At 71.9% G+C, this 55,278-nt stretch carries 58 protein-coding genes; 29 read left to right on the top strand and 29 right to left on the bottom strand.

What is annotated here, in order from left to right:
- The 3 genes from AB0J40_RS10075 to AB0J40_RS10065 all read left to right on the top strand — a co-directional run bounded on the left by AB0J40_RS10075 (position 1) and on the right by AB0J40_RS10065 (position 1,897).
- The gene (locus tag AB0J40_RS10075; RefSeq protein ID WP_364450210.1) at positions 1-435 is read left to right on the top strand and encodes a GNAT family N-acetyltransferase; all 435 of its coding nucleotides are present in this window, start codon (positions 1-3) and stop codon (positions 433-435) included.
- Between the two features lie 77 nt (positions 436-512).
- Positions 513-1,079 carry a TetR family transcriptional regulator gene (locus tag AB0J40_RS10070; RefSeq protein ID WP_364450207.1) on the top strand — a complete coding sequence of 189 codons (567 nt, stop codon included), beginning with the start codon at positions 513-515 and terminating at the stop codon, positions 1,077-1,079.
- Positions 1,076-1,897 (top strand): SDR family oxidoreductase, encoded by an 822-nt coding sequence (locus AB0J40_RS10065; protein WP_364450205.1) that lies wholly within the window; start codon positions 1,076-1,078, stop codon positions 1,895-1,897. The genes AB0J40_RS10070 and AB0J40_RS10065 overlap by 4 nt, the downstream gene beginning before the upstream one ends.
- Here the strand turns inward: AB0J40_RS10065 and AB0J40_RS10060 are convergent.
- From AB0J40_RS10060 to AB0J40_RS10050, 3 genes are all read right to left on the bottom strand, one after another.
- Complete coding sequence (locus AB0J40_RS10060) at positions 1,894-3,069, bottom strand: 8-amino-7-oxononanoate synthase (RefSeq protein WP_364450203.1); 1,176 nt, start codon at positions 3,067-3,069, stop codon at positions 1,894-1,896. The genes AB0J40_RS10065 and AB0J40_RS10060 overlap by 4 nt on opposite strands.
- Positions 3,070-3,164: 95 nt before the next feature.
- Positions 3,165-4,754, bottom strand: a complete 1,590-nt coding sequence (locus AB0J40_RS10055) for a DEAD/DEAH box helicase (RefSeq protein WP_364450201.1) — start codon at positions 4,752-4,754, stop codon at positions 3,165-3,167.
- A 355-nt stretch (positions 4,755-5,109) separates the two neighbouring features.
- Positions 5,110-6,066, bottom strand: a complete 957-nt coding sequence (locus tag AB0J40_RS10050) for an RIO1 family regulatory kinase/ATPase (RefSeq protein WP_364450199.1) — start codon at positions 6,064-6,066, stop codon at positions 5,110-5,112.
- A 271-nt stretch (positions 6,067-6,337) separates the two neighbouring features.
- On the opposite strand from AB0J40_RS10050, the gene AB0J40_RS10045 reads away from it, so the two are divergent.
- Positions 6,338-7,870: an NAD(P)/FAD-dependent oxidoreductase gene (locus AB0J40_RS10045; protein WP_364450198.1), complete on the top strand. Its 1,533-nt coding sequence runs from the start codon at positions 6,338-6,340 to the stop codon at positions 7,868-7,870.
- A 607-nt stretch (positions 7,871-8,477) separates the two neighbouring features.
- Here AB0J40_RS10045 and AB0J40_RS10040 read toward each other — a convergent pair.
- Positions 8,478-9,383, bottom strand: coding sequence for an MBL fold metallo-hydrolase (locus AB0J40_RS10040; RefSeq protein WP_364450196.1), 906 nt, complete (start codon positions 9,381-9,383; stop codon positions 8,478-8,480).
- 99 nt (positions 9,384-9,482) lie between these two features.
- On the opposite strand from AB0J40_RS10040, the gene AB0J40_RS10035 reads away from it, so the two are divergent.
- Positions 9,483-9,920: a cytidine deaminase gene (locus tag AB0J40_RS10035; RefSeq protein WP_364450194.1), complete on the top strand. Its 438-nt coding sequence runs from the start codon at positions 9,483-9,485 to the stop codon at positions 9,918-9,920.
- Position 9,921: 1 nt separating this feature from the next.
- Complete coding sequence (locus AB0J40_RS10030) at positions 9,922-10,788, top strand: LysR substrate-binding domain-containing protein (RefSeq protein ID WP_364450193.1); 867 nt, start codon at positions 9,922-9,924, stop codon at positions 10,786-10,788.
- Here AB0J40_RS10030 and AB0J40_RS10025 read toward each other — a convergent pair.
- Positions 10,758-11,312, bottom strand: coding sequence for a suppressor of fused domain protein (locus AB0J40_RS10025; protein ID WP_364450191.1), 555 nt, complete (start codon positions 11,310-11,312; stop codon positions 10,758-10,760). The two genes, AB0J40_RS10030 and AB0J40_RS10025, sit on opposite strands and share 31 nt — an antisense overlap.
- An 84-nt stretch (positions 11,313-11,396) precedes the next feature.
- Between AB0J40_RS10025 and AB0J40_RS10020 the strand changes: the two genes are divergently transcribed.
- Both AB0J40_RS10020 and AB0J40_RS10015 read left to right on the top strand, forming a co-directional pair.
- Positions 11,397-12,467, top strand: coding sequence for an FAD-dependent oxidoreductase (locus tag AB0J40_RS10020; RefSeq protein ID WP_364450189.1), 1,071 nt, complete (start codon positions 11,397-11,399; stop codon positions 12,465-12,467).
- Positions 12,464-13,168 carry a GNAT family N-acetyltransferase gene (locus tag AB0J40_RS10015; protein WP_364450188.1) on the top strand — a complete coding sequence of 235 codons (705 nt, stop codon included), beginning with the start codon at positions 12,464-12,466 and terminating at the stop codon, positions 13,166-13,168. Before AB0J40_RS10020 ends, AB0J40_RS10015 begins: the two co-directional genes overlap by 4 nt.
- Here AB0J40_RS10015 and yaaA read toward each other — a convergent pair.
- Positions 13,155-13,901: a peroxide stress protein YaaA gene (gene yaaA, locus AB0J40_RS10010; protein WP_364450186.1), complete on the bottom strand. Its 747-nt coding sequence runs from the start codon at positions 13,899-13,901 to the stop codon at positions 13,155-13,157. The two genes, AB0J40_RS10015 and yaaA, sit on opposite strands and share 14 nt — an antisense overlap.
- Positions 13,902-13,956: 55 nt before the next feature.
- Between yaaA and AB0J40_RS10005 the strand changes: the two genes are divergently transcribed.
- The 3 genes from AB0J40_RS10005 to AB0J40_RS09995 are packed head-to-tail and all read left to right on the top strand — an operon-like array spanning position 13,957 to position 15,980.
- The gene (locus AB0J40_RS10005; RefSeq protein WP_364450185.1) at positions 13,957-14,910 is read left to right on the top strand and encodes a GNAT family N-acetyltransferase; all 954 of its coding nucleotides are present in this window, start codon (positions 13,957-13,959) and stop codon (positions 14,908-14,910) included.
- 55 nt (positions 14,911-14,965) lie between these two features.
- Positions 14,966-15,799, top strand: a complete 834-nt coding sequence (locus AB0J40_RS10000; RefSeq protein ID WP_364450184.1) for a helix-turn-helix transcriptional regulator — start codon at positions 14,966-14,968, stop codon at positions 15,797-15,799.
- Positions 15,786-15,980 carry a DUF397 domain-containing protein gene (locus AB0J40_RS09995; protein WP_364450183.1) on the top strand — a complete coding sequence of 65 codons (195 nt, stop codon included), beginning with the start codon at positions 15,786-15,788 and terminating at the stop codon, positions 15,978-15,980. The genes AB0J40_RS10000 and AB0J40_RS09995 overlap by 14 nt, the downstream gene beginning before the upstream one ends.
- Here the strand turns inward: AB0J40_RS09995 and AB0J40_RS09990 are convergent.
- Both AB0J40_RS09990 and AB0J40_RS09985 read right to left on the bottom strand, forming a co-directional pair.
- Positions 15,961-16,857 (bottom strand): 2-hydroxyacid dehydrogenase, encoded by an 897-nt coding sequence (locus tag AB0J40_RS09990; protein ID WP_364450181.1) that lies wholly within the window; start codon positions 16,855-16,857, stop codon positions 15,961-15,963. The genes AB0J40_RS09995 and AB0J40_RS09990 overlap by 20 nt on opposite strands.
- Positions 16,858-16,877: 20 nt before the next feature.
- The gene (locus tag AB0J40_RS09985; protein ID WP_086680024.1) at positions 16,878-17,222 is read right to left on the bottom strand and encodes a VOC family protein; all 345 of its coding nucleotides are present in this window, start codon (positions 17,220-17,222) and stop codon (positions 16,878-16,880) included.
- A gap of 123 nt (positions 17,223-17,345) precedes the next feature.
- On the opposite strand from AB0J40_RS09985, the gene AB0J40_RS09980 reads away from it, so the two are divergent.
- Both AB0J40_RS09980 and AB0J40_RS09975 read left to right on the top strand, forming a co-directional pair.
- Complete coding sequence (locus AB0J40_RS09980; protein ID WP_364450180.1) at positions 17,346-19,094, top strand: proline--tRNA ligase; 1,749 nt, start codon at positions 17,346-17,348, stop codon at positions 19,092-19,094.
- Entirely contained in the window at positions 19,094-19,948 is an 855-nt protein-coding gene (locus AB0J40_RS09975) for a hypothetical protein (protein WP_364450178.1), read from the top strand. The genes AB0J40_RS09980 and AB0J40_RS09975 overlap by 1 nt, the downstream gene beginning before the upstream one ends.
- Here AB0J40_RS09975 and AB0J40_RS09970 read toward each other — a convergent pair.
- Both AB0J40_RS09970 and AB0J40_RS09965 read right to left on the bottom strand, forming a co-directional pair.
- Positions 19,945-20,391 (bottom strand): hypothetical protein, encoded by a 447-nt coding sequence (locus AB0J40_RS09970; RefSeq protein ID WP_364450177.1) that lies wholly within the window; start codon positions 20,389-20,391, stop codon positions 19,945-19,947. The genes AB0J40_RS09975 and AB0J40_RS09970 overlap by 4 nt on opposite strands.
- 23 nt (positions 20,392-20,414) lie before the next feature.
- Positions 20,415-21,539, bottom strand: coding sequence for a hypothetical protein (locus tag AB0J40_RS09965; protein ID WP_364450174.1), 1,125 nt, complete (start codon positions 21,537-21,539; stop codon positions 20,415-20,417).
- Positions 21,540-21,731: 192 nt separating this feature from the next.
- Between AB0J40_RS09965 and AB0J40_RS09960 the strand changes: the two genes are divergently transcribed.
- Positions 21,732-22,409, top strand: a complete 678-nt coding sequence (locus AB0J40_RS09960) for a hypothetical protein (protein WP_364450172.1) — start codon at positions 21,732-21,734, stop codon at positions 22,407-22,409.
- On the opposite strand, the gene AB0J40_RS09955 is transcribed toward AB0J40_RS09960, so the two are convergent.
- Together AB0J40_RS09955 and AB0J40_RS09950 are read right to left on the bottom strand one after the other, a co-directional pair.
- Positions 22,387-24,504, bottom strand: coding sequence for a DUF2156 domain-containing protein (locus AB0J40_RS09955; protein WP_364450169.1), 2,118 nt, complete (start codon positions 24,502-24,504; stop codon positions 22,387-22,389). The two genes, AB0J40_RS09960 and AB0J40_RS09955, sit on opposite strands and share 23 nt — an antisense overlap.
- Before the next feature lie 112 nt (positions 24,505-24,616).
- A complete protein-coding gene (locus AB0J40_RS09950; RefSeq protein WP_364450167.1) occupies positions 24,617-25,312 on the bottom strand; it encodes a haloacid dehalogenase-like hydrolase in 696 nt (231 codons plus the stop codon).
- Between the two features lie 104 nt (positions 25,313-25,416).
- On the opposite strand from AB0J40_RS09950, the gene AB0J40_RS09945 reads away from it, so the two are divergent.
- Positions 25,417-26,385: an ABC transporter permease gene (locus AB0J40_RS09945; protein WP_364450165.1), complete on the top strand. Its 969-nt coding sequence runs from the start codon at positions 25,417-25,419 to the stop codon at positions 26,383-26,385.
- Here the strand turns inward: AB0J40_RS09945 and AB0J40_RS09940 are convergent.
- The 6 genes from AB0J40_RS09940 to AB0J40_RS09915 form a co-directional block, all read right to left on the bottom strand.
- Positions 26,323-26,733 (bottom strand): secondary thiamine-phosphate synthase enzyme YjbQ, encoded by a 411-nt coding sequence (locus AB0J40_RS09940; RefSeq protein ID WP_364450162.1) that lies wholly within the window; start codon positions 26,731-26,733, stop codon positions 26,323-26,325. The genes AB0J40_RS09945 and AB0J40_RS09940 overlap by 63 nt on opposite strands.
- Positions 26,734-26,749: 16 nt before the next feature.
- Positions 26,750-27,394, bottom strand: a complete 645-nt coding sequence (locus AB0J40_RS09935; RefSeq protein WP_364450159.1) for a response regulator transcription factor — start codon at positions 27,392-27,394, stop codon at positions 26,750-26,752.
- 10 nt (positions 27,395-27,404) lie between these two features.
- Entirely contained in the window at positions 27,405-28,694 is a 1,290-nt protein-coding gene (locus tag AB0J40_RS09930; protein WP_364450157.1) for a sensor domain-containing protein, read from the bottom strand.
- A gap of 214 nt (positions 28,695-28,908) precedes the next feature.
- A complete protein-coding gene (locus AB0J40_RS09925; protein WP_364450154.1) occupies positions 28,909-29,109 on the bottom strand; it encodes a hypothetical protein in 201 nt (66 codons plus the stop codon).
- A 7-nt stretch (positions 29,110-29,116) separates the two neighbouring features.
- Entirely contained in the window at positions 29,117-30,223 is a 1,107-nt protein-coding gene (locus AB0J40_RS09920) for an acyl-CoA desaturase (protein WP_364450151.1), read from the bottom strand.
- Between the two features lie 11 nt (positions 30,224-30,234).
- Positions 30,235-31,302: an FAD-binding oxidoreductase gene (locus tag AB0J40_RS09915; RefSeq protein WP_364450150.1), complete on the bottom strand. Its 1,068-nt coding sequence runs from the start codon at positions 31,300-31,302 to the stop codon at positions 30,235-30,237.
- Between the two features lie 91 nt (positions 31,303-31,393).
- Between AB0J40_RS09915 and AB0J40_RS09910 the strand changes: the two genes are divergently transcribed.
- From AB0J40_RS09910 to AB0J40_RS09890, 5 genes are all read left to right on the top strand, one after another.
- The gene (locus AB0J40_RS09910; protein WP_364450147.1) at positions 31,394-32,047 is read left to right on the top strand and encodes a TetR family transcriptional regulator; all 654 of its coding nucleotides are present in this window, start codon (positions 31,394-31,396) and stop codon (positions 32,045-32,047) included.
- A 123-nt stretch (positions 32,048-32,170) separates the two neighbouring features.
- Complete coding sequence (locus AB0J40_RS09905; RefSeq protein ID WP_364450145.1) at positions 32,171-33,283, top strand: Re/Si-specific NAD(P)(+) transhydrogenase subunit alpha; 1,113 nt, start codon at positions 32,171-32,173, stop codon at positions 33,281-33,283.
- Between the two features lie 5 nt (positions 33,284-33,288).
- Entirely contained in the window at positions 33,289-33,594 is a 306-nt protein-coding gene (locus tag AB0J40_RS09900) for an NAD(P) transhydrogenase subunit alpha (protein ID WP_364451340.1), read from the top strand.
- Positions 33,591-34,979, top strand: coding sequence for an NAD(P)(+) transhydrogenase (Re/Si-specific) subunit beta (locus AB0J40_RS09895; protein ID WP_364450142.1), 1,389 nt, complete (start codon positions 33,591-33,593; stop codon positions 34,977-34,979). The genes AB0J40_RS09900 and AB0J40_RS09895 overlap by 4 nt, the downstream gene beginning before the upstream one ends.
- Complete coding sequence (locus tag AB0J40_RS09890) at positions 34,976-35,707, top strand: lipoate--protein ligase family protein (protein ID WP_364450141.1); 732 nt, start codon at positions 34,976-34,978, stop codon at positions 35,705-35,707. The genes AB0J40_RS09895 and AB0J40_RS09890 overlap by 4 nt, the downstream gene beginning before the upstream one ends.
- 17 nt (positions 35,708-35,724) lie before the next feature.
- On the opposite strand, the gene AB0J40_RS09885 is transcribed toward AB0J40_RS09890, so the two are convergent.
- Positions 35,725-36,126, bottom strand: coding sequence for a histone-like nucleoid-structuring protein Lsr2 (locus AB0J40_RS09885; RefSeq protein WP_364450138.1), 402 nt, complete (start codon positions 36,124-36,126; stop codon positions 35,725-35,727).
- A 140-nt stretch (positions 36,127-36,266) separates the two neighbouring features.
- Between AB0J40_RS09885 and AB0J40_RS09880 the strand changes: the two genes are divergently transcribed.
- Positions 36,267-37,661: an NAD(P)/FAD-dependent oxidoreductase gene (locus AB0J40_RS09880; protein WP_364450135.1), complete on the top strand. Its 1,395-nt coding sequence runs from the start codon at positions 36,267-36,269 to the stop codon at positions 37,659-37,661.
- Between the two features lie 3 nt (positions 37,662-37,664).
- On the opposite strand, the gene AB0J40_RS09875 is transcribed toward AB0J40_RS09880, so the two are convergent.
- Positions 37,665-39,857, bottom strand: coding sequence for a hypothetical protein (locus AB0J40_RS09875; protein ID WP_364450133.1), 2,193 nt, complete (start codon positions 39,855-39,857; stop codon positions 37,665-37,667).
- A gap of 272 nt (positions 39,858-40,129) precedes the next feature.
- Here AB0J40_RS09875 and AB0J40_RS09870 point away from each other — a divergent pair, with 272 nt between their 5' ends.
- Both AB0J40_RS09870 and AB0J40_RS09865 read left to right on the top strand, forming a co-directional pair.
- Positions 40,130-40,633, top strand: coding sequence for a DUF3145 domain-containing protein (locus tag AB0J40_RS09870; protein ID WP_364450131.1), 504 nt, complete (start codon positions 40,130-40,132; stop codon positions 40,631-40,633).
- A gap of 31 nt (positions 40,634-40,664) precedes the next feature.
- Positions 40,665-41,258, top strand: a complete 594-nt coding sequence (locus AB0J40_RS09865) for a hypothetical protein (RefSeq protein ID WP_364450129.1) — start codon at positions 40,665-40,667, stop codon at positions 41,256-41,258.
- Positions 41,259-41,306: 48 nt separating this feature from the next.
- Here the strand turns inward: AB0J40_RS09865 and AB0J40_RS09860 are convergent, their stop codons facing one another.
- From AB0J40_RS09860 to AB0J40_RS09835, 6 genes are all read right to left on the bottom strand, one after another.
- Complete coding sequence (locus AB0J40_RS09860; protein WP_364450126.1) at positions 41,307-42,557, bottom strand: beta-ketoacyl-[acyl-carrier-protein] synthase family protein; 1,251 nt, start codon at positions 42,555-42,557, stop codon at positions 41,307-41,309.
- Positions 42,558-42,585: 28 nt separating this feature from the next.
- Positions 42,586-42,831 carry an acyl carrier protein gene (locus tag AB0J40_RS09855; RefSeq protein WP_004559006.1) on the bottom strand — a complete coding sequence of 82 codons (246 nt, stop codon included), beginning with the start codon at positions 42,829-42,831 and terminating at the stop codon, positions 42,586-42,588.
- A gap of 74 nt (positions 42,832-42,905) precedes the next feature.
- Entirely contained in the window at positions 42,906-43,889 is a 984-nt protein-coding gene (locus AB0J40_RS09850; RefSeq protein ID WP_364450123.1) for a beta-ketoacyl-ACP synthase III, read from the bottom strand.
- Positions 43,886-44,809, bottom strand: a complete 924-nt coding sequence (locus tag AB0J40_RS09845; protein WP_364450120.1) for an ACP S-malonyltransferase — start codon at positions 44,807-44,809, stop codon at positions 43,886-43,888. Before AB0J40_RS09845 ends, AB0J40_RS09850 begins: the two co-directional genes overlap by 4 nt.
- 185 nt (positions 44,810-44,994) lie before the next feature.
- On the bottom strand, positions 44,995-45,432 hold the full coding sequence (locus AB0J40_RS09840; RefSeq protein ID WP_364450117.1) for a VOC family protein: 438 nt from the start codon (positions 45,430-45,432) through the stop codon (positions 44,995-44,997).
- A 73-nt stretch (positions 45,433-45,505) separates the two neighbouring features.
- The gene (locus tag AB0J40_RS09835; protein ID WP_364450114.1) at positions 45,506-46,720 is read right to left on the bottom strand and encodes a helix-turn-helix domain-containing protein; all 1,215 of its coding nucleotides are present in this window, start codon (positions 46,718-46,720) and stop codon (positions 45,506-45,508) included.
- Between the two features lie 129 nt (positions 46,721-46,849).
- On the opposite strand from AB0J40_RS09835, the gene AB0J40_RS09830 reads away from it, so the two are divergent.
- From AB0J40_RS09830 to AB0J40_RS09810, 5 genes are all read left to right on the top strand, one after another.
- Positions 46,850-47,755 (top strand): ATP-binding cassette domain-containing protein, encoded by a 906-nt coding sequence (locus AB0J40_RS09830; protein WP_364450113.1) that lies wholly within the window; start codon positions 46,850-46,852, stop codon positions 47,753-47,755.
- A complete protein-coding gene (locus tag AB0J40_RS09825; RefSeq protein ID WP_364450110.1) occupies positions 47,752-48,975 on the top strand; it encodes an ABC transporter permease in 1,224 nt (407 codons plus the stop codon). Before AB0J40_RS09830 ends, AB0J40_RS09825 begins: the two co-directional genes overlap by 4 nt.
- A gap of 216 nt (positions 48,976-49,191) precedes the next feature.
- Positions 49,192-49,965 carry a hypothetical protein gene (locus tag AB0J40_RS09820; RefSeq protein WP_364450107.1) on the top strand — a complete coding sequence of 258 codons (774 nt, stop codon included), beginning with the start codon at positions 49,192-49,194 and terminating at the stop codon, positions 49,963-49,965.
- 82 nt (positions 49,966-50,047) lie between these two features.
- Complete coding sequence (locus AB0J40_RS09815; protein ID WP_364450105.1) at positions 50,048-50,761, top strand: MOSC N-terminal beta barrel domain-containing protein; 714 nt, start codon at positions 50,048-50,050, stop codon at positions 50,759-50,761.
- 54 nt (positions 50,762-50,815) lie between these two features.
- Positions 50,816-51,451 carry a nicotinamide mononucleotide transporter family protein gene (locus AB0J40_RS09810; protein WP_364450102.1) on the top strand — a complete coding sequence of 212 codons (636 nt, stop codon included), beginning with the start codon at positions 50,816-50,818 and terminating at the stop codon, positions 51,449-51,451.
- Here AB0J40_RS09810 and AB0J40_RS09805 read toward each other — a convergent pair.
- Positions 51,432-53,042: an L-lactate permease gene (locus AB0J40_RS09805; protein WP_364450099.1), complete on the bottom strand. Its 1,611-nt coding sequence runs from the start codon at positions 53,040-53,042 to the stop codon at positions 51,432-51,434. The two genes, AB0J40_RS09810 and AB0J40_RS09805, sit on opposite strands and share 20 nt — an antisense overlap.
- A gap of 118 nt (positions 53,043-53,160) precedes the next feature.
- The gene (locus AB0J40_RS09800; RefSeq protein WP_364450096.1) at positions 53,161-53,751 is read right to left on the bottom strand and encodes a TetR/AcrR family transcriptional regulator; all 591 of its coding nucleotides are present in this window, start codon (positions 53,749-53,751) and stop codon (positions 53,161-53,163) included.
- Between the two features lie 70 nt (positions 53,752-53,821).
- Between AB0J40_RS09800 and AB0J40_RS09795 the strand changes: the two genes are divergently transcribed.
- Entirely contained in the window at positions 53,822-54,577 is a 756-nt protein-coding gene (locus AB0J40_RS09795) for an SDR family oxidoreductase (RefSeq protein WP_364450094.1), read from the top strand.
- Here AB0J40_RS09795 and AB0J40_RS09790 read toward each other — a convergent pair.
- On the bottom strand, positions 54,574-55,278 hold a 705-nt coding region (locus AB0J40_RS09790), incomplete at its 5' end, for an IS481 family transposase (protein ID WP_364450091.1). The two genes, AB0J40_RS09795 and AB0J40_RS09790, sit on opposite strands and share 4 nt — an antisense overlap.

Below are 55,278 nucleotides of genomic sequence, written 5' to 3'. Positions count from 1 at the left end.
ATGCCGACCCTGCACGACGCGACCGGGCCCGAACTGACCGCCGCCGAGCTCCACGACATCCTCCGCCTGCGCGTGGACGTGTTCGTGGTGGAGCAGAAGGCCGCGTACCCGGAACTCGATGGCCGTGACCTCCGGCCGGACACCCGCCACCTGTGGTTCGCGGACTCCACCGGCGTCACGTCGTACCTGCGCGTGCTGCAGGATCCCGACGGCGTCCGCCGCATCGGCCGCGTGGTGACGGCGGCCGCCGCCCGCGGCCAAGGACTGGCGGCCCAGCTGATGGACGCGGCCCTCACCGTCCCGAGCGAGTACGTCCTCGACGCGCAGACGTACGTCCAGGGTTTCTACGCGCGCTACGGCTTCGTCGCGGAAGGCGCGGAGTACACCGACGACGACGGTATCCCGCACATCCGCATGCGTCGCCCGCCGTCCTGACGCTTGCCTCGACAGGATCCGTAGGCCGGTCTACTCTGAATACGAGACGATACCGTTTCGTATCGAAAGGAGGGGCCGTGCCGGGAAGACCGCGGGACGCCGGCCGGGACGTCGCCATCTTCGACGCGACGCTGAAACTGCTGATCGACGTCGGCTACGACCGGATGTCGATCGAAGCCGTCGCGGCGGCGGCCGGGGTGGGGAAGGCGACGATCTACCGCCGCTATCCCGGCAAGGCCGCGCTGGTCGCCGAGGCCGTCGACCACCGGGCCGGCGGGACACCGCCCGATCCTTCGGCCCGCGACCTCCGCGGCGCCCTGCTGGAAACCGCGAACTGGCTCGCGCACGAGATCGCCGAACAGGAAGTCGGCCTGCTCGGCGCGCTCTTCGCCGGGATGCGCGGCGACCCGGACCTCGCTGCCGCGATGCGGCGGATCCTGCGCCGCGACCAAGCCGCGATGACCCGGCAGCCACTGGCGGACGGGCTCCTCGACGCCCGCGGTGCCGCGCTCTTCGCCGAGATCGTTCCCGCGATGCTCGTGCACCGGCTGATCGTCGCCGGCGAGCCGTGCGACGAGCCCTTCGTCGAACATCTCGTCGACGACATCCTGCTGCCCCTGCTCGAAGAGGAATCCCCGCGATGATCGTGATCACCGGCGCGACCGGCGCCCTGAACGGAGCCACCGTCGAGCACCTGCTCGCCCGGGTACCGGCCGAAGAGCTCGGCGTCAGCGTGCGTGACGTCGCGAAGGCGCGGTCCTTCGCCGATCGCGGCGTACGGGTGCGGCGCGGCTCCTACGAGGACCCCGCCGCCTTGCGCGACTCGTTCGAAGGCGCCGACCAGGTGCTGCTGGTGTCGTCCAACGACCCGGCCGCCGACGCCGTCGCCCTGCACCGCACCGCGATCGAGGCCGCCGTCGACGCGGGTGTCCGGCGGATCCTCTACACCAGCCACCAGAACGTGCGCCGGGACAGCCCGTTCGCCCCGGCTCGGCACCACGCGGCCACCGAGGAGATCCTGGCCGGTTCCGGGGTCGCCTGGACGTCGTTGCGCAACGGGTTCTACGCCCACAGCCTCAGCTGGCTACTCGGTCCGTGGCGGGAAACCGGCGAAATCGCCGTGCCCGAAGACGGCCCGGTTTCGTGGACCCACCGCGCGGACGTCGCCGAGGCGGCCGCGGTGATCCTCGCCGGCCACACCGTCGACGGTCCCGTCACCCTCACCGCGCCCACCGCCGTCACCTTCGACGACCTCGCGGCCGGTCGCGACGTCGAGCGCGTGGTCGTCGACGACGAGCAGTGGGTCGCCGCCCGGATCGCGGGCGGCACACCCGAAGCCGTGGCCCGCATGCTGCTGACGTTGTTCACCGCCGCACGCCGGGGCGACTTCGCCGAAACCGGTCCCCGCCTGGGTGAACTCCTCGGCCGCGAGCCGCGACCGGTCGCCGGCGAACTGGCCTAGACCGTCGCGCCCCGCGGGGCGGTCGCCGTGATCACCTTCACCGCACGGTCCACATCGGCCTCCGTGAGGTCGGCCCGCGCGGTCAGGCGCAGCCGCGAGATGCCGTCCGGCACCGAGGGCGGCCGGAAGCACCCGACCCGGATCCCGTGCTCCGCGCACGCCGCCGCCCACGCGACCGCCGTCTCCGCGGACGGCGCCTGCACCGAGATCACGGCGGCGTCCGGCAGGCTCGCCTTCAGCCCGGCCGCCTTCAGCGACATCGCCAGGTTGCCCGCGTTCTCGACGACCTTCTCCGCCAGCCCCGGCTCTTCCTTCAGCGCGTGCAACGCGGCCAACGCGGCGGCGGCGCTCGCCGGCGCCAGCGCGGTGTCGAAGATGAAGCTGCGCGCGGTGTCCACGAGGTGCTTGATCACGCGCCGCGGCCCGACCACGGCCCCGCCCTGGGCGCCGAGCGACTTCGACAACGTCAAGGTCGTGACGACGTCCGGCGCCCCCGACAGCCCGGCCGCGTGGACCGCGCCCCGACCGCCTTCGCCGAGGACGCCGAAGCCGTGCGCGTCGTCCACGAGCAGCGCCGCGCCGTGCGAGCGGCAGATCCCGGCCAGCTCGTCGAGCGGCGCGAGGTCGCCGTCCACCGAGAACACCGAGTCGGTCACCACCAGCGCCCGCGGCTTGCGCCGGGTCGCGAGAGCGTGCTTGATCGCCGACGGCGTCGAATGCGCGACCGCGGCGACGTCGGCGCGGGACAGCCGGCAGCCTTCGATCAGGGAAGCGTGGATGTACTTGTCGGTGACGATCGCCGATTCGGACCCCGACAGCGCCGTCACCGCGCCGAGGTTCGCGGCGAAGCCGGACGAGAAGACCAGCGCCGCCTGCGCGCCGCAGAACCGGGCGAGCTCCAGCTCCAGCTCGGTGTGCAGCTCGGTCGACCCGGTGACCAGCCGGGACCCGGTCGACCCGGCGCCCCAGCGCAGCGCGGCGGCCGCGGCGGCCCCGGCGACGCGCTTGTCGCGGGCCAGCCCGAGGTAGTCGTTCCCGGCCAGGTCCAGCTCGTCCGCGTGCGCCGGACGCGGCCGCAGCTGCCGCACGAGCCCCGCGTTCGCCCGCTTCTCCGCCTCGACGTCGAGCCAGTCGAAAACCTCATCGGGCGGGGGCGTCGGCGGCGTAGTCACGTCCCGCAGTCTCCCATCCGCCGTGCGCCGGGCCGTGAACCAGGGCCCGGAAACGCCGGAAGCCCCGGACCGCGGTCCGGGGCTTCCAGGGGGAATCAGCTGTCGTAGCCGCGACGCGGGCCACGGCTCGGGCGGCCGTAGCCACCGCCGTTGCCCGAGCGGGGCTGACGGCCGCGGCCGCCGAAGCCACCGGGACGGCCTTCGCGGTCGCCGCGGTAGCCGCCACGCTCGCCACCGCGGTCGCGGTCGCCGCCGTAGCTGCTGCCGCGGTCGCTGTGGGTGCGGTCGCCACCGCGGTAGCCGCCACGGTCACCACCGCGGCCGCCACCGAAACCGCGGTCGCCGCGGAAGCCGCCGCCGCGACGCGGGTTCTCGCGCCGCCGCTCGACGACCGGCTCGCCACTGGGCTCACGGGCACCGGTGATGCGCGACAGCGCGTCGTCGCCCGGGCGGACCGTCGTGGACTCGGCGCGGACGCCGGCCCGGTCGGTCAGCCGGCGGACCATCCGGCGCTGGTCGTGCGTCGCCAGCGTGACGACGACGCCGGACGCCCCGGCGCGGGCCGTGCGGCCGGCGCGGTGCAGGTAGTCCTTGTGGTCGGCCGCCGGGTCGACGTGCAGCACCAGCGAGATGTCGTCGACGTGGATGCCGCGGGCCGCGACGTCCGTGGCGACCAGCACCGGGGTGTGGCCTTCCTTGAAGTCGGCGAGGACGCGGTTGCGCTGCCCCTGCGTCTTGCCGCCGTGCAGCGCGGCCGCGTGGACGCCCTGCTCGCGCAGGCGCTCGGTGAGGCGGTCGACGTGGTGCTTGGTGCGCACGAACATGATCGTGCGGCCCTCGCGGGCGCCGATCTGCGTGATGACGTCCTGCTTGTCCTGGTGCGAGACCTGGAGCACGTGGTGGTCCATGGTCGTGACGCTCGCGGTCGACGGCGCGACCGAGTGCGTGACCGGGTCGGTCAGGTACTGCTTGACCAGGCGGTTGACGTCACCGTCGAGCGTCGCGGAGAACAGCAGCCGCTGCCCGCCGGGCGGGGTCAGGTCCATGATCTCGCGGACCTGCGGCATGAAGCCCATGTCGGCCATCTGGTCGGCCTCGTCGAGGGCGATGAAGTTGCAGTCGCCCAGGTGCGCGGTGCCCTGCCGGACGTGGTCGGACAGCCGACCCGGGGTGGCGATCAGCAGGTCGACGCCGCGGGAGAGCGCGTCCGCCTGACGGGCGAAGGCCATCCCGCCGACGGCGGTGCGGCACCACAGGCCCAGGGACTTGGCCAGCGGGGTCAGCGAGTCGGCGACCTGCATGGCCAGCTCGCGGGTCGGGACCAGGATCAGCGCGCGGGGGCGCTTCGGGCGGGCCTTGCCGCCGTCGAGCCGGGCCAGCATGGCCAGGCCGAAGGCGAGGGTCTTGCCGGAGCCGGTCTGGGCGCGGCCCAGGACGTCCCGGCCGGCCAGCGCGTCCGGGATGGTCGCGGACTGGATCGGGAAGGGGTTGTTGATGCCCGCGTCGGCCAGGGCCCGGAGCAGCGGCTCCGGCAGGCCCAGCTGGGCGAAGGTCTTGGTGGCCACGAGCTCGACGGCGTCGTCGCGCAGCATGTCCCCACCGGCCGGGCGGGTGCGCGGCTTGCGGTCGGGACGGTCCGCGCGCGCGGACGTCGAGGAAGGGCCGGAGTTGAACGTGACGGTCACAAATGCCTCTCGGACATGGTTCGTCACAAGGAGGCCCGGGCTCCCTGCGCGCAGGCAGGGCAAGATGGTGTGCGGTGGGCGTTCACAGGGACGGACCCGGCACACCGTGTCTTGTCGCTTTTCCGACACTGCGCGCCGCTTGGGATTACGGATCACCGCGAGCCATTCGGTGGCTTTGGAGGCGACGGACACCAACTACATCCACGCCGCCGGTTGCGGTCTGTGTTCACTGTACCTGAAGGGGAGCTGGTCCTCCGCATGGAGGTAACCCGTTGTGGGCGGCGTCATGGAGGTAACCCGTTGTGGGCGGCGTCGCAGACGTGTTCCGGGCCACACCCGCGACGCCGCCGCGCGGCTAGCCGAGCCCGGCCGCGGAAACGAGGTCCGCCAGCAGCCCGTCGGTGTTCGTGACGTGCTCGCCGAGGCCGCGGCCGTGGAACCAGCCGGCGAGGTTGCGCACGTCCCGGGCGAGGAACTCCGCCCCGCCGGGGTTGGCGACGACGTCGACGACCTGCGGTAGGTCGATCACCATCAGCCTGCCGTGGTGCACCAGCAGGTTGTACGCCGAGAGGTCGCCGTGCGCGAGCCCTTCCGACGCGAGCAGCTCGAGCGCGGCCGTGGCCTGGAACCAGAGGTCCTTCAGCTCGTCCGGATCCGGGCGCACCTGGGCCAGCCGCGGGGCGGCCGTCCCGTCGTCCTCGCCGAGGAACTCCAGCAGCAGCTCGGTGCCGTTGCGCTGCACCGGGTACGGCACGGGTGCGCCGAGCGTCCACAAGCGACTCAACGCGGCGAACTCCGCGACGGCCCACTGTTCGGCGATCAGGTTGCGGCCGAACGCGGTGCGGTGCTCGATCGCGCGCATCTCGCGGGACCGGCGCATCCGCCGTCCTTCGAGGTAGCCCGCGTCGCGGTGGAACAGCTTGTGCTCGTCGCTGCGGTAGCGCTTCGCGGCGAGCAGCGTGCCTTCGGTGCCGGGCAGGCCGCGGCGCAACAGGTGGACGTCGGCCTCCTTGCCGGTCTTGAGGACGCCGAGGTCGGTGTCGACCGCGGCGAGCTCGGTGACGACCCAGTCCGGCCGGGGCAGCGGGCCGTGTTCGGCGTCGTCCCAGGTGGACCAGCGGTCGGCGCCGTCCGGCAGCCGGTTTTCGGTGTAGGCGTCGTCGCGGAGCTTGGCGAGCCGGACGCGTTCGCCTTCGGTGAGCCGCCCGCTGCGGGTGGGCTCGGGGTCCTCGAACCGCCCTTGGCGGCGTGACCGCGCCTGACGGCGGCGGACGGGTTGTTCGTCGAAGTCTTCGAAGTCGTGCATGCGCACTGGTGGGGTTCTCCTTGGTCAGGGATGCCCCACCGGGCGCGTGGTCAGCTCCGGGGGGCGGGTGGGTGAGGGCGCGAAAGGGCCCGGACATCCATCACGACGGCACCTCCCCGCTCTCGACCCCGGCTCCCTGCCGGTTGCGCATCAGCTTGCCGGGTCGGTGACGCTCCGCGCAACCGAATAGCGCGAAAGGACCGTTCGCGACGTTTCCTTGAATTCGGCCCACCGACGTGGCCACGATGAACGGGCAGGCGAACCCGAGGAGGGGTGGATGGATTGCTACGACGTCGTGGTCGTCGGTGGCGGGCACAACGGGCTGGTGGCGGCCGCGTACCTGGCGCGGGCGGGCCGGTCGGTGCTCGTGCTCGAACGGCGCGGGGAGACCGGTGGCGCCGCCGTGTCGTTCCGCGCGTTCGACGGCGTGGACGTCCGGCTTTCCCGCTACTCCTACCTGGTCAGCCTGCTGCCGAAGAAGATCGTGGCCGACCTGGGGCTCGACGTCCGGCTGCTGCGGCGCCGGATGTCGTCCTACACGCCGAGGGGCGACACGGGTCTCCTTGTCGACACGGGCGACGACGACCGGACGGCGTCGTCGTTCCGCGCGGTCACCGGCTCCGCAGCGGACTTCGCTGCGTGGCAACGGTTCTACGCGCTGGCCACCGGTGTGGCCGAGCGCGTCTTCGGCACCCTCACCGAGCCACTGCTGTCCGAAGTGGACTTCCGGTCGAGGGTGAACGACGCCGAGGCGTGGTCGGCGTTGTTCGAACGGCCGATCGGCGAGACGCTGACGTCGTGGTTCGGTGACGACACGGTCCGCGGCGTCGTGCTCACCGACGCGCTGATCGGCACGTTCGCTGCGGCGGGTGACGCGGACCTGCGGCAGAACCGGTGCCTGCTCTACCACGTGATCGGCAACGGCACCGGCGACTGGGACGTCCCGGTCGGCGGCATGGGCGCGGTCACCGGTTCGCTCGCGGCGGTGGCGGCCGCCGCGGGAGCGCGTCTCGTGACGGGCGCGGAAGTGCTGTCCGTCGCCCCGGACGGCGAGGTGCGCTACCGCCGCGACGACGCGGAGCACGTCGTACGCGGCGGGCACGTCCTGGCGAACGTCGCGCCGGCGACGCTCGCGAGGCTGCTGGACGAGGAGCCGCCGGACCGGCCGGAGGGAGCGCAACTGAAGGTGAACATGGTGCTGTCCAGGCTGCCGAAGCTGAGCGATCCGCGGGTCGACCCGGCTGAGGCGTTCGGCGGCACCTTCCACGTCAACGAGAGCTACCTCCAGCTGGAGACGGCGTATCGCGAGGCGGCGGCGGGGAGGATCCCCTCGCTGCCGCCTTGCGAGATCTACTGCCATTCGCTGACGGACCCGTCGATCCTGGGCCCGGCCGAGCGGGCAGCGGGAGCGCAGACATTGACGTTGTTCGGCTTGCACATGCCGGCCCGCCTCTTCGAAGGACGCAACGAGGAGGCTCGCGAAGCGGCGTTGCGCGCGACGCTGGCTTCGCTGAACAGCGTGCTGGCCGAGCCGATCGAGGACTGCCTGCTGACGGACCCGGACGGCAAGCCGTGCGTGGAGGCGAAGACCCCGCTCGACCTGGAGGCCGAGCTGGGGTTGCCGGCCGGCCACATCTTCCACCGCGACCTGGCGTGGCCGTACGCGGAAGACCCGGCACAGCAAGGGAAGTGGGGAGTGGAGACCGAGCACGAACGAGTGCTGCTGTGCGGCGCGGGAGCCGTGAGGGGAGGTGGCGTGAGCGGCATACCCGGCCACAACGCGGCAATGGCGGTCTTGGGCAAGAGGTGAGGAGCGGTCCGGAGCGCCCCGAGTCCGAGCGGCCGGGCAAGCTGCGGCGGTAACCCACCCCGCGGCGGCAAGCGGCAGCGACCGCAGCGGCGAACCCACCCGGCGGCAGCGATCGCAGCGGCGGCGAACTCATCCGCAGCGGCGAACCCATCCATGGCGGTGCCCCTCCACGGCGGCGAACCCTTCCCGGTGGGCGAAACCAACCGCGGCGAACCCCAACCCCGGCGGGACCTGGCCGGCCTCGGCGGCGCCCATCCCCGGCCGCGAACGCGCCCTCGGCGGCGGAGGACCTGCTTCGGTCGCGAACCCAGCCCGGTCGTGAGCCCGCTGCCAGCGGCGGCGGACCCGCTCTGGTCGCGAACCCACCCACGGCCGCGAACCCGCCCTCGGCGGCGGAGAGCTGGCTCCGGTCGCGAACCACCCCGGTCGCTAGCCCGCTGCCGGCGGAGGACCTGCTCTGGTCGCGAACCCACCCACGGCCGCGAACCCGCCCTTGGCGGCGGAGAACCCACTCCGGCGGCCCCAGGCCGGCGAGCACCCCGGCGGTCGACCCACCCAGAGGCACCGGACCCACCCCGCCCGACGGCGAGCCCCTCGCCAATCGGGATCACCCCCGGGCGGCTGCCTGCGCGTCGTGCTCGGAGCACAGGCACCCGACCCCCGGCTCGATCCACTCCCGCCCCGCCCACTCCGGATGGCGTTCGACGAGCACCGAACGCACCTCCGCGACAACCGAATCCAGCCCGAGCCCGGCCTCCCGGCGGCGCCAGGTCTCGTCCCGCAGCTCGCGCAGGTAGTCACGGACGTCGGTGAGCACCGCCACCCCGCCGACCTCTCCGTGCCCGGGTACCACCGTCCGCGGTCCGTCCGCGACCAGCCCGTCCAGGACCGAAAGCCACCCGACACCCGTCACGTCCGTGTCGTGCGGCGGGAACCACGGGAGGATCGCGAACTGCCCCGTCTCGGCCAGGTCGCCGGTGAACAGCACGCCGGCGTCCGGGACCTCGACGACCTGGTCGCCGGGGGTGTGGCCCCGGCCCGTCGGCCGCAGCCGGACGGTCCGGCCGCCGAGGTCGAGGTCCCGCGTGCCCTCGTACACGGAGTCGGGCACGGGCACCCGGACGTCCTCGAGCCGGGCGGCCACCACCGGGTCCAGGCCGCGGAACATCTCGAGGTAGCCCGCGCCCTTCGTGGCGAGGTCGGCCGCTTGGCCGCGGTTGACCAGGTACGTCGCGGCGCCGGCGAACACCTGGGCGCCGTACGCGTGCTCGGGGTGGAAGTGGGTCGTCGTCAGGAACAGGCGGCGGCCCGCGGCCACGGACGTCGCGAACGCGAGCACCTCCGCCGCGTTCGCGGTGCCGAGGCCCGTGTCGACGACTAGGACGGCCTCGGTGCCGCCCACGACGCCGATGTTGGGCACGAGGTCGACGCCGTGGTTGGGGATCACCAGCAGGTCCGGCGCGAGTTCCACGGCGCCGGCCACCCGCACGGCGGGATCGGTCAGGTCGGTCATGACCCGATTCCACCGCCGGGAGGGGCAAGCCGTCCAAGACCGATCGGGAGGTGCCGATACCAGGAGAACATCGTCGCCGGTCAGCGCTACTGTCGGCGCATGGCAGTCGATCAGGAACTGGTGGACGCGGCGATCGCGCTGGCACGCAACCGCTTCGGCGGCACGGCGTGGTCCGGGGCGGCGGCACTGCGCCTCGACGACGGCACCGTGCTGACGAGCACCGCGCCGGACTTCCCGAACCAGGCCGTCAGCCTGTGCCACGAAACCGGCGCGATCTGCGAGGCCTTCAAGCTCGGGCGGCGCGTGACGGGCTCGGTCTGCGTGACGGCGGCCGACGAGGACCGCGGCTACTGGGTCCTGGCGCCCTGCGGCGTCTGCCAGGAACGGCTCTTCGCCCACGGCCCGGACGTCGAGGTCGCCGTCCCCGAGCCCGCGGACCCGCGCCGGTGGCGGGCCCTGCGGCTGCGGGACTGCCAGCCGCACTGGTTCGCGCGCGTCTTCCCCGACGACGTCTGGCCGTACGAAGCCGGGCGCTGAGGTGGAGCTGCGCACGCTGCGGTACTTCGTGGCCGTCGCCGAAGAACTCCACTTCGGCCGGGCCGCCGCGCGGCTGCACATGAGCCAGCCGCCGCTGAGCCGTGCGGTCAAGCAGCTGGAGGCCGACGTCGGCGCCGTCCTGCTGGTGCGCTCGGCCGCCGGCGTCGCGCTCACGCCCGCCGGCTCGGCGCTGCTCGACGAGGCCCGCGCCCTGCTGGAGCAGGCCGACCAGGCGCGCGTGCGGGTGGCGTCGGCGGCCGGGGCCGCGGCGATCACTGTCGGCATCCTCGCCGACAGCGCCGACCCGGACGCGACGCGGCTGGCCGACGCCTACCGGCGGCGGCACCCCGGCGTCGAGGTCCGCGTCCGCGACACGGACCTGACCGACCCGACGTGCGGGCTGCGCGCCGGGCTCGTCGACGTCGCGCTGACCCGCGGGCCGTTCGACGACGCCGGCCTGACCGTGCACCGGCTGCGCGAAGATCCGGTGGGCGCGGTGCTGCGCGCCGACGACCCGCTGGCCCGGCGCGACCACCTGGAGCTGGCCGATCTGGCCGACCGGCGCTGGTTCCGGTTCCCGGACGGCACCGACCCGGTCTGGCAGGCGTACTGGCACGGCGGCGAACCCCGCGAGGGTCCCGTGGTGCGCGGCGTCCAGGAGTGCCTGCAGGCGGTGCTGTGGAACGGGACCGTCGGCCTGATGCCGCTCGGCCATCGGCCGCCAGGCGACCTGACGGTCGTGCCGCTGACCGACCTGGCGCCGAACCCGGTGGTCGTCGCCTGGAAGGACGCCGGCCCGCTGGTGCGGTCGTTCGCCGAGCTCGCGACGGCCGCGTATCAGACGACCGGCGGGCGCCGGACGTCGTAGAGGTCCCAGTCCAGCTGCCAGAACGCGTCGATGCCGTGCTCGCGGATGTACTTGCGCTCGGTGTCGTGCACCGGGTAGCAGCCGGCGATGCTGACGGGCGGGCCGCCGATGTCGATCAGCGTGTACTGGTGGGCGTCGAGGCCCGCCGGCGCCGACACGGCGAACGCCGTCATCGCGGACTCGGGGGCGATCGGCTCGCCGAAGTCGATGGTGTCGCCGTAGACGAACGGGCACGTGCCCCGCAGCTGCTCGGCGAGGTAGCCGATGGCCAGCGCCCAGATCGGGTCGTCGGATCGGACGCTGATCCACAGTTCCGGTTTCACGCCGTGCCATTCGGCGTGGTCGGCGAGCGAGAGGCCGTAGGTCGCGCCGGTCAGGTATCTCGGTTCCGGCTCGTCGGCGTAGACGAACGCGATGACGTCGTCGAGCCCGGCGTGGGTCGACGCGATCGGCTGCAGGCGGGGTTCGACGTCCCCGGTCAGGGTGTCGAGATGGGCGACATACCGCTCGGCACGGCTCGGCATGGCGCGCAGCATACGACCGGTCCGCCGGCCGCGCGTGGCAAGCCCGTTGGCCCGGGCGCGGCACTTTCGGGCAGGGTGGGAAGCATGCGAGTGCTCGTGATCGGAAGCGGAATCGGCGGCGCGGCAACGGCGTGGCACCTGGCGTGCCGGGGCGCGGAGGTGGTGGTCGCGGACGCGGCCCGCCCGGGGACGGCCACCGAAGCCGGCGCCGGGATCGTCAGCCCGTGGACGTCGCGCTGGGACGACGCGCTGTACCCGCTCGCGTCGGCGGCCGGTCGGTACTACCGCGAATTCACGGCTTCCCTGGCGGACTCGTCGTTCGAGGTCGTCGGCGGGATGGTCGTGTCGGCCGACGACGCCGAGCTGGCCGAGGCGCACGAGCGGCTGACCGCGCGGGCGGCGGACGCGCCCGAAGCGGGTGAAGTCCGCCGGCTCGACCCGGCCCAGGCGCGCGAGCTGTTCCCGGCTTTGGCGCCCGGGCTGGGCGCGGTGCACCTGACCGGCGCGGGCCGCGTCGACGGTCACCAGCTGCGCCGAGCCCTGCTGCTCGACGCCGAACGCCGGGGCGCGAAGTTCGTCGAAGGGGAAGTGGCGTTCCGCGCCGACGGCACGGTCGCGAGCCCGGACGGCCCCTTGGAAGCGGACAGCGTGGTGGTCGCGGCGGGTGCGTGGAGCCGCGAGCTGCTGGCGCCGCTCGGGATCGACCTGCCGGTGACGCCGCACCGCGGCCAGATCAGCCACTTCGACCTGCCGGGCACGGAGACGGCGGCGTGGCCGGTGGTGCTGCCCCGCACGAGCCACTACCTGCTGGCGTTCGCGGGCGGCCGGGTGGTGGCGGGCGCGACGCGCGAGGCGGAGTCGGGCTTCGACTACCGCGTGACGGCGGCGGGCCAGCGCGAGGTACTGGACAACGCCCTGACGGTGGCGCCCGGCCTGGCGGACGCGACGTTGGCGGAGACCCGGGTCGGCTTCCGCCCGGGCACCCCGGACGGGTTGCCGATCCTGGGGGCGATCCGCCCGGGCCTGGCGGTATCGACGGGATTCGGCGCGGGCGGGCTGACCAACGCGCCGTTCGCGGGGAAGCTGGTGGCGTCGGTGGCGCTGGGCGAGGACCCGGGCTTCGACCTGACGCCGTTCGCCCCGGACCGGTTTTGAGCGAGTACCGCCTCCGCCGCGCAAGGGAGGAGGACCTGCCGACCCTGCTGCGGATTCTGGACGGCGCGGTCGAGTGGCTGGCCGGGCGGGGAACGGACCAGTGGCAGGGAGCGAGGTGGCGCGCGGAGGAGTTGAGCCCGGACCTCCCGACAGGCTGCCTCCGGGTGGCGGAGATTTTGCCGGCCGCAGCAGCGACGGTCGGCGCTTCGCCGGTGGGCGGCTTCGGCGCGGTGGCCGGGGTGGCGTTGTCGCCGGCCTCGACTGGTGTGGCGGCGAGCGGTGCTTCGGTGGCCAGCGGGCTCCGCCCAGCTGCGACCGCGCCTGCAGCGACGGCCGGCGCTTCGCCGGCTCTGGGTGCCTCGCCCGTGAACCGCGCAGCGGCGGCGGTCGCTGTCGGCACCATGGTTCTGCGGGATACCCACCCCGCCGATCTCTGGCTACCCGCCGACGATCCCGGCTCCGCGCTCTACCTTCACCACCTCGCCGTCGACCGTGCCTTCGCCGGGCGACGCGTCGGTAGCTGGTTGCTCGACCAAGCCGCCGTGGAAGCCGGGCGGCGGGGAAAGCGGTTCGTCCGGCTTGATGCCTGGACCACCAACACCCGGCTGCACGATTACTACCGCGGCCAAGGCTTCCGGTTCGTGCGGGTCGCCGGGGGCACCTCCGGTGCTCTCTTCGAACGGGCCGTCAGCCCTCCGTGACCAGCTCCAGTGCGTGGTCGCCGGTGCGCTCGACCGTCATGCCCGCCTTCGTGATCACCTTCACCAGCTGGTCCACTGTGGACGGTTCCGCGCGCGTCTCCGCCAGCGCTCGGGCCAGGCGACCCTTGTACGCCTTGTTGAAGTGGCTCACCGTCACGCGCTCGCCGTGGGCGTTCTCCGTCACCACGCGGACCGTCACCGCGTCCGGGCGCAGCTTCGCGAACGCCGAGTACGTTCCCGAGCGCAGGTCCACCACCAGGCCCTCGACCTGCCGCAACACCGGCTCGAGGACCGGCTTCCAGTGCCCGCGGACCGTCCCCACCGACGGCAGCGAGTTCCCGCCCGAAAGCCGGTACGCCGGGATCGGGTCGGTCGCCGAGACCACGCCGAACAGCGACGACGTCACCGCCAGCCGCCGGTGCGCCTTCTCCAAGCCCGCCTTCGTGAAGCTCTTCACGTCGAGCGCGTCGTACAGGACGCCCGTGTAGCGGCGCAGCGCCGGCATCGTCGGCGACGTCCACAGCTGCGCGTTGCGGGTGACCTCGCCGGCCTGCCGCTCGGTGATGCCCAGGGCCGCGATGCTGGCCGGGACGTCGGCGGCCAGCTCGACGAGCGCGTCGGCGAGCTTCGCGCGCGCCGGGTTCAGCTCGGGGAACGACAGCGCGTCGAGGTCGAGCGGGCCGCCGCGGCCGCCGTCGGCCTTGGTCTCGGATGGGGGGAGGAGCACCAGCACCTGCCGAGCGTAAATCGGAGTGCGCGGTGGCCGCCGTCCGGCCTAGCCTCCGGGCATGGACCTGACCTGGCGCCCGCTGACCCTCGACGACGTCCCCGCGCTCACCAGCCTGTACGCCGCCGCCGAGGAGATCGACCGGACAGGTGACCACTTCAGCGACGAAGACCTCCGCGACGAGCTGGTCGCGCCCAACGTCGACCTGCCCCGCGCCACCATCGGCGCCTTCGCGGGCGACACCCTCGTCGGCTACGGCCTGATCCGCCGCCGCGACGCCGCCAACCCGGTGCACATGATCCGGCTGCAGTCCGTCGTGCACCCCGAGCACCGGACCGACGCCGTCGGGACTCACCTGGTCGAGTGGTTGACGCGGACCAGCCGCGAAGTCCACGAGCGCGCCTTCCCCGGCGCGCCGATGGAACTGCACCACGGCCAGCACCAGAACGAGCGGTGGATCGCCGGCGTCTTCGCCGGCGCGGGGTTCACGCACCAGCGGACGATGGTCAACATGCGCGTCGGCCTCGCCGACCTGCCGCCACAGCCGCCGCTGCCGGAGGGCATCACGGCGGAGCCGTTCGACTTCAAGTACGACCTAGCGGCGCTCGACGCCCGCAACGACGCCTTCGCCGGCCACTGGGGCAGCACCGTCTACGGGCCGGACGCGTGGCGCCACCTGGTCACCGGCTCCAAGGACTTCCGCCCGGACCTGTCGTTCCTCGTCCTCGACGACGACAAGGTGCTCGCGTTCGTGCTGAGCCACTTCTACGAGTCCGAAGCCGCGGCGACGGGCATCCGCGAGCACTACGCCACCTGGGTGGGAACGCGCGAGGTGCTGCGCGGCCGCGGCGTGGCGTCGGGGCTGCTCGGGCACACGCTCCTGGCGGCGAAGGCGGCGGGATTCGACCGGTCGGCGTTGAACGTCGACGTCGACAACGCGCACCGCGCCCTGGGTGTTTACGAACGGTGCGGATTCCGCGTCGACGACGAATGGCACGTATACGTCCTGTCCTGATTCTGGGACGCCCCACCGCCGATCGGGGAATGGACGGTGTTCGTACCATCGCCCTATGAAGCCGACTTCCGCTTCCCCGGGTGCGAGAGCATTGGCCGCGTCGCTGCGCGAATTGCGGACGACGCGCGGTAAAGGACTGCGCGAACTGGCCCGGATGGTGCGAATTCTCCCGCAGTTGGTGTCGGCGTGGGAAAAGGGACAGCGGGTGGCGTCCCCGGAGGACGTGGCCCGGCTGCTGGGCGCCCTCCAAGTCGACGACGCGACCTATGACCGCATGATGCGCCTGGCCAGACGCGCCAAGGACGACAACTGGCTCGATTCCAACCCGTCCGACCTGCCGCCGGTCTTGAGCGGCATCCTCGAGTACGAGCGCACGGCCAGCCGCATCTTCAACTGGGAAGTCGCGATCGTGCCGGGATTGCTGCAGACCGCAGACTACGCCCGCGAATTGTTGAGCAATTCGCAGATCACCCTCGAGCAAGCCGACCACCGGCTGGTCGCGAGGCTGGGACGGCAGCGAATCCTGCACGGCCGGGATCCTGTTCGCTTCAGCGCGATCATCGACGAAGCGGTTATCCGGCGGGAAATCGGCGGGCCGGGGAGCATGTCCGATCAGATCGACCACTTGCTGCGGATGGCGGACCTCGCGAATGTGACCCTGCGGATCGTGCCCGGGGACGTGGGGTATCACCCCGGCCTGGCGGGCTCATTCGTGCTCTACGAATTCGCCGCCCTTTCGCCGATCGTGTACCTGGAGCACCACCACGCCAGCTCGTTCCTGCACGATAACGAGGGGGTTGGCAGATACCGCGCGCTGGCTAAGCTGGTGGATCAGGAGGCGCTCAGCGAAGCCGATACCCGAGCCCTGCTCCGGGATGCGGCGCGATAGTTCGGGAGGCCGGGCGGTGAACAGGTGGCGCAAGTCGACCTACAGCGCGATCGAGGGCAACTGTGTCGAGGTGCGGCTCGACCGCTCCGTCGGCATCCGGGACACGAAGGCGCGCGGGCAGGGGCAGCTGACCGTCACCCCCGCCGCGTGGAGCGCCGTCCTCAGCTCTCTACGAGGTTGAGCAGCTCCTCGCCCGCCACATACCGCCGCAGCTGCTCGGCCGCCAGCTTCTTCGCGCGCGGGTAGAACGATGCCGATCCGCCGGCGATGTGCGGGGTGATGACCACGCCCGGAACCGTCCACAGTGGATGATCCGTCGGCAGCGGCTCCGGGTCGACGACGTCCAAGCCCGCGCGCAACCGGCCGGACCGGGTCTCGGCCAGGAGCGCGTCCGTGTCGATGGTCGTGCCGCGGCCGACGTTCACCACCAGGGCGTCGTCCGGCAGTGCGGCCAGAGCCTTCGCGTCGAACAGGCCGCGCGTCGCCGGGGTGTCCGGGAGGATCAGCACCACGATGTCGGCGTCCGGCAGCAGGCGGGGCAGCTCGTCGACGCCGTGGACGCCCGGACGCGCGTGGCTCGCCACCCGCGTCACCACGGCCTCCGCCGCCACGAGCTGACGCTCGATGGCCTGCCCGATCGAGCCGTACCCGACCAGGAGCACCCGGCTGTCGGCGAGCGACCGCGTGTGCTCCCGCGTCCACTCGCCCCGCGCCTGCTGCGCGAACCACCGCGGCAGGTCCCGCTGCGCCGCGTGGATCAGCGCGAGCGCGTGCTCCGCGACGCTCAAATCATGGAGTCCCCTTCCGTTCGCCAGCCGCACGCCGTCGGGCAGCAACGGCACGATCGCCTCGACCCCGGCCGACAGCGATTGCACCACGCGCAACGCCGGCAGCTCCGGGATCAGCTTCGGCGGCTCGGGCCCCCGGTCGTAGGGCAGCACGTAGAACTCGACGTCACCCAGGTCGCGCGGCGGCGAGGAGACCCCGTCGTAGTACGCGGCCTCGACCCCTTCCGGCACGTCGATGTCGGTCCACGGCAGCAGTACGCGAGCGCTCATGCCGCCTTTCTACCGCCGGGCTACCCCGAGACGCAGAACTCGTTGCCCTCCGGATCGGTCAGCACCGTCCACGCCAGCCCCGGCACCGAATGCTCCGCCACCTCCTTCGCACCCAGCCCGACCAGCCGTTTCACCTCCGCCGCGCGATCATCGCCGCCGAAGTCGACGTGCACTCTGTTCTTGCCCGCGCGGGGCTCCGGGACCCGTTGCAGCCCGAGCGGCAGCCCGCCCTCCGGCGGCGCGAGCACCAGGAACTCGCCCCCGTAGTCCTGGGCGACCGTCGTACCCAGCGCCGCCGTCCAGAACTCCGCCAGACCGCGCGGGTCCGCGCAGTCGATCGTGATCATGCCCATGTGGATCGCCATGCCCCGAAGCTAGCGGGCACCACCGACAAAAACGGGCCGGCGAGTAACCCGTTGGAGTCACGGCCGGGGGAGTGACTACCCTGAGCGGGACTTTCACACCCGCCCGGAGCAGGGAGCCCCGCAGTGATCACCAGGACTTCGTCGTTGTTCCTTCGCACCTTGCGCGAGGATCCGGCGGACGCCGAGGTACCGAGCCACCGGCTCCTGGTACGCGCCGGCTACGTCCGCCGGGTCGCCCCGGGCGGGTACTCGTGGCTGCCGCTGGGCCTGCGCGTGCTGCGGCGCATCGAGAACGTCGTGCGCGACGAGATGAACAAGATCGGCGCCCAGGAGATCCAGTTCCCGGCGCTGCTGCCGAAGGAGCCCTACGAGGCCACCGGCCGCTGGACCGAGTACGGCGACAGCCTGTTCCGCCTCAAGGACCGCAAGGGCGCCGACTACCTCCTCGGGCCGACGCACGAGGAGCTCTTCACGCTCACGGTGAAGGGCGAGTACAGCTCGTACCGCGACTACCCGGTCACGCTGTACCAGATCCAGACCAAGTACCGCGACGAAGCGCGCCCCCGCGCCGGCATCCTGCGCGGCCGCGAGTTCGTCATGAAGGACTCCTACTCCTTCGACCTCGACGACGAGGGCCTGGAGCGCTCCTACCAGGCCCACCGCGACGCCTACACGAAGCTGTTCGACCGGCTCGGCCTCGAGTACGTCGTGGTGAAGGCGACGTCGGGCGCGATGGGCGGGTCGGCGTCCGAGGAGTTCCTCGCCGTCGCCGAGACGGGCGAAGACACCTACGTCCGCAGCACCGAGTCGGGCTACGCGGCGAACGTCGAAGCCGTGGTCACGCCCGCGCCGCCCGCGCAGCCGATCGAGGGCCGCCCCGAGGCGCAGGTGCACCACACGCCCAACACACCGACCATCGAGACGCTGGTCAACTTCCTCAACGACGCGAACCTGGGCCGCACGTTCACCGCGGCCGACACGCTGAAGAACGTCATGCTCAAGACGCGGCAGCCGGGCGCGAAGGAGTGGGAGCTGGTCTGCGTCGCGATCCCGGGCGACCGCGAAGTGGACATGAAGCGCCTCGAAGCGTCGCTGGAGCCCGCCGAGGTCGCGCTGCTGGACGAAGCCGACTTCGCGAAGAACCCGTTCCTGGTCAAGGGCTACATCGGCCCGAAGGCCCTGCAGGACAACGGCGTGCGCTACCTCGCCGACCCCCGGATCGTCCCCGGCACCGCCTGGGTCACCGGGGCCGACAAGGTCGACCACCACGTCGTCGACCTGCTGGCCGGCCGCGACTTCACCCCGGACGGCACCATCGAGGCCGCCGAGGTCCGCGAGGGCGACGCGTCGCCGGACGGCCAGGGCACCCTGGTCGCCGCGCGCGGCATCGAGATCGGCCACATCTTCCAGCTCGGCCGCAAGTACGCCGACGCGTTCGAGCTCGACGCGCTCGGCCCGGACTCGAAGCCGATCCGGATCACGATGGGGTCGTACGGCGTCGGCGTCTCGCGGCTGGTCGGCGTGCTCGCCGAGCAGAACCACGACGACCTCGGCCTGATCTGGCCGCGCGAGGTGTCGCCGTTCGACGTGCACATCGTCATCGCGGGCAAGGACGAGGCCGTCGCGGCCGGCGCCGAGAAGATCGCCGCCGAGCTGGACGCGGCCGGCATCGAGGTGATCCTCGACGACCGCAAGGCGACCCCCGGCGTCAAGTTCGCCGACGCCGAGCTGGTCGGCGTCCCGACCATCCTGGTGGTCGGGCGCGGCCTGGCCAACGGCGTCGTCGAGGTCAAGGACCGGCGGTCGGGCGAGCGCGAGGAGATCGCGGTCGAGGCCGTCGTCGAGCACCTGGTCAAACTCGTCCGTTCCTGATGGCCCGGCGCCCGGACGACCCGACGCCGGGATACGAGGACAACGCGGCGCTCCGCGGGTTCGGCGGCTACGAACCCGCGGACGCGCCGCGCGCACGGCCGAAGCGGATCCGCCCGGCCGCTAAGCCACTGAAGTGGCGCCGCGCGCCCTGGTTCGGGCTGGTGTTCATCGCGTTGATCGCGGGCGTGCTCAACGCGCTGGGCGTCGGCAAGCCGCGTCCGGCGGCGTCGTCGCCCTCCGCACCGCTGGTCGTGACGCCTTCGCCGCGCGTGACGGTGCCCGCCATCACGGACGGCTGGCTGTCGGTCGCGGCCCGGGACGGTTCGTACGCCTACGACGTCCCGCCGAACTGGGAACCGGCGCCGGCCACGCAGCACGGCTGGGACGAGCCGTCGATCCGGCTGATCACGAGCGCGTTCCTGGGCAGGGACTTCTGCGGCCGGGACACCCTCGGCGGCGCGGGCGTCACCACTGAACCCGTCGCCGATCCCGAGGCGGCGGCGCGCAAGGCCGCGACGGACCTGGCGACGGGCGCGTACGGCGGGACGTCCCAGCTGGGGCCGGCCACGGACGCCGAGTTCACGAAGGCGGACGGCACGAAGGCGCCGGCCCGGGTGGTGGTCGCCGAGGTGGCTCCGGCGGCCAAGGACGAGTGCGCGGCGAAGCACGCTCTGGTGGTGGCGATGGGGTTCGGGACCGGCTCGGGTGCCTCCGGCGTGGTGGTGGCGTACGCGGACGGCGATCGCTCGGGGCCGTCGATCCGCGAGGACCTCGTCAAGATCGTGGAGAGCTACCGGTTCGTCGCGGCGGCGGACCGCGGCACGACCACCCCGCCCCCGACCACCTACCGCTAACTTCGGGTCGGGGAGTATCCGCCGCCGATCTCGTCGTGGAGCTGACGGGACGACGCGACGAGAGTCTGGACGATCCCGTCGTCCCGTTCGCCGATTCCGGCCTTCATGAGCCGTTCCGCCAGTTCGTTCAGGTACTGAGCCGCTTGGACGACGTGCCCGAACGCGTTGCTCTCGGCATGGCCGGCGAACAGCCGCTCCCGGGCGGTGGCGGCGTTCGAGAGGATGGCTGAGATTTCGCCGGTGACCTGCTCGTGCACACCGGCAGGCAGGGGCAGTCGGCTGACTTGGCGCAGCAGGCGTTGGCAGACCTCCATGAGCCGGTCGAGGAGCTCGAAGTCGCGGGATTGACTGACCCGGACGCCACTGCCGGTGACCGCGAACGAGGCATTCGTTACTCGGTCCGCGGAAATCTGGACGAGTCGTGTACTCGCCTCGAAGGGCAAAAGCGGCGCTGCGTCCAGAGCATTCAGCGCCGGGCGGAAGCACGGGTGGATGTGAAACTCGTTTTCCTGCGGCTGCAGCGGGAGTTGTCCGGAGCCGGCGTACGAGACGCCGGCTTCGCGGAGCACCCCGAGAAATCCGACGCGATAAAGAACCTCCACGACGCCATCGGCGGTAAGGATGGGAACGGCACCGTGACCAGGTACTCCTTGGCCAGGTCGAGGAGCTTCCACTGGGAGAACTGCAAGGTTGCGCCCCGCACGTCCGCCTTGGTGATCCGATCCGCGTTGCGGGCGTTGGCCGCGTCCCGGCAGAGGTTGAGGAACTGGATGGCGTCGCGCGGGCGGGGGAGAGTACGGGAGAACAGGTACTGCGCGGCCGGCTCGCCGTTCACCCACTCCGGGAACACTTCGCTCCAGAGTTGCCAGGAGGAAAGGGGCCTCCCGAGAGATGCCCGAGCCCGCAGCAGCGCCACTTCTTCCAGCTTCTCCGGCGTCCACTCCAAGCGCAGTTCGTCGCTGTGGAACTTGTCCGCGTCGTCGAACTGGAGAGCGTCGTAGATGTCCGAGCGCACGAAAAGCACGCACCGCACCGCTCCGCCGTAGGCCTGGTTCACGCGCTTGCTCGCCAGCAGCAGCCCGATCACCAAGTCGTCGCTTTCGCGGTCACTCGACCACACCTGTTCCAGCTGGTCGACCAAGATCGGCAGCGGAGCGTGACTCGCGCAGCCGAGCGCCTGGAAGCCCCGTGCGACACCGGCTTCGAGCACTTCGAGCTGTTTGGCGGCGCGAGCACCCTCGGTGCCACCGCTCTTGTGGTCAACGCTCGCCTTGACGCCGAAAGCCTCGAGGGACAGGGAGGCCTGCAGGCCGTGACCGCCGCGGAGGATCCGGTCGTAGAAGCTGACGTCGGCAAGCTCGCCGCTCTTCTTCAGGAATTGGCGCAGCGCCCGGACCGGCTTCGAGAGCCGGCGGCGGTGCCCGGTCCGCGCGTGGGTTGTGAGATGGCGCGCCGCCTGGACCGCGAAGACGTATCGCCAGATCAGCGACTTCGCCGTCGCGCCGGTGAGCCCTTGGAGCTCGAACCGGCGGAGTTCGTCACCCGCCGTTTCGTCCGGCGTGATCAGGCCGGTGTCGCCGTTCGCCGTCAACCGCATGCAGATGGCGCTCTTCCCGGTGCCTTTGCGTCCGATGACCAGGCCGTCGGCGAAGTCGTGCTCGGCGTCGTCGCGGCCGAAGTGCAGCCTTCCGACGGTTCCCTCGGGCACGTCTCCTCCTCCGGTCCGGCGTCCCAGCGTACTTGCCGCTACCGCGCGACGCCCGGATTCGGCAGGCTGTGGTCCATGACCGGTGATGCGGACAGACGGCTGGACCGGATCCGGACCGGCGCGTTCGCCGTGCTGGCCGTCGGCGGGTTCCTGCTGCTCTTCGGGCCCCTGCTGGCGAAAGCCTGGATCTGGCTCGTCGAACCGCGGAATCCGGACTGGTGGGCCGCCGGTGGGCAGTGGGTCGGCGGCCTCGGCACGATCGGCGCGGTCGTCGTCGCATTGTGGATCGCCATCCGGGACAACCGGCAGGCGCGTGCGGACCGGGTCAAACGCGATCAGCGGGAGCGCCAGGAGCAGGCCGCGAAGGTCACCGCGTGGATCGAGACCACCGAGGGCGGCGGTGTCGACATGATCGTCTCCAACGCGAACGCCGAAGCCGTCAACCACGTCGTCGTCTCGTTCGACCTCGTGCGGCACCTGCCGATGACCGGCTCCACCCTGCACCGCGGGCCGGTCATCGAAGACGACGAGTACCTCTACGCCATCCTGCCGCCCGGGAAGTGGCGGATGCCGATCCGCGATGGGTGGCAGCGCCCGGACATGACGCCCGGGGTCATGCTCGCCTTCACCGATTCGCGCAACGGCCACTGGCTCCGGCTGACCGACGGACGGCTGATCGAGAAGGACCAGAACGTCGTCAGCCGCCGGAAGATCCGGTTCCCGCAGCGGATCAGCGTGCCCGAGAGCTACTGACCAGCTTCGCCAGCTCCCGCAGCCGTACGTCCGGCAGGTACGCCCGGCCGAGCGCCAGCCCGATCCGCGGCAGGTCGGCCACATCGCGGTAAGCCAAGTACAGCGGCACGCGACGCGGCTGGAACTTCGCCTTGAACGCGTGCAGCGACCGGAAACCGTAGTACGGCTCCATGACCCGGCCCAGCGACTCCAGCGCCCGGTCCAGCGGGCACGCCGGAGAAGCGCTGCGCGCCAAGGGCGCCCCCGACAGCGACACGAACCGCGCCCCCTCCGCGCGGAACGCCACGCACGCCGACGCGATCAGGAACTCCATCACCGGCCGGAAACCGTGGGCGCTGCGGCGCATCACGTCCAGCGTCCAGCCGCCGACCTGGCCCGCGCCCGTGTACACCGGCAGCCACGACGTCACGCCGTGGACCGTGCCCTCGGCGTCCACCGCCAGGCCGACCCGCGTCGCCGGGTCCATCGCCTCGTCGAGCCCGCCGAGGGTGAAGCCCATCTCCGGCATGCGCTTGCCCGACATCCACTCCTCCGAGAGCGCGCGGACCTGGGCGAGGATCGGCTCGGGCTGGTCGGCCAGGCGGACCAGCCGGAACTCGATGTCCTGCTTGGCGGCCTTGTTCAGCGCCGACCGGACGTCCTGCCACGCCTTGCCGCGGAACTCCAGGCCCTCCAGGTCGAGCACGTTGTCCTCGGCGACCTGGACGTGCTGCCAGCCCAGCTCGCGCGTCGCCGCGACCGTCTCCTCCGTCGCGGAGAACACGCACGGCACCAGGCCGGTGTTCTCGCACATCACGGCGAATTCGGTGACGGTGGCGGCCGCCGTGCCGTCCGGCGCGATGGGGTCGCCGAGGGCGACGGCGACGCCCGCGTGCTTGCGGTAGGCCAGGTAGGACCGGCCGTCCTCGCGGACGAAGTACGTGTTGCGCGGCCAGGTCGTCATCCACGACAGCGTGCTGCCGCCGTGCCGGTCGAGCAGCGTCCGCGCCAGCGCCGGCCCGGGACCCTGGGCGTGCCGCCGCAGCCGTCGCCGGGACGGGACGCGGAAGGCGTGCTGCGCGGCGACCAGGACACCCAGCTCGACCGTCCACAAGAGATTGTCCACGAAGAACAGCGGCAGGCCGGTGGTGTCGTAGTCCGACCCGAAGATCTCGGCCAGCCCGTAGACCGTGGCCGCGGCGAGCCCCTGCAGGGTGACGAAGACCGACAGCGCGACCGCCCAGCGCCACGCGACGCGGCCGCCCTTGCGCAGCCCGTTGAGCATCGGCACCACGACCAGCACGAGCACCGCCAGCTCCGGCGCCGACAGGGAAACCCCTTCGTCGGACCCGAACGGGCCGTCGCCGGGCACCAGGAACATGACGACCTCGGCGATGGTGAGCAGCAGCAGGCCGGCGACCGTCAGCAGCCGCCACTCCCGCGGGTTCGGCCCCGCCGACGGCACCCGGCGGGAGCCGACGAGCCGGTTGCCGAGCGGGATCGCCAGCAGCAGCGCGAAGAAGTGGACGAGGTCGGCGAGCGTGCCGACGTAGACGATCGCGACCCCGGCGTACACGCAGAGCCCGGCCCGCAGCCGCAGCGCCCACGGCGGCCGCAGCGTCGCGCTGGCGACCGCGACCGCGGCGAGCGCGCCGCCGGAGAACCCGACGTCGAGGCTGCCCGCCATGCGCTCGGCCCACAGCCAGCCGGAGTTGCGGCTCAGCGCGAGGAACTGCGTCGCGACGAGCACCGAGACGAACTGGCCGCCGATGGTCACGGCCATCGCGCGCCGCGTGCCCAGCTGCCACTCGGCGAAGCCGGCGAAGAGCGCGAAGCTGCCGACCATCGGGAGGTAGAACCACGGGATGACGGCGAAGAACGCGCCGGTGAGCATGGTCCACCAGCGGCCGGCCTCCAGCGACGGCAGCCCGTAGGCGATGAACGGGTAGGCCGCGCGGTCTTCGGCGGCGTTCCACAACGCCCCGGTCGCGACGGCCAGCACGAGCATGGCGAGCACGACGGTGCTCGTGAACGGCAGGCGCTGCCTGAGCACCGCGACCGTGCCGCGGATGCGTCCCCCTCCGGCGGGCACGGCCGCCGACGCTGCTTCAGTCATGCCCGACAGCATGGCGAGTGCCGGCCCCTACCCACATCAGGCATACGAAGGAGTTTGACCCTTAAGGGGTCGTCCTTTCGAATGAGGGTTGACACCCCCTGAAGGACGACTTTCAGCCGAACACGGCGGCTTTCACGGCGTCGGTGTCGGCCAGGTCGGGCAGCACGGTGTGCGCGCCGGCGGCCCGCAGTTCCTCCGCCGTGTAGTGCCCGGTCGCGACCGCGATCGAAACCGCGCCGTGGTGCAGCGCGGCTTCAACGTCGTTCGGGGTGTCGCCGATGACGACCACCGCGCCGGCGGCGAACTCCGTGCCGTGCTTGGCCGCGGCGAGCGCCACCGCGTGCGGCACGAGGTCCGGCCGGTGCGCCGACAGCGTGCCGTAGCCGCCGATGTCGAGGTCGAGGTGCTCGTGCAGGCCGAACGCGGCGAGTTTGTGCCGCGAGATCTCCGGCAGGTTGCCGGTGACGAGCGACTGGACGACGCTGTCGTGCCCGGCGAACGCCTTCAGCGCTTCGGCGGCGCCTGGCAGCGCGCGGCCGGACGTCGGCAAGTGTTCGACGGCGCGTTCGGACTCCGCGATCAGCGCCAGCCAGAGCGCCTGGAGCAGCTCCTCGGTCGGCTCGATGCCGTGCGCGGTGAGCAGGTCGGTGCTGATCGCGCGTTCGGTGCGGCCGCCGAAGTCGGGGTAGGAGACCAGCTCGGTCCCGGTCGTCGCGGCGAGCGCCGCCGCGTACCAGGCGGAGCCGAGGCCGGTGAAGTCCACCAGCGTGTGGTCGATGTCCCAGAGCACCAGCCGTGTCTTCGTCACGCTGCCGAGGCTACCGGTGACGCTATTCAACACGCGTTGACTTTCGCGGGACGTGGTCGTACCTTGGCTACTAATTCAACAAGCGACGAATAACTGGAGCCGGCATGACTCGTCTCGCATCCCTCGCCGCCCTGGCCGGCGCGCTGGTCGCCGTGGTGCTGGGGTTCCTCACCTTCGGCGCGCAGGCCACGGCCGCGCCCGACGGCGTCCCGGTCGCGGTGGCCGGCCCGCCGGATCTCGCGCAGCGCATCGCCGCGCACGGCGGCGGCCAGCTCGCCTGGACCGTCACGACCCCCGCCGAGGCCCGGCGGTTGCTGGAGGACAAGAAGGTCTACGGCGTGCTCGAACTGGGCTCACCCGCGACCGTGGTGACGTCGGGGGCGGTCAACCCGGCCGGCGCGCAGGTCGCGCAGCAGGCGCTCACCGCCGGGGCGGCCGCGCTGGGCGGCCCGCCGAAGCAGGAGGTGCTGCACCCGGCGAGTGCCGCCGGCCGGACCGCGCCGCTGGCGGCGTCCGCGCTGGCGTGGATCGGCGCGCTGGTCGCGGGCCTGGCGCTGACGCAGCTGGCCAAGCGCACCGGCCGCACGGTCGGCGCCGGCGCCCGGCTCCTGCAGGTCGTCGGTGCCGGCGTGCTGGTGACGGCGGCCGTGGCCGGGTTCTTCGCGCTCTGGGACTCCGCGCTGCCGCTCGACGCCGGTGTCCTCGGGTTCGTCTTCCTCGCCGCGACGGCGTTCGCGGCGCTGCAGGCGGGTCTGCTGCGCCTGCTGGGCCTGCGCGCGATGGCCGTCCTCGGCCCGCTGTACCTGGTCGCGCCCGCGGTCGCCGGGCAGGTGCCCGAGCTGCTGAACCCGGCCTACCGCACGCTGCTGTGGTCGTGGACGCCGTTCCGCTTCTCGGCCGAGGGCCTGCGCAGCCTGCTGCAGGGCGTGCCGGACGCGCCCGACGTGACGACCGGGCTGTGGGTGCTCGGCGCCCTGCTCGCCGCGGGCCTGCTGGTGGTGCTGTGGCCGTCAGCCCGCGAGCAGGCTGAACCGCACCTTGCGGACCGGGTTGTCGAGGTTGGTGTCCACTAGGCAGATCGACTGCCAGGTGCCCAGCGCGAGGACGCCGCCGAGCACCGGGATGGTCGCGTAGGGCGGCACCAGCGCGGGAAGCACGTGGTCACGGCCGTGACCGGGGCTCCCGTGCCGGTGCCGCCAGCGGCCGTCGCGGGGGAGCAGCTCGTCGAGCGCGGCCAGCAGGTCGTCGTCGCTGCCGGCGCCGGTCTCGAGGATCGCCAGGCCGGCGGTGGCGTGCGGGACCCAGACGTGCAGCAGGCCGTCCGCCGCGTCGGCGTCGCGCAGGAACTCCTCGGCCTCGTGGGTGAGGTCGTGGACGACGGCTTCGGAGCCGGTGCGGACCTCGATCTCGGTGGAGTACATGGGTTCCAGCCTAGGCTCAGGTCTCCAGGTAGCGCAGCACCGCGAGCACCCGGCGATTGTCCCCTTCGGACGGTGGCAGGCCGAGCTTGCCGAAGATCGACGTCACGTACTTCTCGACGGACCCGGCCGAGAGGAACAGTTTCGCGGCGATCGCGGAGTTCGACCGGCCCTCCGCCATCAGGCCCAGTACTTCGCGTTCCCGCGGGGTCAGGCCGCTGAGCGCGTCGGTCTGGCGGGTCGCCGAGAACAGCTGGCTGACGACCTCGGGGTCGAGGACCGTCTCGCCGTCGGCGACCCGGCGCAGCGCGTCGAGGAAGTCCGAGACCTCGGCGACGCGGTCCTTGAGCAGGTAGCCGACGCCGCCCGCGCGGTCGGCCAGCAGCTGGGCGGCGTACTGCGTCTCGACGTACTGGGAGAACAGCAGGATCGCGCGGCCCGGGGACTCGCGGCGCAGCGCGATCGCGGCCCGCAGGCCCTCGTCGGTGTGCGCCGGCGGCATCCGGATGTCCACAATGGACACGTCGGGGGTGTGCTCCGCGACGGCCGCCCGCAGCGCGTCGGCGTCCTTCACCGCGGCGACGACCTCGTGGCCGCGGAAGGTCAGCAGCTCGACGAGACCCTGGCGCAGGATGGTGGAGTCCTCCGCGATGACGATCCGCATGCCGCCGACCCTAGCGGGGCAGCGGGACCCGCGCGGTCACTTCGGTCGGACCGCCCGGCGGGCTCGTGAAGGCCAGTTCGCCGTCGACGGTCCGCAGCCGTTCGGCGACCCCGGCCAGCCCGCCGCCCGGGAGGAGCCGGGCGCCGCCGGGGCCGTGGTCGCGGACCCGCAGCCAGAGGACGTCCCGCTCCTCGGTGACCTCGACGTGGGTGGCCCCACCGTGTTTCGCGGCGTTCGTGAGCAGTTCGGCGGCACTGAAGTAGACGATGGTCTCGAGCGACGGCGGCGGGCGGTGCGGCAGGACGACGGTGACCCGCGCGTCCATGCCGGAGGACGCGACGAGGGTGGCGAGGGCGACGTCGAGCCCCGCGTCGAGGGCGGCGGGGTGGATGCCGCGGGCGAGGTCGCGCAGCTCGGTCAGCGCCTGCTTGGCGTTGGCGTGGGCTGCGGTGACCAGCTGTTTCACCTGCGGGAGGTCGACATCTTCGAGTTCGTCCTTGGCCAGCCCGAGTTTCATCGCGAGGGCGACGAGCTGGGCCTGGGCGCCGTCGTGCAGGTCGCGCTCGATGCGCCGCAGCCGCAGGGCGGCGTCTTCGACCGCGGTGGCCCGGCTGGCTTCCAGGTCGCGGACGCGTTCGGACAGTTCCCGCGTCCCGAGCAGGCCGACGACCAGCAACCGGTCGAGCGAGGCGAAGGCGTGCGTGACCCAAGGGAGGGCGACGAGCACCAGGAGCCCGGACGCGGACCAGGCGAGCGCGCCGGGCCAGTGTTCGGCGCGGATGCCGAACGTCGGCAGTTCACGTTCGCCCAGCGGGAACCAGAAGAGGCCGAAGGTGCCGGCGGCGAGGCCGTAGAGGGTCGCGCTGGTGACGGTCAACAGCCCGGCGAAGGCGAGGGGAAGGCGCAGGAGGAGGTACCCGGCGGCGCGCCACCCGGCCCCATCGCCGACGCGCGCCTTCACCCAGCTCCACAGCCCGGGCTTGAGTTCGGGGCGCCCGGGAGCGGGCACGCTGACGCCGAGCAGGGCCTTCGCGAGCCGGCGGTGGGCGGCGCCGAGCCCGCGGGCGTAGAAGACGGCCCCGGCGAGGACGAGGAACCCGAGCAGGACGGGGGTCAGCCACAGGCCGAGAGCGAGGACGGCGAGGAAGGTGAAGAGTGAGAACGCGGTGAGCGGGCCGGCGAGGCACAGCCAGAGGTATTCGGCCCAGAAGTCCCGCGCGGCGACGGGGCCCAGGATGCGGCGGAGCGGGTGGGGGCTGGTCACGGGTTCAGTTTCGCGCGGGGGCGCGGGCGGGCCCATCCGGTTTTCCCCCGAGTGAGGCCGGGGAGGCCCCCGTTTCAGCAGGGACGCTCGTTTCAGCAGGGACGCTCTCGTGCGGCAGGGGCCCGGCCGCGGGGGCGCCCCCGTCTTCCACGCTACCGGCGGGCACCGACAGTTCCGGACCGCCGCCGGCCGCGTCGGACGAGTCATCCACAACCCCCGGGAGGGTGTGGATGCCTCGTCCCAGGCGCCGCTAAGGGGTCTCGGGGTCGTCCTCCCGGGCCCGCTGCGCCGCTTCGCGCATCTCGATCACGTCCGTGAGCCAGTCGCCGGTTTCCCTGGCGATGTCGCGGATCGCGCCCGTGATGATCGACGCTATGTTGCCGACGTGCGTCGCCGCTGATTCGGTGATCACCTGCAGGGTGTCCTTCTCCCGCTCGAACTGACCCACCATGTCACCCTCACGCTGCTCGGAGCTGCCGGTCGGGTTCCACGGTAGCCGGGGACTCCGACGTGGGCAGGGCCAGCTTCACGATCTTCTTCGCCACCGACCAGAGCTGCTTGCGCAGCGGGCCCGTGTGGTACGGCAGCCCGTACTTCTCGCAGATCGCGCGCACCTCGCCGGCGATCTGCGGGTACCGGCGCGCCGGGATGTCCGGGAACAGGTGGTGCTCGATCTGGTGGGACAGGTTGCCGCTCATGATGTGGAAGAGCGGGCCGCCCGAGATGTTCGCCGAGCCGAGGATCTGGCGGAGGTACCACTGGCCCCTCGACTCCGAAGCCGTCTCCTCCTCGGTGAAGCTCTCGACGTCCGCCGGGAAGTGGCCGCAGAAGATGATCGCGAACGCCCACAGGTTGCGGGTCAGGTTCGCCGTCGCGTTGCCGAGGAACGTCAGCGGCGCCAGCGGGCCGGTCAGCAGCGGGAACAGGACGTAGTCCTTGCCGATCTGCCGCGACGCCTTCCGCACGATCTTCTTCAGGATCGGCACGTTGTCGGCCCACGACCGCTCGCCCTTGACGACGTTTTCGACCTCGAGGTCGTGCAGCATCACGCCCCACTGGAAGAACAGCGCCAGCAGCGTCGCGTACACCGGGTTGCCCAGGTAGTACGGGTGCCACTTCTGGGCGGTGTCCATCCGCAGGATGCCGTAGCCGACGTCGCGGTCCTTGTCGACGATGTTGGTGTACGTGTGGTGGATGTAGTTGTGCGAGTGCCGCCAGTTCTCGGCGGGCGCCACCGTGTCCCATTCGAAGCGCTGCGAGCTCAGCGCCGGGTCGCGCGTCCAGTCGTACTGGCCGTGCATGACGTTGTGGCCGATCTCCATGTTGTCCAGGATCTTGGCCACCGACAGCGCGCCGACGCCGGCGAGCCACGCGGGCGGGAAGAACCCGGCGAACAGCAGCGCCCGGCCGGCGACCTCCAGGCCGCGCTGGGTCTTGATGATGGTGTGGATGTAGTCGACGTCCTCCTGGCCCAGGTCGTCGACGATCCGCTGGCGCAGCGCGTCGAGTTCGCGGCCGAACTCCTCGACCTGTTCCGGGGTCAGGCGGTCCTGCAAGCCGGTCATGGCGATCTCCTCTAGGCGTCGATCTCGACGTCCCCGACGGGGACGGAGATGCAGAGCTGGATTTCTTCGTCTTCGTCGCCGGACACCTCGCCGGTGCGGGCGTTGCGGACGCGCCCGGCGGTCTTGAGTTGGGTGCAGGAGAAGCAGATGCCCATCCGGCAGCCGTGCTCCGGCGACAGGCCCGCGTCCTCGGCCTGCTCCAGCAACGGCTTCCCCGAGTTGGCGCACTCCCGCCCGCTGCGCTTGAAGCGCACCTGCCCCTCCGCGGCGGACGTGTCGAAGGTCAACGCCGGCGGCGTGAACTCTTCGGTGTGCACGCGTTCACCCAACTCCTCGCGGACGGCGTCCATCAGCGGCTTCGGGCCGCAGACGAACGCCTCCGCGTCGCGGTACCAGGGCGCGACCCGCGCGAGGTGCTCCGGCGTGAAGAGGCCGTTCAGGTCGCCGCCCTTCGAGTGCGTGTAGGCGTGCACGACCCGCAGCCCGGGGTGCCGGGCGGCGAGCTCGGCCAGCTCGGTGCGGTACAGCGCGTCGGCGGGCCCGTTCGAGTACTGCACGAACACGATCTCGCCGGCGTGGCCCTCGGCCACCAGGGTGCGCGCCATCGCGAGCACCGGCGTGATGCCGCTGCCGCCCGCGATCAGCAGCACGCGGTCCGGCCGGGCGGCGGGCAGCGTGAACCCACCGTCCGGAGTGGACAGGCCGAGCACCGAGCCGACGCCGATCGCGCGGTTCAGGTGGCCGGAGACCAGGCCCTGCTCCTTGACCGTGAACTCCAGTTCGCCGTCGTACTGCGAACCACACGGCGAATAGCAGCGCGTGCGCCGGACGCCGTCGATCTCCACCTGCACGCGGACGTACTGCCCGGCGGTGAAGCCGGGCCACGCGCGGCTGGGCTTGACGGTGAGGGTGACGGTGTCCGGCGTCTGCTTCCGCACCGCCGTGACCAGCCCGCGGATCTCGCGGCGCACCAGCATCGGGTCGACGAGCTCCAGGTAGCGATCCATCCCGTGCGGCGTCAGCAGCGCCTCGGCCAGCGAGGCGAGGCTGCGCACCCGCCGGGGGATGAGCGCCGTCATCTGTCCTCCTCGATTACAGTGAACGACTGTACACTGAATAGTGCACTGCACGAGTGGAGCACCTGTCAACGCGAGACCCCGAGGATGTGACGTGAGCAACGCGGTGGACATCCGTAGGCTGGAGGCCGTGTCCGAGGAGCCGGTCAGCCGTCAAGAGCGCAAGCAGCGCACGCGCCAGGCGTTGCTGGACACCGCCCTCGACCTGCTGGCCGACCGCCCGTTCGCCACGCTCTCCCTGCGCGAGGTCGCGAAGGGCGCCGGCATCGTCCCGACGGCCTTCTACCGGCACTTCGCCTCGATGGAGGAACTCGGCGTCGCCCTCGTCGAAGAAGCGACGCGCACGCTGCGCGGCATGATGCGCTCGGCGCGCACCGACCCGGACACCTACCAGGGGATGATCAGCGCCTCGGTGGCCACGGTGCACCAATTCGTCCGCGCGCACGAGGACCATTTCCGGTTCCTGACGCGCGAGCGCTACGGCGGCGGCCCGCTCGCCCGCTCCATCGCGGTGGAACTGCGGATGTTCTCCGGCGACCTCGCGATCGACCTCGCGCGGTTCGCGCCGCTGCGCGCGTGGAGCACCGAAGACCTGCACATGCTGGCCGACTTGATCGTTTCCGCGATGATCACGACGACCGTCGAACTGCTGGAAGCCCGCCCAGGTGAGGACACGAAAATCACCGGAACGGCGGAAAAACGGCTGCGGTTGATCCTGCTCGGGATCCCGCACTGGAAATCGGCCTGAACGTTTTCCGCACGACACCCGTATTTCCCGGCACAACCCCCCGACTTGCGACCCAGGTCACTGGGGACTGTCGGTCCGGCGTGGTACAACCCTCGGATCGTGCCTCGCCGATGAGGAGGTCGTGTGGCGGACAGCGAACAGCATCAGCAGCTCACCGTGGGTGTGGTGGCCGAGTCACGCCCCGGGGAGCGCCGGGTGGCCATGGTGCCCAAACTGGTCGGGAGGCTCGCGCAGCGCGGGTTGCGCGTCCTGGTCGAACCGGGTGCCGGGTCCGGTGCGCACCTCAGTGACGACGCGTACACCCAAGCGGGCGCCGAGCTCGGTGACGCCTGGGGCGCGTCGATCGTCGTGAAGGTCAACCCGCCGAACCCGGACGAGGTCGCCAAGCTGAGCCGGGGATCCGTGCTCATCGGCTTCCTCGACCCGCGCGGCAACCCGGACGGGCTCGCGAAGCTCGAAGAAGCGGGCCTGCGCGCGTTCGCGATGGAGGCCGTCCCGCGGATCTCCCGGGCGCAGGCGATGGACGCGCTGTCGTCGCAGGCCAGCATCGGCGGCTACCGCGCCGTGCTGCTCGCGGCGCAGAAGCTCCCGCGCTTCTTCCCGATGCTCACCACCGCGGCGGGCACCGTCCCGCCGGCCAAGGTGCTGGTGCTCGGCGCCGGCGTCGCCGGCCTGCAGGCGCTGGCGACGGCGAAGCGGCTCGGCGCCCAGACGACGGGCTACGACGTGCGGCCCGAGGTCGCCGAGCAGGTCAAGTCGCTCGGCGCGCAGTTCCTCGACCTCGGCATCGAGGCGGTCGGCGAAGGCGGGTACGCCCGCGAGCTGACGCCGGAGGAGCGCGAGGAGCAGCAGCGCCGGCTCACCGAGGCGATCACGAAGTTCGACGTCGTGATCACCACGGCGCTGGTGCCGGGCCGCAAGGCCCCGACGCTGGTCACCGCGGACGCCGTCAAGGGCATGCCCGCCGGGTCGGTCGTGGTCGACCTCGCCGGCGAGACCGGCGGCAACTGCGAGCTGACCAAGCCGGGGGAGGACGTCGTGGAGCACGACGTCACCATTTCGTCCCCGCTGAACCTGCCCGCCGAAATGCCTTCGCACGCCAGCGAGCTGTACGCGCGCAACGTCACCGAGCTGCTGGAGCTGCTCGTGACGAAGGAAGGCGCGCTGGAGCTGAACTTCGAAGACGAGATCGTCGCCGGTGCCTGCGTGGCCGGGCGCGAAGGGAGCCCGTCGTGAGTCCCCTGGTGCAGAACCTCGCGGTGCTCGTGCTCGCCGGGTTCGTCGGCTTCGCCGTCATCTCGAAGGTGCCCAACACGCTGCACACGCCGCTGATGTCGGGCACCAACGCCATCCACGGCATCGTGCTGCTCGGCGGGCTCGTCGTGCTCGGCCTCGGCGTCGACGGCGCCTTCAACAAGATCCTGCTGGTGATCGCGATCGCCTTCGGCACGATCAACGTCGTCGGCGGGTTCCTGGTCACCGACCGGATGCTGTCGATGTTCAAGGGCAAGAAACCCGCTCCGGCCGATGAGGAGGAGACGAAGTGACCGACTTCATCGCGATCCTCTACATCATCGCGTTCGCCCTCTTCATCTACGGCCTGATGGGCCTCACCGGCCCGCGCACCGCCGTCCGCGGCAACTGGATCGCCGCGGCCGGCATGGGCATCGCTGTCATCGCCACCCTGCTCACGCCCGGGATGGGCAACTGGGTGCTGATCGCGCTCGGTGTCGGGATCGGCGTGGTCGTCGGCGTGCCGTCGGCGCGCAAGGTCAAGATGACCGCGATGCCGCAGATGGTGGCCCTGTTCAACGGCGTCGGCGGCGGCGCGGTCGCGCTCATCGCGTGGGTCGAGTTCAACTCCACCGACGGCTACGCGCACGAACCGGCGTACATCGCGATCGCGTCGCTGTTCGCCGCGATCATCGGGTCGATCTCGTTCTGGGGCTCGAACGTCGCCTTCGGCAAACTCCAGGAGCTGATCAGCGGCCGCCCGATCACCCTCGGCAAGCTCCAGCAGCCGGTCAACCTGCTGCTCCTGGCGATCGCGGTCGTCTGCGCGGTGCTCATCATCGCCGGCGGCGACAACGAGCTGCTGATCATCGGCCTGCTCGTCGCGGCGGGCGTCCTCGGCCTCACCGTCGTGCTGCCGATCGGCGGCGCGGACATGCCGGTGGTGATTTCGCTGCTCAACGCGTTCACCGGGCTGTCGGCCGCGGCGATGGGCCTGGCGCTGGACAACACGGCGCTGATCGTCGCGGGCATGATCGTCGGTGCGTCCGGCTCGATCCTGACGAACCTGATGGCCAAGGCGATGAACCGGTCCATCCCGGCGATCGTCGCGGGCGGCTTCGGCGGCGGCCCGGCGGTCGCGGCCGGCGGGGGCGCCAAGGAGGCGCGCCCGGTGCGCTCGACCAGCGCGGCCGACACCGCCATCCAGATGGCGTACGCCAGCAAGGTCGTCGTCGTGCCGGGGTACGGCATGGCCGTCGCGCAGGCGCAGCACACCGTCCGCGAGATGGCGAAGCTGCTGGAGAAGAAGGGCATCACGGTCGCGTACGCGATCCACCCGGTCGCCGGCCGGATGCCCGGGCACATGAACGTGCTGCTCGCCGAGGCCGACGTGCCGTACGAGCAGCTCAAGGAGATGGACGAGATCAACTCCGAGTTCGCCCAGACCGACGTCGCGCTCGTGATCGGCGCGAACGACGTCACCAACCCGGCGGCGCAGACCGACCCGAGCTCGCCGATCTACGGGATGCCGATCCTCAAGGTCAACGAGAGCCGGTCCGTGATCGTCTTGAAACGCGGGATGGCCTCCGGCTTCGCGGGCATCGACAACGACCTGTTCTACGATCCGAAGACCAGCATGCTCTTCGGGGACGCCAAGTCGTCGGTGGGCGAGATCGTGGAGGAACTCAAGGCGCTATGACGACCGGGTCGGATGTGCGTGCCGCGTTCACCGACCCCGCCGAGAACCTCGCGTTCGACGAAGCGCTCCTCCGGGTTGCGCCCGAGTCACCGGTGCTGTGGCTCTGGCGCAACCCGGTCTGCGTCGTGGTGGGGCGCGGGCAGCGGATCGCGCGCGAGGTGCGGGTCGCGGAGTGCGAGCGCGACGGCGTCCCGGTGCTGCGGCGCGCCAGCGGCGGCGGCACCGTGTTCCACGACCCGGGCAACCTGAACGTCACGCTGGTCCTGCCGGGGCCCACCGACCGGCCCCTGGAGACGCTCGGCAAGGTGATGAGCGCCGCCGTCGACCAGCTCGGGCTGGTGCCGCGGATCGGCGACCGCGGCCTGTTCGTCGAGGACGCGAAGCTGTGCGGCTTCGCCGTGTTCCGGACCAAGGGCGGGCTGCTGGCCCACTCGACGCTGCTGGTCGAGACGGCGGCGGCGCTGGTCGGCCGCTACCTGACGAGCGCGCCGCCGGACCCGCGGCCGCTCGACTCCCACCGCAGCCCGGTGGCGTCGCTGGCCGAGCACGGGCTGCGGCCCGGGTTCCCGGCGGTCGAGGCGGCGGTGCGGGCGGCGGCGTCGCAGATCCTCGGGACGCTGGTGCCGCGCCCGCCGTCCGCGGCCGAACTGGCTCGGCAGCGGGCGTTGCTGCACACCCGGTACCGGTACCCGTCGTGGCACGCGGACGGCGCACAGCGCGCGGCCTGACGTCCGTCTACTGTGGACTACTCCGAGGCCGAGAACGTGACGCCGGGCACCTTGCGCGCCGTCGCCCGCGTGGTCTTCTTCGGCTCCGCCGCCTTGCGCGTGCGCGTCGTCTTCGCCGGCTCGGCCTTCGCCTTGGTGCTCTTCGCGGCGGCCTTCGGCTCGGCCTTGGCGGTCACCTTCTTCGGCGACGCCTTCGCCCGGGGCAGCTTCGCGCCCGGCACGATCCGCGGCCGGCGCTTGCGGCCGCCCGTGCGGCGCCCGGCGTCGGCGTAGCGCTGCAGCAGCCCGCGCAGCGCGTCGGCGTTGGCGAAGGAGAGGTCGATGTCGTAGTCGATGCCGTCCAGGCCGAACCCGACGGTCTCCGCCGCGGGCTCGCCGGTCAGATCATCCAGCACCTGCACAGCCGTGTTCCTGGCCACGACAAACCTCCCGTGCTCCGAACGTGGGTGTTTCGCGCGCACCGGAGCCGACGGCACCCCGGGCCGCCGATACCTTGCAGCTTCCCGACGAGGATAACCGCTGGCTTGCGCGAACTCGCGCGGTGGTGTGCGCTGATGCCATGTCCGGACAGACTTTTGACGTAGTGGTGATCGGCGCGGGCCCGGTGGGGGAGGTGGCCGCCGAACGAGCGGCGCGAGGAGGCCTGAAGGTCGCGCTCGTCGAGCACGAGCTCTTCGGCGGCGAGTGCTCCTACTGGGCCTGCATCCCGAGCAAGGCGTTGCTGCGGCCGGGAAACCTCCTGGCAGCGGCGAAACGGATCCCCGGCGTCCCGATCGGCGACCGGCTCGACCCCGCGGCGGTGTTCGCGCGCCGGGACTGGTTCACCGGCAAGGGCGACGACGCGGGGCAGGTCGAGTGGGCGCGCGGCGCCGGCATCGAGCCGATCCGCGGACACGGCGTGCTCACCGGTGAGCGGGAGGTCACCCTCGACGGCGACCGCGTGCTGACCGCACGGCACGCGGTGATCGTGTGCACCGGCAGCGTGCCGAGCAAGCCGTCGATCCCGGGGCTCGACACGATCCGGCCGTGGGGTTCGCGGGAGGCGACGTCGGCGGAGTCGGTGCCGCGGCGCCTCGGCGTCCTCGGCGGCGGGGTGGTCGGCGTCGAGATGGCGCAGGCGTTCGCGACGCTCGGCTCGGAGGTCCACCTGGTGATCACCGGCGAGCAGCCGCTGCCGCGCAACGCCGCGTTCGCCGGCGACCTCGTCCTGCACGGGCTGCGCGAGGCCGGCGTGTACGTGCACACGGAGTCGGGCATCGAGCGCGTCGCCACCGGTTCCGGTGGTACCGAGCTGACGTTGAAGGACGGCGAGACGGTCGTCGTCGACGAGCTGCTGCTGGCGACGGGCCGCCGTCCCGCGACGGCCGGGCTCGGCCTGGAGGCGTTCGGCGTCGAGGCGGGGCGCGCGCTGGAGGTCGACGACACCGGCCGGGTGTCCGCAGTGGACGGTGGCTGGCTGTTCGCGGCGGGCGACGTCACCGGCCGCGCGCCGCTGACCCACCAGGGCAAGTACGGCGCCCGCGCGGCGGGCGACACGGTGGCGGCACTGGCCGCGGGGACGTTCTCCTCGGCGGCGCCCTGGAGCAAGTACACCGCGACGGCCGACCACCACGCGGTGCCGCAGGTGGTGTTCACCGACCCGGAGGTGGCGGCCGTCGGCCTCGCGGACGCGCGGCCGGGGTCTGCCGACCGGGTCGTCGACATCGACATCGCGGTGGCGGGTTCGTCGCTGCACGCGGACGGCTACACGGGCAAGGCGCGGATCGTCGTCGACACCGAGCGGAACGTCCTGCTCGGCGTGACGTTCGTCGGCCAGGACGTCTCGGAGCTGCTGCACTCGGCGACGATCGCGATCGTCGGGGAGGTGCCGCTGGACCGGCTGTGGCACGCGGTGCCGTCGTTCCCGACGATCAGCGAGGTGTGGCTGCGGCTGCTGGAGGCGTACGGGCTCTGAGGGTCACTGGGCGGGCAGGTCGAGCGCGGCCTGCACGGCCCGGGTGAGGCCGGGATCGTCCGAAGTGGACGGTCCCGGCACCCAGACGGCCTGCACGAGCCGCACGGACGTGCCGTCGGCCTTGGAGGCGTAGGCGGCGTTCTCGAAGCGGGGCACGGGGGTGGCGCCCCACTTGCCGGTCTCGGTGGCGAGATCGAGCACGCCGCCCCCGCCGGGGGTGTCGGCAACGGCCTTGAAGGCGGCGGCCTGTGCGGCATCGGGAAACTCGACGATCCCGATGGTGACGGCGGCGGCCCGCCCATCGACAACGGCGGCGTAGGACGCGCGCCGGACGCCGGAGCAGCTGGTCTGCTGCAGGCTGGCCTGGGCGTCGCCGAAGGCGTGCGAGGCACAGCGCTGGTCATGATCGGCGGCACGCAGGGAGAACTGCAGGCTCCGCACGGGAGGGGCACTGGACGACGGCGGCGGTGGCGGCTGGGTCGCGGGGGTGGGCGGCCCGGTCGGCGCCGAGGCGGTGTCATCACCCGAGGTGGCGACGGCAAGGGCGGCGACGACCAGTGCGACGAGGAGCGCGATCGCGGCCAGGGGGATCCAGCGGACGGTCTTCGAGGCGGGGGTGGTTTCGCGGGGTGTCGGGCGCGGGGTGGGGAAGGGGGGTGGTGAGTCCGCTGGGGGCTGTGGTCGGGTGGTTTGTGGGGTCGGCTGCGCCGCCGACGGGGTGGGGTGTGCGGCCGACGGGTTGGGCTGTGAGGCCAGTGGTGTGGGCCGCGGCGGCTCGGTGTGGTTGGGCTGGTTCGGCTCGGTCGCGGTGGTTCGCGGCGGCTCGGTGAGGTTGGGCGCGGTTGCCCCGGTTGTGGTTGTGAGGTTCTCGGTTCGCTCGGTGTCCGCGGCGAGAGCACCCCGTTGGGCGGAATCAGCCGGCCGCGAGGGCATGGCAGCGCCGGGGAACAACGGGAGAGCCGGGGTCGCCGGCGCGGAGAGTTTCTCGGTGCGCTCGGGGTCTGCCGGCGACGGAAGCTTTTCGGTGCGCTCGGAGTCCTCGAGCCGGGGGGAAGCTTCGGCGGGGGAGCTTGGTTCGGTCGAATCCGCAGTGGAGGAAGTCGATTCGGCAGGGGTTGCGGCGGCAGACTCTTCGGCAGGTGAGGTCGGCTCGGTCGAGCCCGCGGTGGATGAGGTCGGCTCGGCGGGTGCCGCGGTAACCGGCTCTTCGACCGGGGCAGCCGGCTCGTCGGCGGCCGCCGACGGCGGCTCTTCGGCCAGGGAAGTCGGCTCCGCCGAGCTTGAAGTCGAAGGGGCCGATGGGTCAGCTGCCGAACCCGAACCCGAACCCGAACCCGAACCCGAACCCGAACCCGAACACGAGGCCGGGCTGGCACTCGCCGCAGCCGAGCCCGCCGTGTCGGCCGCAGCCGCAGCCGCAGCCGCAGCCGAGCCCGCCGTGTCGGCCGCAGCCGCAGCCGAGCCCGCCGCGTCGGCCGCAGCCGCAGCCGCAGCCGTGGCCACCGGTGCCGCTCCCGTCACCACCGCCGCGGCCGCCTGGGTGGGGACCGCCGGGCCACTGTCCCAAAGGGACTCCGGTGGCGAATCGTCCGTGAACCTGCTGAATCCCTCGCCCAGCAGCACCTCGTCCGAAAACTCCGGCGCCTCCGGGGCCAGTCCCCGGATCAGCGCCCGCACCTGGTCCACCGAACGGGGCCGGTGGGCCGTCGCCAAGGAAACCGTTGCCGCCAGCATCGTCGTCGGCGTCGGGTGCAGTACCCGGACCGGGCCCGCCAGGTCCGTGGCCGGCTGGTCGACCGTCTCCACGTACGGTCCTACCGCGACGATCGTCCCCACCGGGCCCGTTCCCGGGACCAGCGAAGCGATCCGCTGCTCGCACGCCTGGGAGATGTCCAACGCCTCGGTGGCCGGGTTGATCGCGTCGTCGTCGGCGACCAGGGGCCAGCCGTCCGCCTTCCACGGGGCTCCGAGCGGTGCCTCCAGCCGGAGGGCCGGGTCCGGGAGGTCCACGCCGATCACGATGATCACCCCGTGGGGGAGCAGGACCACCGCCTCGATCGGGCGCTCGGTCACCGAGCCGACGCCCACCAGCGCGATCCCGCCGATCACGGTGCTTCCACGACCGAGGGACGCCAGCGCCGCCCGGACGTCGTCGGCCACCCGGGACTGCTGCCGCTCCAGGCGCACCAGTCGCACCGAAACCCCTCCCTGCTCGTCGTTCCGGGTCATCACGCTAGCGCGCCCGGCCGAATCCCCGGCGCGACACGGGGACGACGCGGCCGGGTGCCCTCCGAAAGTGGTGCCCCGGGTGACTTGTGGTGTTCATGTGGCCAAACAGCACGGTTGGGGTGCAGAATGTGCTACAACGCATCGGAGGCGGCATTCGGGAGCCGCACTGAGGCCGCGCTGCAGCTCGAAGTAGGGCGTAGGGGAAGACGTCCCTCGTCGAGCAACAAGCGGAGGTAGCAGTGAGCACCCGTGGCAGCACCCGAGGTGTGGTGTACGTCCACTCGTCGCCGTCTGCGGTGTGTCCGCACGTCGAGTGGGCCATTTCGGGCACCCTGGGTGCCCGCGTTGACCTGAAGTGGACGGCGCAGCCGGCCAGTCCGGGTCAGCTTCGCGCCGAGTGCGGCTGGCGCGCGCCCGCGGGCACCGGTGCCAAACTGGCGGCGGCGCTCAAGGCGTGGCCGATGATTCGGTTCGAGGTGACCGAAGAGCCCAGCGCGGGCGTCGACGGCGAACGGTTCTGCTTCGCGCCCGGCCTCGGCCTGTGGCACGGGCGGACGAGCGCCAACGGCGACATCGTGGTGGGCGAAGACCAGCTGCGCGCCCTCGTCGCCATGACCCGCGGGGGTGAGACCCTCGCGCACAAGCTCGACGAGCTCCTCGCGGCTAGCTGGGACGAGGCGCTCGAGCCCTACCGCCACGCCGGCGACGGCGCCCCGGTGACCTGGCTGCACCAGGTCGGTTAGCGGCGGGACGGGGGCCGGTACGCTCGTCGGCGTGACCAGCCCCGCCCCCAGCTCCCGCCAGCGCTGGCTGGTGCCCGTCGTGGTCGTGGTGCTCTCCGTGACCGTCGGCGCCGGCCTGCTCGCCCGCGAGCTCTACCGCCGGCCCGACCAGCCCGCCGGCGAATCCACCGCCGCCTCGGCCACGCCGTCGCCGGCCAGCAGCGGCGCCACGGCCGCGCCGGGCGCCGTCCGGATGACCGACGACGCGAAGAACCACCCGCAGGCCGACGCCGTGCGCAGGCTGCTCGAGACGTACTTCCAAGCCATCAACGACAAGCAGTACTCGCTGTGGCTGCAGGCCGTCAGCGGCAAACGGGCCGCGCAGCAGTCGGCCGGCGAATGGAAGGCCGGCGTCAAGTCCACAACGGACACCGACGCCCTGGTCTACCGGATCGAACGCGGCGCCAACGCGTCGCTGCGGGTCCTGGTGGGTTTTACGAGCAGGCAGAGTCCCCAGGACGGCCCGAAGGACCTCCAGGAGGACTGCATCAAATGGCGGCTGGTCCTGCCGGTCATCGCCGAGCGGGGGGCGCTCAAGATCGACACCGTCGACCCGGGGCCGGGGCCCGAGCACGAAAAATGCTGAAAAAAGGGGCCCGGCCGAAGCCGGGCCCCTTTTTTCGACGGTGAACGCTCAGGCCGCCGGGGTGAACAGCAGCGCGGTGTTGTGCCCGCCGAAGCCGAACGAGTTGCTGATCGCCGCGGTCAGCTCCACCTTGCGCGCCTCGCCCGACACGACGTCCAGCTGCACCCGCGGGTCCAGGTCGGTCAGGTTCAGCGTCGCCGGCACGATGCCGTTGTAGAGCGCGAGGATCGTGATGATCCCCTCGACCGCGCCGGCCCCGCCGACGAGGTGGCCCAGCGAGCCCTTCGGCGCCGTCACGACCGGGTGTTCCCCGATCGCGTTGCGGATCGCCGCCGCCTCGCCGATGTCACCGACCACAGTGGACGTCGCGTGGGCGTTCACGTGCCCGACGTCCGCCGGGGTCACGCCGGCCATCTTCATGGCCGCGCGCATCGCGGCGATCTGGCCGATGCCCTCCGGGTGGTTGCCCGTGATGTGGTAGGCGTCGGAGGTGATGCCGTGCCCGGCGAGCGTCGCGTAGATACGCGCCCCGCGGGCCTTCGCCTGGTCCGCGCGCTCGAGGATGACCACGCCGGCGCCCTCGCCGAGGACGAAGCCGTCGCGGCTCGCGTCGAACGGCCGCGACGCGCTTGCCGGGTCGTCGTTGCGCGTGGACACCGTGCGGGCCTGGGCGAACCCGGCCAGCGTGATCGGGTGGATGCACGCTTCGGCGCCCCCCGCGATCACGACGTCGGCGCGGCCGGAGCGGATCATCTCCACCCCGCTCGCGATGCCCTCGGCACCGGAAGCGCAGGCCGAGGCCGGGGAGTGCACCCCGGCCCGCGCCTTCAGGTCGATGCCGACGTGCGCGGCCGGGCCGTTCGGCATCAGCATCGGCACGGTCAGCGGCGACACCTTGCGGAGACCCTGCTGGTGCAACAGGTCGTTCTGGGTGAGCAGGGTGACCGGGCCGCCGATGCCGGTGCCGATCGACACGCCGAGGCGGTCGGGGTCCACGTCGGTGTGCTCGTCGGTCGGCTCGGTGTACCCGGCGTCGGCCCACGCCTGGCGGGCGGCGATCAGCGCGACCTGCTCGCAGCGGTCCAGCCGGCGGGCCTGGACCCGCGGCAGGACCTCGGCCGGGTCGACGGCCAGCTGGCCGCCGATCTTGACCGGCAGCTGCAGCTCCTCGACCCAGTCGGCCTCGATCGTCCGGACACCGCTCCGCCCGGCCAGCAGACCGTCCCAGGTGGACTGCACGTCCCCGCCGAGCGGTGTGGTGGCGCCGAGACCGGTGATCACGACGTCGATGTTGCTCATGGGAGTCTCCTCAAGGAGGGAAGAGGACTTACTTCGAGTTGGCCGACACGTAGTTCACCGCGTCGCCCACGGTCTTGAGGTTGGCGAGCTCGTCGTCCGGGATCTTGACGCCGAACTTGTCCTCGGCCTGCACGGCGATCTCGACCATCGACAGCGAGTCGATGTCCAGGTCGTCCACGAACGACTTCTCGGCGGTGACGTCGTCCTGAGCCACACCGGCCACCTCTTCGACGATCTCGGCGAGGCCGGCGAGGATCTCAGCGTTGTCAGCCATGGGGTTGTTCCCTTCTCGGTCTTTCTGGGGGTCTGTTGCCCTCGGGCGAATGCCCGCGGGGAGCGTAACGGTGATCAGGGGCAGACGAACGCCTGCCCGGCGTAGGACAGGCCCGCGCCGAACCCGACCGCCAGCACCACGTCGCCCGGCTTCGCCGTCCCGGCCTTGCGCATGTGGTCCAGCGCGAGGGGGATGGACGCCGACGAGGTGTTGCCGGAGTACTTGATGTCGTCGGCGACGACCATGTCCTCGCGGGCGCCGTTGGCCCGCAGCTTCTTCGCGATCGCCTCGACGATGCGCAGGTTCGCCTGGTGCGGGATCAGCACGTCCACATCGGACGGCTTGAGCCCGGCGGCCTCCAGCGCCCGCATCGCGATCGGCGCGATCTTCGTGGTCGCCCACCGGAAGACCGACTGGCCCTCCTGGTAGATGTACTTGTCGTCGCGCATGTAGATCAGGTCGACCAGGTCGCCCGCGCTGCCCCAGGTGACCGGCCCGATGCCCGGTTCGTCGGACGCGCCGACGACCGCGGCGCCCGCGCCGTCGGCGAAGATGATCGCGTTGGCGCGGTCGACCGGGTCGACCGAGTCGGTGAGCTTCTCCGCGCCGATGACCAGGACCTTCTTCGCCGAGCCCGCCCGGATGAGGTCGGAGGCGACGCCGAGGCCGTAGCAGAACCCGGCGCACGCGGCGTTGAGGTCGAACGCGCCGGGGCTGGGGATGCCGATCCGTGCCGCGACCTGGGCGGCGGCGTTCGGGATCAGCGTCGGCATGGTGCAGTTCGGCAGGATCACCGTGTCCACTTCGGACGGGTCGACCCCGGCGTCGGCGAGCGCGGCGGTGCCGGCGGCGACGGCGAAGTCGGTGAGGGACTCGTCCTTCTCGGCGAACCGGCGCTCGATGATGCCGACGCGGTCACGGATCCACTGGTCGTTGGTGTCCATGATCTGCGACAGGTCGTCGTTGGTGACGATCTTGTCCGGCTGCGCGCTGCCGATGCCCAGCACGCGGCTGCCGCGGGAGCCGGCGTTGAGGCTCAGAGTGGGTCGGTCGGTCACGAGGCGTCCTCCTGGCGCAGCGCGGCCAGCTCGGCCGGCGTCTTCAGCGCGGTGGTAGTGGTGACGACGCCCTTGAGCTGGCGCTTGACCAGGCCGGTCAGCGTGCCCGCGGGCGCGAGTTCGACGGTGCGGGTGACGCCGAGGGACACCAGGCCGTCCATCGTCAGGTCCCAGCGGACCGACCGGGTTACCTGCGCGACCAGGCGGTCGAGGTACTCGGCGCCGCTGGTGACGACCGCGCCGTCGGCGTTCGACAGCAGCGGGCGCGTCGGGTCGGCCGGGGTCAGCTCGGCGGCGTGGGCGCGCAGCGCCTCTTCCGCGGGAGCCATGTACTGCGTGTGGAACGCGCCGGCGACCTTGAGGGCGCGGACCTTCGTGCCTTCCAGGGGCTCGGCGACGATCTTCGCGATGGCGTCGGCGGCACCGGAGGCGACGATCTGCCCCGCTCCGTTGCGGTTCGCCGCGGTCAGGCCGTGCTCTTCCAGCCACGCGACGACCTGCTCGGGGTCCCCGAGCATGACCGCGGCCATCGACGTCGGTTCCAGCGCGCACGCCTTCGCCATCTCGGCGCCCCGGACGGCGGCCAGCGCGACGGCGTCTTCGGGCTTCAGCACCCCGGCGATCGCGGCCGCGGCGAGCTCGCCGACGGAGTGCCCGGCGACCGGCGCGTCCGCGGGGACCGGCGCGGTGGCCTGGAGGTGCTCGAAGGTGAGCAGCGACAGCGCGACGATCAGCGGCTGCGCGACGGCGGTGTCCTGGATCTCGTCGGCGTCCGCCTCGGTGCCGAGGCGGAGCAGGTCGAGGCCCGCGCGCTCGGACCAGCGCGCGACGCGCTCGCGCGCGCCGTCGAGGTCGAGCCAGGGCGTGAACATACCGGGGGCCTGGGACCCCTGACCGGGAGCGAGGACTGCTGCTGTCACCCTTCAAGACAACACGGGAAAGGGGGTTTCCCGGGATGCCGACGCTCACAGTGTCTGCCCGGCGTCTTTGTCGGAAACCTCCAAAGACGCGCCGCAGAAGCTCGCGCGTAACCCGGATGCCTTGTCGGGTTCAATCACCTTTCGCTGTTAAGTCCATCACGTGACGCCCGTCTCGGGAAGGCCGGTCAGCCCAGCTTTTCGGCGAGCGCGACGACGAGGCCCTCGGGCCCGCGGACGTAGGCGAGCCGGTGGCTGCCGTCGTACTCGACCAGTTCGCCCAGGAGCTCCGCACCGTGCGGGCGCAGCCGGGCGAGGACGTCGTCGAGGTCGTCGACGGCGAACATGATCCGCCGCATCCCGAAGGCGTTGACCGGTTCGGCCGGCCCGGCGGCGGGCGCAGCCGGGCTGTGGAACTTCATCAGCTCGAGCCGGCCGTGGCCGTCCGGGGTGCGCACCACGGCCAGGTCGCACCGGACACCCTCGAGCGCGACGAGGCGGTCCACGTCCGGTCCGCCGACCGTGGCCTCGCCCTCCGGTTCGAGGCCGAGTTCGACGAAGAAGGCGACGACGGCCGCCAGGTCGTCGACCACGATGCCGACGTTGTCCATCCGCTGGATCGTCATGATTCACTCCCGGGTCGCGTGGTTGCTTTCGCGCCGGGGACGGAGCCGGTGCCGCGTTCTCGACAGCCCCGGGTCACCAGATTCCGCGGGCCCTCGCCAGCCGCCCGACGGTGAGCGCGATCCGCAGCACCAGCGCGTCCCGCGGGTCCGTGGCCTGGCAGCCCGTCAGGTCCGCCGCCTTCCGCAGCCGGTAGCGGACCGTGTTCGGGTGGACGAACAGCGTCTTCGCGCACGTCTCCAGCACCCCGCCGCTCTCGAGGTACGCCTCGACCGTGCGCTGCAGCGTCGGGCCTGCCTCCTCCAGCGGCCGCGCGATCGTGTCCACCAGCAGGCGCTCCGCCTCCGCGTCGCCGGACAGCGCCCGCTCCGGCAGCAGGTCCGCCGACCGGACCGGCCGGGGCGCGCCCGGCCAGCCGACCACCGCGCGCAGCCCCGACAGCGCCTCGATCGCGCTGTGGTGCGCTTCGGCCAGCGTCGGCACGGTCGGGCCCGCCACCACCGGGCCGTCGGCGAACGCCACCGACATCCGGGCGAGGATCTCGCGTTCCTTCGTACCGCCGTCGGTCGGGCCGCCGACCACGACCACCAGCCGGGACCCCTGGACCGACAGCAGCACCGGGCGGCCGACGCGGGCCGCGCGGCTGCGGACCTCGAACACCACCGTCGGCGGGTCCTCCGACGGCGGGTTGCCCACCAGGACCGTCGCGTTCGCCGACGGCTCCCAGCCCAGCGCCGTCGCGCGCGAGAGCACGGACTCCTCGGCGTCGCCGCGGACGATCCCGTCGACGACCAGTGCCTCGAGCCGGGCGTCCCACGCGCCGCGCGCTTCCGCCGCCGCCGCGTAGGAGTTGGCCGCCGCGAACGCGATTTCCCGGCCGTAGCGCAGGATTCCCTCGATCAGCGCCGCGCGTTCGGCCTCGTTCGCCGCGAACTCGGGCAGCTGCTCCTCGAACACCTCGATGGCCAGGCGCACCATGGCGACCGCCTGGCGCAGGCTGACCCACCGCGACAGCTCGGCCGGCGCGTCGCGGAAGGCCTCGGTCGTCAGCTGCAGGGCGCCCTTCGAGTCCCGCAGCCAGTCGACGAAGCCCGCGGCGCCGGCCTGGGTGATCAGCAGCACGCTCGCGCGCTGGTCCGCGGGCAGCCGGCCGAACCACGTCAGCCGCCGCTCCATCACCGCGACGCTCGCGCTCGCCAGGCTGCCGGACGCGTGCTCCAGCCGCCGAAGCGTCTTCGCGGAGAGCCCGTGGTGCTTCGGCACCCGGCGCGGGGCGGTGGTTCCATCCATGGCGGACGCGATCCTACGTGCTCCGCAACTTTCGTAGCCGCTGGTGGCAACGCCCGGTGGTAGGCGGTGCGTGTACGCACTGCCTAGGATCGCGGGCGGGGGAAATCAGGGACGAACGGGGGAACCGGAATGACCGGTTTAGAGATCGACAGGGTCTCCAAACGCTACGGCGACGTGGTCGCGTTGCGGGAAATGACGTTCGACGTCCGGCCCGGCGAGCTGTTCGGCTTCGTCGGGAGCAACGGCGCCGGAAAGACCACGACCATGCGCATCGCGCTCGGCGTGCTGTCCGCCGACGGCGGCGAAGTCCGCTACGACGGCGAGCCGGTGACGCACGAAACCCGCCGCCACATCGGCTACATGCCCGAAGAACGCGGCCTCTACCCGCGGATGAAGGTCGCCGAGCAGCTGACCTACCTCGCGCGGCTGCACGGCATGCCCACCGCCGACGCGCGGAAGTCGGCGGAGAAGTGGACCGAACGGCTCGGCGTGGCCGGCCGCCGCGACGACGAGGTGCAGAAGCTGTCGCTGGGCAACCAGCAGCGCGTCCAGCTGGCCGCGGCGCTGGTGCACGAGCCGCGGATCCTGGTGCTCGACGAGCCGTTCTCCGGCCTCGACCCGGTCGCGGTGGACGTGATGAGCCAGGTGCTCAAGGAAAAGGCCGCCGAGGGCGTGCCGGTCGTGTTCTCCAGCCACCAGCTCGACCTCGTGGAGCGGCTGTGCGACCGGGTCGGGATCGTCCGGAGTGGACAGATGGTCGCCAAGGGGACGGTGGACGAGCTGCGGACCGGTGGCGCGGTGCGGCTGCGCGTCGACGCGCCCGAGGCCGCCGACGGCTGGACCGACGGCCTGGCCGGGGTCAAGGTGCTCGGCCGGACGGGCCCGGTGACCGAGCTCGAGCTGGGCGACGGCGCCGACGACCAGGCGGTGCTCAAGGCCGCGCTGGCCACCGGGCCGGTGCGCGAGTTCGCGCGTGAGCAGCCTTCGCTGACCGAGCTGTTCCGTTCCGTCGTGACCGAGGAGGTCCCCGCATGAGCACCCCGGTCCCGGACGTCCGGATGAGCCCGCTTTCCGCGGTGGGGCTGGTCGCCTCCCGCGAGATCACCACTCGCGTCAGGTCGAAGGCGTTCCGCGTCGCCACGGTCGTCATGCTGCTGCTGATCGTGGTCGGCATCGTGCTGCTCAAGCTGCTCTCCGGCGGCAGCGGTGCCGACGCGAAGGTCGGCTTCACCGCGGCCACGGCCGGGTTCTCGGCGCCGTTGAAGGCGTCCGGGCAGGCCGTCGGCGAGAACATCGAGACCTCGCAGGTCGCCGACGAGGCGGCCGGGCGCGCGAAGCTGGCCGACGGTTCGCTCGACGCGCTGCTCACCGGCGACGGCAAGAGCGTGCACGTCCAGGTGAAGAAGGACCTCGACGGCAAGCTCGCGAACGTCCTGCAGCTGGTGGCCCGCCAGGTCGCGCTCGACCAGCAGATCACCGCGCTCGGCGGGAACCCGGCGCAGTTCCAGAGCGCCGTCGCGAGCGCGAAGTTCGTCGAGGACCCGCCGCTGGAGGAGCCGTACCCCTACAACGGCGCGCAGCTCGGGCTGGGCATCGCCGCGGGCATCCTCATCTACCTCTCGCTGATGATCAACGGCCAGAGCGTCGCGCAGGGCGTCGTCGAGGAGAAGACCTCCCGGGTCGTGGAGCTGCTGCTGTCGACGATCAAGCCGTGGCAGCTGATGGCCGGGAAGGTGCTCGGCATCGGCGTGGTGGGGCTGATCCAGATGCTCGTGATCGGCGTGGGCGGCCTGGTCACGGTGACGGCGACCGGGGCGTTGCCGGACCTGTCGCTGTCCTCGGCGGTCGGGACCGTCGTGTGGCTGATCGTCTGGTACCTGCTCGGGTTCTTCATGTACTCGATCGTGTTCGCCGCGCTGGGCGCGCTGGTTTCGCGGCAGGAAGACGTCGGCGGCGCGACGATGCCGGCGCTGATGTTCGTGATCGCCGGGTACGTGATCGGTATTTCGGTGCTGCCGTCGAACCCGGGCAGCACGTTCGTCGAGGTGCTTTCCGTGATTCCGGTGTTCGCGCCGACGCTGATGCCGATCCGGCTGGCGATGGGCGGGGTTCCGGTGTGGGAGGCCGCGTTGTCGGTGTTGCTGGTGGTGCTGATGATTCCGGGGTTGATCTGGCTGGCCGCGCGGATCTACCGGAATGCGGTGATGCGCACCGGCGCGAAGGTGAAACTGCGCGACGCCCTGCGCGCGGCCTGAGGATTTCGTACGCCCCGGGTAAATGCTCGAGGCCGCCCGGCGCTCGCGGTTTTCGCTGCGCCGGACGGCCTCGTCTCCCCGGTCCCCACCGGTGAAACCAGTATGGCCACGGGTGATCTTCGCGCGCCAGTCGTCTCACTCGATCGTGGGGCGCACGAGTTGCCGCCCCTGGGTACTTGATCGACGATCCGGTGCAAATCCGTGGAGGGAGTCGGTATGGGCGAGCAACTGAAGGACGGGCTCGGGCAGGCGTGGAACATGGTGGCCACGTTCGTCCCGAAACTCGTGGGTTTCCTGATCATCCTGCTGATCGGCTGGCTGATCGCGAAAGCCGTCTCGAAAGCGCTGGGGCTGGTCCTCGCGAAAGTCGGGTTCGGCAAACTGGTAGAGAAAACCGGGCTGAGCGGAAAGGTCGGCCAGCAGAAGATCGACGCGACCGGGATCCTCGTGAAGCTGGTCTACTACTTCGTCCTGCTGATCGCGCTGCAGCTGGCGTTCGGTGTCTTCGGGCCGACGAACCCGGTGAGCCAGCTGCTCAACGACATCATCGCGTTCCTGCCGCGGATCGTGGTGGCGCTGGTGCTCGTGGTGGTCGCCGCGGCGATCGCGAAGGTCGTGCGTGACGTCGTTTCGTCCGCGATGTCCGGCCGCCCGGCCGCCCGCCCGCTGGCGCTGGGCGCCTACTGGCTGATCATGGCGTTCGGCATCATCGCGGCGCTCGGCCAGATCAACGTCGCGACGATGATCACCGGCCCGGTGCTGATCGCGGTGCTGGCGACGATCGGCGGCGTGATCGTGGTGGGCTTCGGCGGTGGCCTGATCAAGCCGGCGCAGGACCGCTGGCGCGGCTGGATCGCGAACATGGAGCACCAGATGGAGACGCCGAAGCAGCGCAGCGGCGAAATGGGCACGAGCGCGCCGCCGCGCGCGACGGTCGGCGCGGACAACACGCCGACCCCGCCGGCGGGCACCCCGCGTCCCCAGGTCTGAGCCCGGCGGAACGAGGAAGGCCGCCGGCCTCCGCAAGCCGTGAACGGTCCCTAGAGGGCCGTTCACGGCTTACGCTGGGGTGATGGGGGTCGTGGCGGCGCTCTGGCGCTATCCGGTGAAGTCGATGGCGGGGGAACGGCTGACCGAGGCGGCCGTCGGCGAGCGCGGTCTCGACGGCGACCGCCTCTACGCCGTGCGGGATGCCGACGGCAAGCTGGGCAGCGGCAAGGACTCCCGCCGGTTCCGGCGGATGCCCGGCCTGCACGCGTTCGCCGCGCGGTACGACGGCGACGTCCCGGTGGTGACCTTCCCGGACGGGCGCGTGCTCCGGGGCAGCGAAATCACGACGGAAATCGCCGAGGTCCTGGGCCTCCCGGGCGTCGAGCTCGCGAAGGAAGCCGACGTCCCGCACCACGACGAGGCACCGCTGCACCTGGTCACGACGTCGTCACTGGCGTGGCTGGCCGAGCGCGCGCCCGGCGTCGCGCTCGACGAGCGGCGGTTCCGCGCCAACGTCCTGCTCGACACCGGCCCGGCGCCGGAGCTCGCCGAAGACGCGTGGGTGGGGGAGCGGATCCGGATCGGCGAGGTCGAACTGGAGGTCCTCCGCAAGGCGGTCCGCTGTGTGATGGTCGGCCTGCCGGCCGACGGGTTACCGGCCGCGCCCGGGTTGCTGAAGACGATCTCCGACGCGAACGATCTGACGTTCGGCGTCCAGACCCGCGTGGTCCACGGCGGGACGCTCCACCTCGGCGACGTCCACGAGGTGGGATGTTCCGCGGCTCACAGTCTCTAGGGAATTCACCCCCTCCGGAGCATGTTTGATGCGGTAGGACGAAAGGGGCGTCACGTGGATTTCCTGCTGCACCACGGAATCACGGTGCTCGGTCAGTGGATCTCGATCGCGGAGCTCGCCGGGCAGGTGTTCGCGCTCGCCGTCGTGTTCCTCGCGCAGCGTCGCACCCTGTGGACGTGGCCCGTGCAGGTCGGGGCCACCGTGCTGCTCTTCGCCGTCTACGCCTCCGCGCACCTCGGCGGGCTCGCCGCCCGCCAGGTCGCCATCCTCGCCATCTCCGTCTACGGCTGGTGGGCCTGGACCCGCCGCCAGGACCCGGTCTTCGGCGTCGTCGTCCGGCAGGGCCGGCTCGCCGAACGGCTGGCCATGCTGGGCGCCTTCGTCGCCGGCACCACCGTGATGGCCCTGGTCCTCGACGCGCTGAACGCCTCTTGGGCGCCCTGGCCGGACGCCGCCATCTTCGTCGGCACCCTCGTCGCCTTCGGGGCGCAGGGCGCCGGGCTGGTGGAGTTCTGGCTGGTCTGGCTGGTCGTCGACGCGATCGGCGTGCCGCTGCAGATCTCGTCCGGGCTGTACTTCTCGGCCGCGATCTACATCGTCTTCGCCGGGCTCGTCGTCCACGGCTGGTGGAGCTGGAACCGCTCGGCCAAGCGCGTCGCCGGACGTCAGGTCATGGCAGCATCCAGCTGAGCACCGCCGTGCTCTGCCCGAGCACGATCAGGCACATCACCAGCAGCAGCCCCACGCTCCACGGCAGCACCTTCCGCAGCAGCTTGCCCTCCTCACCGGGCAGGTTCGCCGCCACGCAGGCGATCGTGAGGTTCTGCGGGGAGACCATCTTGCCGAGGACGCCGCCGGAGCTGTTGGCCGCGGCCAGCAGGTCCGCGGCCAGGCCCGTCTTGTTCGCCGCCGTCACCTGCAGCGCGCCGAAGAGCGCGTTCGCCGAGGTGTCCGAGCCCGAGACGGCGACGCCGAACCAGCCCAGCACCGGCGACAGGAACGCCAGGCCCGCGCCGGCGGCGGCGATGAACGTGCCGATCGTCGTCGTCTGGCCGGACAGGTTCATCACGTAGGCCAGCGCGAGCACGCCGGTGACGGTGAGGATCGCGAACCGCAGCTCCTTGACCGTGGCCAGCCACTCCTGCGCGGTGCCGCTCGCCGAGACGGCCAGGATCGCGGCCGTGACGAGGCCGGCCAGCAGCACGAGCGTGCCGCCGGTGTTGAGGAACGGCAGCGAGAACGTGTTGCCGGACACCGGTTTCCCGTTCGGGCCGGCGACGTTCAGGCCCGGCCAGTGGAACTTCCAGGTCGCCTTGTCCAGCAGCTTCTTGACCGGCGGCAGGACGGCGATGGAGAAGATCACGATGATCAGCGCGTAGGGCAGGTACGCCTTCACGACGTCGTTGCGGGAGTCCTCCGGCGGCGCCTCCCCGGTCGCCGTCCCGCCCATGCCGATCCGGACGGCCTCGGGCACCGCGCGGCGGGTCTGGGGGAGGGCGACCAGCGCGGCGGCGCCGGCCAGCGCGGCCCCGATGTCGGCCAGCTGCGGCGCCACGTAGTTGGACGCGAGGAACTGCACGAGCCCGAACGCGACCCCGCAGACCAGCGCGGGCAGCCAGGTGTTCTTCAGGCCGCGCTTGCCGTCGACGATGATCACCAGCAGCAGCGGGACGACCAGCGCGAGCAGCGGCGTCTGGCGGCCGACGATCGAGGAGACCTCCTGCAGCGGCAGGCCGGTGACCTGGGCCAGGGTGACGACGGGCGTGCCCATCGCGCCGAACGCGACCGGCGCGGTGTTCGCGACGAGCGCGACGACGGCGGCCTTCACCGGGTGGAAGCCGACGGCGACCAGCATGACGGCGCTGATCGCGACCGGCGCCCCGAAACCGGCCAGCGCTTCCATGAGGGCGCCGAAGCAGAAGGCGATGATCAGCGCCTGGATCCGCGGGTCGTCGGAGATCCGGCCGAACGAGCGGCGCAGGACGTCGAAGTGGCCGGTCCGCACGGTGAGCCGGTAGATCCACAGCGCGTTGACGACGATCCACATGATCGGCCACAGCCCGAACGCGGCGCCCTGCAGCGCGCCGGAGACGGCCTGGACGACCGGCATGCCGTAGGCGGCGATCCCGACGACGAGCGCGACGAGCAGCCCGATCAGGGCGGCGTGGTGCGCCCGCATCCGGACGGCGCCGAGGAGCACGAGGACGGTGGCGAGCGGCAGCACGGCGACGAGCGCCGACAGGCCGAGCGAACCGAGGGGAGTGAGATCCTGCACGAACACGGGCGACCTCCGTTTTCCACGATGCGAAAACGGCCTTTCGGCGGGTGCCCGAGATCTTCGTCACAAACCGGTCGGTCCGTCAAGAACTTGAGTCCGGTTGGCCCAACGGGTCAGCACTTCACGGCTTCGGCAGCACGGCGAGGGCGGTCTCGGCGATCGCCCGGATCCCGGCCGGCTCGACGCCGCCCTTGCCCAGTGCTTCGAGCCCGCGCAGGACGGCCAGCACCAGGCCGGCGAGCCGCGCCGGGTCCTCGCTCGCGGCGAGGTCGCCCGCGCGCTGCGCCCCCGCGATGCACGCCGTCAAGTAGTCCTGCAGGTCGCGGAACGCCCGCGCGGTCCGCGTGGCGACGGCCTCGTCGTGCTCCGCGCATTCGGCGGCGCCCTTCGCCATCAGGCAGCCGCGGCGCTCCCGGTCGGCGACGACCGACTCGGCGATCGCGTGCACGTGGTCCTGCAGCCGCTGGTACGCGGTGTCATCGGGGCCTTCGAGCCGGCGCCGCACGCCGTCGGTCGACTCGGTGCAGTAGTAGTCGTAGACGCGCAGGTAGAGCGCGTGCTTGTCGCCGAAGGCGCCGTAGAGGCTGCCCTTGCCGAGGCCGGTCGCGGCGGCGAGGTCGTCGACCTTCGTGCCGGCGTACCCGTGTTCCCAGAACTGGTCCCTGGCCGCGCGCAGGACCGCTGCCTCGTCGAAGCTCCGGGGTCTCGCCATGGGATCAGGCTACCCATTCTTGACTATCTCGTCCAGAACGGCGTACGTTCTGGACGAGATAGTCAAGAACTTGGAGGGCATCGTGCAGCTGGAGAACAAGACGGCCGTCGTCACCGGTGGCGGTACCGGCATCGGGCTGGCCATCGCGAAGCGGTTCGCGGCCGAAGGGGCGCACGTCTTCATCACCGGGCGCCGCAAGGAGGTGCTCGACGACGCTGTGGCGGAGATCGGCGGCAGCGTGACCGCGATCCGGGCGGACTCGGCGAACCTGGCCGACCTCGACGAGGTCTACCGCGCCGTCGCCGACCGCGGCCGCGGCCTGGACGTTGTCGTGGCCAACTCCGGCGGCGGCAGCTTCGCCCCGCTCGGCGAGATCACCGAGGAACAGTTCGACACGACGTTCGGCACCAACGTCAAGGGCGTGCTCTTCGCCGTGCAGAAGGCGCTGCCGCTGCTGAACGCGAACGCGTCGATCATCCTCACCGGCTCGACGACGTCGACGCGGGTCGGCCCGGCCTTCAGCGTCTACGCGGCGACGAAAGCCGCGGTGCGCAACTTCGCGCGCAGCTGGGCGGTCGACCTGAAGGGGACGGGCACGCGGGTCAACGTCCTGAGCCCGGGACCGACGCGCACCCCGGGCCTGCTGGGCCTGGTGCCCGCCGAGGAGCAGCAGGGCCTGGTCGACGGCCTCGTGGCGGACGTCCCGCTGGGCCGCCTCGGCGACCCTTCGGAGATCGCGGCTGCGGCGCTGTTCCTGGCCTCCGAGGAGGCGAGCTTCGTCAACGGCGTCGAATTCTTCGTCGACGGAGGCCAGGCGCAGGTCTAACTGTGATGTCCGGGGAGGTTGGTCAGCCGGGTGACCGGCGGCTTGCCGCCGGTTGCACTGTGGGGTCGATGATGATTGTAGAAGTGCAGCCAGCCCGGTAGCGCCGCCCGGCGCAGGCTCTCGGACGGGTAGAACCGGGCGTAGGCCCAGCCTTCGGCCAACGTGCGGTGGAATCGTTCGATCTTGCCGTTGGTTTGCGGCCGGTAGGGCCGGGTCCGTTTCGGGATGATTCCCAGGTCGGTGCAGGTGTCGCGCCAGGCATGAGATCGGTAGGCGGAGCCGTTGTCGGACAGGACCCGTTCGACGGTCACCCCACGGGCGGCGAACCAGGCGACGGCCCGGTGCAGGACTGCGGTGGCGGTGACCGCGGTTTCGTCGGCGTGGATTTCGGCGTAGGCGACGCGGGAGTGGTCGTCGATGACGGTGTGGACGAACGCGGTGCCGGTGCGTGGATTGCGGTCGGCGCCGTGGGGCAGCCCAGGGGTGGCGCGTTTGTTGCGGGCTCCTTGTTGCCGGCCGAGGTAGCGGTGTCCGCCGCCGTCGGGGATGTTGCCGAACTTGGTGACATCGACGTGGATCAGCGAACCGGGATGGTCGTGTTCGTAACGGCGCAGCGGTTCACCGGTGACCCGGTCGATCCGGGACAAGCGGTTGAGCCGGCAACGCACCAGCACCGCGTGCACGGTCGAGGCGGGCAGGCC

Source organism: Amycolatopsis sp. NPDC049691 (assembly GCF_040675005.1).
GTDB lineage: Bacteria > Actinomycetota > Actinomycetes > Mycobacteriales > Pseudonocardiaceae > Amycolatopsis.
Note: the sequence above shows the minus strand (reverse complement) of the source record. Positions and strands in the feature narration are given on the sequence as shown.

Bases quoted from the DNA above. Each gene is read 5' to 3' on its own strand.
- AB0J40_RS09880 (WP_364450135.1), top strand. From the start codon at position 36,267: ATGTCCGGACAGACTTTTGACGTAGTGGTGATCGGCGCGGGCCCGGTG.
- AB0J40_RS09945 (WP_364450165.1), top strand. From the start codon at position 25,417: ATGACTCGTCTCGCATCCCTCGCCGCCCTGGCCGGCGCGCTGGTCGCC.
- AB0J40_RS09985 (WP_086680024.1), bottom strand. From the start codon at position 17,222: ATGGCGATCCACATGGGCATGATCACGATCGACTGCGCGGACCCGCGC.
- AB0J40_RS10040 (WP_364450196.1), bottom strand. From the start codon at position 9,383: ATGACCGACCTGACCGATCCCGCCGTGCGGGTGGCCGGCGCCGTGGAA.
- AB0J40_RS09835 (WP_364450114.1), bottom strand. From the start codon at position 46,720: ATGGATGGAACCACCGCCCCGCGCCGGGTGCCGAAGCACCACGGGCTC.
- AB0J40_RS09955 (WP_364450169.1), bottom strand. From the start codon at position 24,504: ATGACTGAAGCAGCGTCGGCGGCCGTGCCCGCCGGAGGGGGACGCATC.
- AB0J40_RS09800 (WP_364450096.1), bottom strand. From the start codon at position 53,751: ATGGCGAGACCCCGGAGCTTCGACGAGGCAGCGGTCCTGCGCGCGGCC.
- AB0J40_RS10045 (WP_364450198.1), top strand. From the start codon at position 6,338: ATGGATTGCTACGACGTCGTGGTCGTCGGTGGCGGGCACAACGGGCTG.
- AB0J40_RS09930 (WP_364450157.1), bottom strand. From the start codon at position 28,694: ATGGGCCCGCCCGCGCCCCCGCGCGAAACTGAACCCGTGACCAGCCCC.
- AB0J40_RS10005 (WP_364450185.1), top strand. From the start codon at position 13,957: ATGGACCTGACCTGGCGCCCGCTGACCCTCGACGACGTCCCCGCGCTC.
- AB0J40_RS09920 (WP_364450151.1), bottom strand. From the start codon at position 30,223: ATGACCGGCTTGCAGGACCGCCTGACCCCGGAACAGGTCGAGGAGTTC.
- AB0J40_RS09925 (WP_364450154.1), bottom strand. From the start codon at position 29,109: ATGGTGGGTCAGTTCGAGCGGGAGAAGGACACCCTGCAGGTGATCACC.
- AB0J40_RS09815 (WP_364450105.1), top strand. From the start codon at position 50,048: ATGGGGGTCGTGGCGGCGCTCTGGCGCTATCCGGTGAAGTCGATGGCG.
- AB0J40_RS09820 (WP_364450107.1), top strand. From the start codon at position 49,192: ATGGGCGAGCAACTGAAGGACGGGCTCGGGCAGGCGTGGAACATGGTG.
- AB0J40_RS10075 (WP_364450210.1), top strand. From the start codon at position 1: ATGCCGACCCTGCACGACGCGACCGGGCCCGAACTGACCGCCGCCGAG.
- AB0J40_RS09915 (WP_364450150.1), bottom strand. From the start codon at position 31,302: ATGACGGCGCTCATCCCCCGGCGGGTGCGCAGCCTCGCCTCGCTGGCC.
- AB0J40_RS09840 (WP_364450117.1), bottom strand. From the start codon at position 45,432: ATGACGATCCAGCGGATGGACAACGTCGGCATCGTGGTCGACGACCTG.
- AB0J40_RS10000 (WP_364450184.1), top strand. From the start codon at position 14,966: ATGAAGCCGACTTCCGCTTCCCCGGGTGCGAGAGCATTGGCCGCGTCG.
- AB0J40_RS09890 (WP_364450141.1), top strand. From the start codon at position 34,976: ATGACGACCGGGTCGGATGTGCGTGCCGCGTTCACCGACCCCGCCGAG.
- AB0J40_RS10020 (WP_364450189.1), top strand. From the start codon at position 11,397: ATGCGAGTGCTCGTGATCGGAAGCGGAATCGGCGGCGCGGCAACGGCG.
- AB0J40_RS09975 (WP_364450178.1), top strand. From the start codon at position 19,094: ATGGCCCGGCGCCCGGACGACCCGACGCCGGGATACGAGGACAACGCG.
- AB0J40_RS09825 (WP_364450110.1), top strand. From the start codon at position 47,752: ATGAGCACCCCGGTCCCGGACGTCCGGATGAGCCCGCTTTCCGCGGTG.
- AB0J40_RS10025 (WP_364450191.1), bottom strand. From the start codon at position 11,312: ATGCCGAGCCGTGCCGAGCGGTATGTCGCCCATCTCGACACCCTGACC.
- AB0J40_RS09960 (WP_364450172.1), top strand. From the start codon at position 21,732: ATGACCGGTGATGCGGACAGACGGCTGGACCGGATCCGGACCGGCGCG.
- AB0J40_RS09860 (WP_364450126.1), bottom strand. From the start codon at position 42,557: ATGAGCAACATCGACGTCGTGATCACCGGTCTCGGCGCCACCACACCG.
- AB0J40_RS09990 (WP_364450181.1), bottom strand. From the start codon at position 16,857: ATGAGCGCTCGCGTACTGCTGCCGTGGACCGACATCGACGTGCCGGAA.
- AB0J40_RS09855 (WP_004559006.1), bottom strand. From the start codon at position 42,831: ATGGCTGACAACGCTGAGATCCTCGCCGGCCTCGCCGAGATCGTCGAA.
- AB0J40_RS09935 (WP_364450159.1), bottom strand. From the start codon at position 27,394: ATGCGGATCGTCATCGCGGAGGACTCCACCATCCTGCGCCAGGGTCTC.
- AB0J40_RS10035 (WP_364450194.1), top strand. From the start codon at position 9,483: ATGGCAGTCGATCAGGAACTGGTGGACGCGGCGATCGCGCTGGCACGC.
- AB0J40_RS09940 (WP_364450162.1), bottom strand. From the start codon at position 26,733: ATGTACTCCACCGAGATCGAGGTCCGCACCGGCTCCGAAGCCGTCGTC.
- AB0J40_RS09830 (WP_364450113.1), top strand. From the start codon at position 46,850: ATGACCGGTTTAGAGATCGACAGGGTCTCCAAACGCTACGGCGACGTG.
- AB0J40_RS09995 (WP_364450183.1), top strand. From the start codon at position 15,786: ATGCGGCGCGATAGTTCGGGAGGCCGGGCGGTGAACAGGTGGCGCAAG.
- AB0J40_RS10065 (WP_364450205.1), top strand. From the start codon at position 1,076: ATGATCGTGATCACCGGCGCGACCGGCGCCCTGAACGGAGCCACCGTC.